This window comes from Ideonella oryzae, assembly GCF_024055665.1.
In the GTDB taxonomy this organism is placed as follows: Bacteria; Pseudomonadota; Gammaproteobacteria; order Burkholderiales; family Burkholderiaceae_C; genus Ideonella; species Ideonella oryzae.
Map to the genome: position 1 here is coordinate 1 of NZ_JAMXMC010000014.1, position 57671 is coordinate 57671.

Genomic DNA, 57671 nt, shown 5'->3' on the forward strand with positions numbered 1-57671 from the left:
GAAGCTGCGCAAGGCGATCGTGGCGCACAACCAGCTTCGGGGGATCAACCCGTCGGGGACGTACCACTCGCTGAAGCTGCACAGTGGCGGTCTGACGACCTACACCGATGCGTACAAGGACGACGCCTGGTATTCGGAGCAGGTGGTGGTGGCCAACAACCTCTTCGGCGACCCGTCTGACACGAACCAGTGGACGGTGGCGATCTGCCCGCAGAACGACACCTCGGCCGAAGGCGTCACCAACGTCCTGATCCAGAACAACACCTTCATCCGCAACAGCCACACAAGCCTCGACCTGGCGCTGGGCGGACGAGATTTCGTGATCGCCGGCAACCGAGTCCTGGGCGGGCATGGCCGGGCGCCGCTGTGGGTGGCTCCGGCGCACACAGGCGCCTTGCCTTTGGCTTGGCGTCCCCCGTTGCCCATGCAGTCCGAGGCTGTCCCCTGAATCGAGGACGGGCGGCCGATGGTCTGCGGCGGTGGATCCTCGGGAGCAGGGATGGATTGGGGGACGGCGGCACTTTTACCCATCGGAGGGTCTGGACATCCCCGAACGGCCGGCGGAGTATGTGAACTGCCGATGGTCCCTCGGGCAGGTTGGGGGTCATCCGAATGGAAGCGCAGTGACGCCAGTGGGGTCCGCGCGGTGCGAGTCCGAACAGCCTGCAGAGAAGAGGCATTGCTGGGCCTGACTGGTGGTGTGACATGCAGGACGAACAAAGCACACGAAACATTTTCATCAATGACCCGCCCCCGGTGTCGAGCCTGATCTGGACGGTGCTCGAGCCGGGTATCGCCGTGCTGCTGCTGTACGTGCTCCACCTGGCCTATGGGTGGCCATTTGGCGGAGTGGCCCGGGCGGTCGTGGTGTTTCTCCTGCTGACCTATCCCTGGCTGACCCGCCTGCGGCATGGCCCAACCCACACCGCCACTGAAATCGTTCTTCATTGGCTGACGGTCTGTCTGCTGCTCCTGCTGTTGCTGGGGTATGTCACCGATGGCTGGGAGGCCTTTCCGCCCGACCTGCTGATCACATGGGGCATCGCCGTGCCCCTGACGCAATGGACGCTGGCCAAGGGGGTCGGTGCCTGGATGAGGCATCGCGCCCAGACCTCGCCGACCCGCCGACCCGCCGTGATCGTCGGGGCCAACAGGATGAGCCTGCGTGTCGCCGAGGTGCTGGCCAAACGGGCCTGGGAAGGGCGGCAGCTGCTTGGCGTGTTTGACGACCGTTCGGGAGATCGTGTGCCCGAGTCCGCCCATGGGTACCTGCTGGGCAAGATGGATGAGCTTCCGCAGTTCATCGATGCGCATGGCGTGAAGGATGTCTTCATCACCTTGCCGCTCACGTCGCAGCCCCGCATTGCGGGGCTCATGGAAGCGCTTCAAAACACCACGGCATCCTTGCATTTCGTCCCCGACATCTTTGGGCTGAGCATCATCCAGGGTCGTCTGACTGACATGGGGGGCGTGCCGGTGGTGGGCTTGCTGAGCTCACCCTTCACCGGAGTCAATGGTTTGATCAAGCGGGCCAGCGATCTGGTGTTGGCGAGCCTGATCCTTCTTCTGATCAGCCCGGTCATGCTGCTGGTGGCCGTGGGCGTCAGGCTGAGCTCGCCCGGTCCGGTGATCTTCAGGCAGCGACGCACCGGTTTGGACGGTGAAATCATCGAGGTCTACAAGTTCCGTTCGATGACGGTCCAGGAAAACGACGACGCAGTGGTCCAGGCCAAACGAGGCGATGCGCGGGTGACGCCCTTCGGCGCGTTCATCCGACGGACGTCCCTGGATGAACTGCCCCAGTTCTTCAACGTGCTCCAGGGGCGCATGAGCATCGTCGGCCCTCGCCCCCACGCGGTGGCACACAACCAGATGTACCGCAGCATGGTCAAGGCCTACATGGCGCGGCACAAGGTCAAGCCGGGCATCACGGGCTGGGCGCAGGTGAACGGCTTGCGCGGAGAGACCGACACCCTGGACAAGATGGCCAGGCGAGTCGAGTACGACCTGGAATATCTGAGGAACTGGTCTCTCGGACTGGATCTCTTGATCATCTTCAAGACCGCCAAGCTCATGTTCTTCGATCGAAGCGCTTACTGAGATCCGGTTGGGTGCGTGGCCCCTGCCATGGGCACGGATGTCGTCCGGATGCAGGACGGTGCCATCCTGAACGCGTACGATGAAACAGGTGCTGGCCGCCCCAGGAATAACACTGTCCCGAGAGATGGTGTTCAAATGAAACGGCGGCCCAGCGCCGGGCTGCAGATATCAATTTCATGCGCCGTGCTTGGGTGTGATGGCGCCTGTGGGGGTCTTTGTCTAAAGCGGCAATGCGGACAGGGAAGTGACTCGAAGAGGAGCCTATGCAGTTGTCGTCGCCTTTGTTGGAGTTTCCTTCCACGTCTTTTGATCCCTGGCGGGTTTCTGAGCTCCGGCACCACCTGGGGGATCATCCCCTCTTCGCCAAGCCAGCCTTGATGGAGTTGGCGGCTCGGTTGGAGCAGCGACGCAGCGTCCGTGCGCACACGGCGCAAGCGACGGCCGGGACAGCGTTCAACCATGCCCCCGCCATCTTTCCGAATCGCCGAACCGCCGTGGCAACGCTCGACGACATCGACAACGCGGGCGTCTGGATGTCACTCCTCAATGTCCAGGCCGACGAGATCTATCGGGAGCTGGTGGACGGCGTGCTGGACAGCGTGAAGCCCATGCTGGACAAGCTGGACCCGGGCATGTGCTACCGGGGCGGGTGGATCTTTCTGACCTCCCCGCGGGCAGTGACGCCGTTCCACATGGACAAGGAGCACAACTTCATCCTCCAGATCAAGGGTCGCAAGACCTTGTACGTCTGGGAGCCGGATGACCTGGAGGCGGTGAGCGAGGAGGCCCGTGACCTGTTCCATGCCAGCCACAGCCGTGATCTGGTGGCTTGGCGTGATGCCCTGCGGGCGCGGGCGCATGTTTTTCAGCTGGAGCCGGGCATGGGCGCCTACATGCCGGCCACCAGTCCTCACATGGTCGAGAACGGGGATGGTGCCTCCATCACCGCCAGCTTTACCTATTACACGCATTCCACCATCCGCAACGCACGGATGCACGCGCTGCACCAGCGGCTGCGTCAGATGGGCATGCAGCCCGCGCGGGTGGGGATGCATCCATGGTGGGACGCCTTCAGCGGGGCGCTCTACAGTGGCCTGCTGGGTTTGCAGCAGGCCTTCGGGCAAGGGCGCGGATCTGCCGGCGTGGGAGAGGAGTATTCCCGCTACGCACTGGATCCCGCGGCAAGGGAGGGCTCTCATGCCTCAATCTGACAACGGTGTGTCTCTCAAGCATTTGTCCCCTGATTCCGGGGCCGCATGGCGAATCCATGCCCTGGTGGAAGCCCAGGCGGCGCTGCGGCCGGACGCGCGGGCCATCACGATGGATGGCGAGTCCCTGACTTATGCCGACTTGAACCGACGGGCGAACCAGCTGGCCTGGCACCTGCGGCGCCTGGGCATCGGAGACGGTTCCCTGGTCGCGATCGCGCTGGAGCGCTCCATCGACATGGTGGTGGGGTTGCTGGGGATCCTGAAGTCCGGGGCGGCCTACCTTCCGCTGGATCTGGCCTACCCGAAGGAGCGCGTCAGCTTCGTGCTGGAGGATGCCGCGCCAGCGGCCATGCTGACGTCTGCGTCCAGCATCGATCGGCTGCCTGCGCTCGGGCGGCTGCCTGTGTTGCGGCTGGACGATCCGGCCCCGGCCTGGCAGCAGGAGGCGGCTGAGAACCCGCCGGCGACGGGGGGTGCCGATCCTCTGGCCTATGTGATCTACACCTCCGGCTCGACCGGTCGCCCCAAGGGGTGCCTGGTCACCCATGGCAATGTGCTGCAGTTGCTCATCGGCACGGAACCCTGGTTTGGCTTCGGGCCCCAGGATGTCTGGAGCTTCTTCCACTCCCACGCCTTTGACTTTTCGGTCTGGGAGATCTGGGGAGCCTTGGCCTATGGTGGACGGGTGGTGGTGGTGCCCTACCTCACCAGCCGCGCACCGAGGGAGTTTCTGAGTCTCCTGTCCCGAGAGGGCGTGACGGTGCTGAACCAGACGCCCTCGGCCTTCCAGGGGCTGGTCCTGGCGCTGGAGGACTGGGACGGTCCCTTGGCCTTGCGCTATGTGATCTTCGGTGGCGAATCCCTGGAACTGCAATCGCTGCGGCCCTGGTTCGACCGCTTCGGCGATCGACAGCCCCAATTGATCAACATGTACGGCATCACCGAGACCACGGTGTTTGTCACCTACCGTCCGGTGTCACTGTCCGACCTGGAGGCTCGGCGGGGCAGCGTGATCGGAGATCCCATCCCTGGCTGGGACCTCTGGCTGTTGGACGAGCAGCAGCGGCCGGTGGCCGAGGGCGAGGTCGGTGAGATCTATGTTGGCGGGGTGGGTGTGTGTCTGGGCTACCTGAACCGCCCGGATCTCAATGCCGCCCGCTTCCTGGAATGGACCCCCCCCGGCGAGGTGCAGCCTGTCCGCCTCTACCGTTCCGGGGATCTCGCCCGGTATCTGCCGGACGGCGACCTGGAGTACCTCGGGCGCATGGACCAGCAGGTCAAGATCCGCGGTTTCCGCATCGAAACCGGCGAGATCGAGGCCCAGATCCTCAAGTGGCCGGGGGTTCGTGCCTGCGCCGTGGTGGCGCGCAGCGAAGGTCCCGAGAGCGAGGCGCAGCTGGTGGCCTATCTGGTCCCACCCGCCCCTGAACTCCATCACGGGCTCAGGGAATTCCTGCTTCAGCACCTGCCCGACTACATGTGCCCGGTGGCGTTCGTGGGGATGGATGCCCTGCCACTGACCGAGAACGGCAAGCTCGACAAGCGGGCGCTGCCGGCACCCATGCGCCAGCGCCCCGACACGGCGGGCCCCTATCAGGCACCGCGTGGCGCCCTGGAAGAGGCGATCTGCCAGGTCTTCGCACGGCTGCTGGGCATGGCGGAGATCGGGCGCGAGGACAACTTCTTCGAGTTTGGCGGCAACTCCCTGCTGGCCATTCGGGCGGTCAGAACACTGCGGGAAGAGCAGGGCGTCACGCTGCCCGTGCCCGTCCTGTTCGAGCAGCCCACGGCGGCAGGGTTGGCACAGGCACTGGCCGCGGGCGGCACGGCGGCCATGGCCGCCACCGCAGGCACGCCTGCAGCGACAGGGGGCGACATCGCCATCATTGCCATGTCCGGCCGTTTCCCGGGCGCGGCTTCCGTGGAGGCGTTCTGGGAAAACCTGCGGCAAGGGGTGGAGTCTGTCGAGCGCTTTGACGAATCCACCGTGGACCCGATGGTGCCCGCCCGCCTGCGCGGCGACCCCGACTACGTCTGGGCCCGCGGGGTGCTCAAGCAGGTCGAGGAGTTTGATCCCGCCTTCTTCGGGATCGGCGAGCGGGAAGCCGAGGTGATGGACCCGCAGCAGCGCTTGCTGCTGGAACTGGCCTGGGAGTGTCTGGAGCGCGCAGGGCATGCCCCCAACCGCTGCGACACGCCAGTGGGCGTGTTTGCCGGGGTGTACACCGGTCTGTTCGGCAACAGCTACGCCCAGCGCATCCTGAACCGATGCCCCGAGGTGGTGGAGCAGTTCGGTGAATTTCAGGTCATGCTGGCCAACGACAAGGACTATGTCGCCACCCGGATCGCGCATCGCCTGAACCTGAGGGGGCCGGCCGTGTCGGTCCAGACCGCCTGCTCGACCTCCCTGGTGGCGATTGCCGAGGCGGTCGGGGCCTTGCGGCTGGGCCGCTGCCGCATGGCGCTGGCGGGTGGGGCGGCCGTGACCGTGCCCTGGCGAGCCGGCTACCTCTACCAGGAAGGCGCCATGCTGTCCAAGGACGGCCACACGCGCAGCTTCGACGCCGATGCCGGCGGCACGATCTTCAGCGACGGGGCGGCGATGGTGCTGCTCAAGCGGCTGGAGGACGCGTTGGCCGATGGGGATCCGGTGTGCGCGGTGATCCGCGGTGCGGCCATCAACAACGATGGCGGGGGCAAGGCCAGCTTCACGGCGCCCAGCCCCGAAGGTCAGGCGGCCGTGATCCGCGCCGCGATGGAGGACGCTCGCGTCCAGCCCCGCGACATTTCCTATGTGGAGGCCCACGGCACGGCCACGCCCCTGGGCGACCCCGTGGAGGTGGAAGGCCTGGCGCGGGCATTTCAGGCCGCCGGCTTGCCCGCAGGGGCCTGCCGGCTGGGCTCTGCCAAGAGCAATGTGGGGCACACGGTGACGGCGGCAGGGGCGACGGGGGTCATCAAGACGGCCCTGTCCCTCATGCACGAGGAACTGCCCGCCACACTGCATTACCGTTCGCCGAACCCGGCCATCGATTTCGCGCGCACGCCGTTCGTGGTGAACCAGGAACGCAGTGCCTGGCCACGCCGCGCTGGCCAGCCGCGTCGTGCGGGTGTCAGCGCTTTCGGCGTGGGGGGCACGAACGCCCATGTCGTGCTGGAGGAGGCACCGCAGCGTGCGCCCTCCAGCCCGGCCGTGGGGCCGCAGCTGCTGCTGCTGTCGGCGCGCAGCAAGGCCGCGCTGGAGACGATGGCCGCCAGCCTGGCCGAAGGTCTGAGCCAGGCCGGCGACACAGTCAATCTGGCGGATGTGGCGCACACGCTCCAGGTGGGCCGCGCCCGTTTCGGCCATCGCCTGTGTGTGGTGGCGAGTTCCGTGGCAGAAGCCGTCACCGGGCTTCGCACCGCGGACGCTCCGGGGCGCGCGACGCGCATGCTGGGCCGGCAGGTTCCGCCGCTGGTCTGGCTGTTCCCGGGGCAAGGGTCCCAGTACGAAGGCATGGGGCAGGCGCTCTATGACGCAGAGCCTGTGTTCCGCGCAGCGCTGGACCGTTGTTTCGAGGCGCTCCGCGGGACACTGGACTTCGACTTGAAGGACCGGATGTTCCATGGCGGGGCCGAGGTGTTGCGCCACACCGGCGTGACGCAGCCGGCCATGTTCTGCCTGGAATACGGGCTGTCGCAGCTGTGGCTGGCCCGGGGCCTGCGCCCGGCCGCCTTGATCGGCCACAGCGTCGGCGAGTTTGTGTGCGCGGTGCTGGCCGGGGTGATGGCCCTGGAGGATGCCGTTCGACTGGTGGCACGCCGTGGCGCGATGATGCAGGCGCTCCCTGGCGGCGCCATGCTGTCCGTGCGCTTGTCTGCGCAGGAGGTCGCGGCCCGCCTGCCAGAGGGCTTGGCTCTGGCGGCGGACAACGGGCCCAATGCCACGGTGGTGGCCGGACCGGCCGACGCCATCGAGGCCTGGCGGCAGCAGCTGGAGTCCGCCGGCATCGTGAGTCGTTCCCTGCAGACCTCCCACGCCTTCCATTCACCGATGATGGATGCGGTGGTCGCGCCCTTCGAGGCCGAGGTCCGGGCTGTCCGGATGGCGCCGCCCCAGCTGCCCATCTACTCCACCTTGACCGGCGCGGCGCTGGAGGCAACGCAGGCAACGGACCCGGCCTACTGGTCCCGGCATCTGCGTGACACCGTTCGCTTCTCGCCCGCGTTGCAGGCTGCGCAGGCGGGACTGGGGGACGTCGCCTTCCTTGAACTGGGCCCCCGCGGCACCCTGGCCACCCTGGCTCGGCAGCACCAGCGACCCGGTCAGGCGCCCCCGGTTGCCGTGGCCTGTCTGGCCGATCAGCCGCAGAGCGAAACAGCCACCGTGGCATTGGCCTGGGGACAGCTTTGGACGCTGGGCATCGAGCCCGCCATGTCGGTGGCGCATCCTGCGACGGATCGGCAAAGACTGGCGCTGCCCACCTATCCGTTCGAGCGGCGCAGGATCTGGTTGACCCCCTCGTCTCCGGAGGCAGGGCCCGCTTCCGCCTCCGTCCCTGCATCTGCCCCCGCATCCCTATCCCCCGTCTTGTCCGCCATTTCTTCTGCCGGGAGTTCGCCCATGGCCGCTGCTGCTTCCCTCTCCGATCGCCGTCCGCAACTGCTCCTTCGTCTGCGGGGCGTGTTCGAGGACGTCGCCGGCATCGATCTGACGGATGCCGACAGCGATCTCGGCTTCGTCGAGCTGGGCCTCGATTCCCTGACCCTCACTCAGGCGGCGCTGCAGATCAAGAAGACCTTCAAGGTCTCGCTGACCTTCCGTCAGCTGATGGAAAACTACCGCAGCCTGGACGCGTTGACCGCGTTCCTGGACCAGACCCTGCCTCCGGAGGCCGCGCCTGCGTCGGAGGGGGCACGCGGGGCGGTGCCCTCTTCCGATGTCATTGCACCTGCGGGGTTGGCGGGGGGGGCGGGGGTGGCGCCGATGCTGCCGATGACCGGCATGGCGACGCCCGCCTTCGCCGCATCGCAGCCGCTGGTGCAGCAGGTCATTCAGCAGCAGATGCAACTCATGGCGCAGCAGCTGGCGCTGCTCCAGGGCGGTGTCGTGCAGGGCCCTGGCGGTGGCCAGCCGGCTGCTGCAGCCGCCGCTCCTATGCCCGCGGTTGCTCCGGCATCGACCGCAGCCCCGCTCCAGGGCGGCAACGGTGCACCGGTGGCCGCCGATGGAAGCGACGAGGCCAACGCAGCCCGCCGTTACGACGTGAAGAAGGCCTTCGGCGCGATTGCCCGCATCCACACCCAGCACAGCGAGCTGACGGAGCGCCAGCAGGCCCGGCTGCAGGCCTTCATCCAGCGCTACACGGAACGCACGGCACGCAGCAAGCAGTACACCGAGACGCACCGGGCTCATCTGGCCGACCCGCGTGTGGTCAACGGCTTCCGCCCGATGACCAAGGAGATCACCTACCAGATCGTCATCGAGCGCAGCAAGGGGGCCCATCTCTGGGACTTGGACGGTCACGAGTATGTGGATGTGCTCAACGGCTTCGGCATGAACCTGTTCGGGTGGCAGCCCGACTTCGTCAACGACGCTGTTCGTCGCCAGCTGGACCTGGGCTATGAGATCGGGCCCCAGCACCCCCTGGCCGGCGAGGTGGCCCAGCTCGTCTGCGAGCTCACCGGTTTTGACCGGGCCGGCCTGTGCAACACCGGGTCCGAGGCCGTGATGGCGGCGGTGCGCATTGCGCGCACCGTGACGGGACGCAACACCGTGGTCCTGTTCACCGGGTCTTACCACGGCACCTTCGATGAGGTGCTGGTCCGGGCGGGCAAGGCTGCCAAGGGCTTGCCGGCGGCGCCCGGCATCATGTCCGGCATGTTCGGGGATGTGCGTGTGCTGGACTACGGCACGCCCGAGGCGCTGGAGTTCATCCGGGCGAACGCCGAGGATCTGGCGGCGGTGCTGGTGGAGCCGGTGCAGAGCCGTCGGCCGGATTTCGCACCCCTGGACTTCCTGCGCGAGGTGCGCGCGATCACCGAGGCCAGCGGCACCTGTCTCATTTTCGACGAGGTCATCACCGGCTTCCGGGCCCACCTGGGTGGCACCCAGGCCCTGTTCGGCATCCGCGCCGACCTTGCCAGCTACGGCAAGGTGATCGGTGGCGGCTTCCCGATCGGCGTGATCGCCGGCAAGCGCGACTACATGGACGCGCTCGATGGCGGAGCCTGGCAGTACGGTGACGACTCGATGCCGACTGTCGGGGTGACCTACTTCGCAGGCACCTTCGTGCGCCACCCGCTGGCCCTGGCCGCGGCCAAGGCTGCGCTGCAGCATCTGAAGGACTGCGGGCCGGCCTTGCAGGAACAGCTCAACCGAGAGACCCAAGCCTTGGCCGATGACCTCAACGCCTATTGCAAGCAGGTGGGGGCCCCGGTGGCGGTGCGGCACTTCGCCTCGCTCTGGCGCGTCAGCTGGCTGGAGGACCATCCGCTGCAGGATCTTCTGTTCGCGATGATGCGCAGCCGGGGCATCCACATTCTGGACAACTTCCCGTGCTTCCTGACCACGGCGCACAGCCCGCAGGACATCGAGAAGATCAAGGCGGCTTTCAGGGCCTCCGTGGATGAACTGCAGGAGGCTGGATTCCTGCCGCGTCTGAATGGGCCTGCACCGATCCTGGATGCCGGGCGGCCGCCGGTCGCCAATGCCAGACTCGGACGGGACAAGGACGGGCGCCCTGCCTGGTTCGTGCCGGAGGCGGGCGTGCCGGGCAAATACATCAAGTTGGAACCCTGACTTTTCTATGAACTCCATGGCGGCAGTGCGAGAAGCGGAATTCGATCCGTTCGCGGAAGGCGACTTCGACCGTGTCTTTCCGACCAGCGAAGCCCAGCGGGAAGTGTGGCTGGCCGACCGCCTGAGTCCCCAGGCCTCACTGGCCTTCAACGAGTCGGTCACCCTGCGCTTGAGGGGGGCGCTCGATGTGGAGGCCCTTCAAGGGGCCCTCAAAGCCCTGGGGCTGCGCCACGAGGCCTTGCGCTGCTGCTTTGGCGCCGACGGCAACGATCAGTTCGTGTCGCGTGATGCCGGGCTGATCTTGCAGCGCGTGGATCTCACGCGGCAGCCGGAGGATGCGCGGGAGGCCGCTCTGCGCCTGGCGGCGGAGCAGGCGGTTGAAACGGTGTTCGATCTGGAGCGCGGACCTTTGCTGCGGGCCGCCCTGTATCAGTTGGCGCCCGACGACCATGCGCTGCTGTTGACGGCCCACCACATCGTCTGCGATGGATGGTCCTGGGGGGTGATCGCGATGGATCTTGGGGCGCTGTATGCCGAGCAGATCGGCGTGGCCCCCGGCCCGCTGGATTGCGCTGGCTACAGCGACTACGTGCGGTGGGAGTTGGAGCAGGGCGCCAGCGAGGCCATGCGCGAGCACGAGCGGTACTGGCTGCATCAGTACCGAGGCAGCCTGCCGGTGCTGGATCTGCCGACGGACCGGGCTCGTCCGGCCATGCGGGGCTTTGCTTCGCGCCGTCTGGACCATGAACTGGATGCCGCCCTGCTGGGCGATCTGCGCGCTCTGGCCGCGCGCTCGGGCGTGAGCCTGTTCGCCTGTCTGCTGGGCAGCTTTGGGCTGCTGCTGAGCCGTCTGGGAGGGCAGGACGATGTGGTGGTCGGCGTGCCGGCCGCGGGGCAGGCCAGCTCCGGCCTGACGGGGCTCGTCGGTCACTGCGTCAACCTGCTGCCCATCCGCCTGGCGGTGGATCCGGGGCAACCGCTGTCGGAGCTGCTCAAGCACAGCAGCGCGCAGCTGATGGATGGGTTCGAACATCAGGCGCTGACCTATGCGGCCTTGCTCCGGCATCTGCAGGTCGCCAGAGACCCCAGGCGTCTGCCACTGGTCAGCGTGATGTTCAACCTCGATCAGCCGCTTCGCGGACTCGAGCAGGCCTATCCGAACCTGCGGGTCGATCTGAGCAGCAATCCGCGCCATTTCGAGAACTTCGAGCTCTTCGTCAATGCCGTGCCGGTCGGGGATCGCTTGCGTCTGGAGTGCCAGTACAACACGGACCTGTTCGATGAGGTGTCCGTGCGCCGCTGGCTCGCCGCCTTCGAGACCCTGCTGCGCGCGGCTGTTGGCCATGCGCAGTTGCCGTTGGGCGAACTCGCCTGGTTGAACGAGCCAGCGCAGGCCGAACTGAAGGCACTTCAGCCTCCGCCCACGGCCGTGCCTGGCGCGCAACTCATGCACGCGGGGTTCGCTCAGCAGTGTCTGAAGACGCCCGACAGCGTGGCCGTGCTCGACGGCGCCGTCTCGCTCAGCTATCAAACGCTGGACCGCCGGGCCAATCAGCTGGCCAGGGCCATGCGTGCACGCGGCGTGCGGCGAGGGAGTCGGGTGGGCTTGTGCCTGACCCGGCAGGCCGAGATGGTGGTAGCCCTGCTGGCCGCCCTGCGCGCAGGTGCCGCCTATGTTCCGCTGGACCCGGGCTTCCCGGCAGAACGGTTGTCCTTCTACGCGGAGGATGCGGCCCTGGATCTGCTGGTGTTGGATGATGGGGCTGCCTCGAATGCGCCAACCACCTGGCGCCCGGATGCCTCCGAGCGCCTGCTGTGGCTGGACCGCCCCGCGACCTGGTCAGACCAGGTCGACGATCCGCTGGTGCCGGGTGAAGACGACCCCGGCCCGGAGGATGCTGCCTACCTGATCTACACCTCAGGCTCGACGGGCAAGCCCAAGGGGGTGGCGGTGCCGCACCGGGCCGTGGCGAACTTCCTGCACAGCATGGTCCGCGAGCCGGGCTTGGCTGCGGGCGACTGCCTGGCAGCGGTCACGACCCTGTCTTTTGACATCGCGGTGCTGGAGTGGCTGCTGCCGCTGCAGGTGGGGGCCCGCGCCCTCATCGTCCCGCGCGAGGTGGTGATGGATGCGTTCCTGCTGAACCGCTGGCTGGAACAGCACGCGGTCACGGCCATGCAGGGCACACCCAGCCTTTGGCGCATGCTGCTGGACACCCCCTGGCGTGGCGGGCGTGGTTTCAAGGCCCTGGTCGGTGGAGAAGCGTTTCCGCTGGATGTGGCGCAGCAGCTGCTGGAGCGGGCGGGCGAGGTGTGGAACCTCTATGGCCCGACGGAGACCACCATCTGGTCCACCGTCTGGCGTGTCGACGGTGCCGCGCTCAAGCATCGTGGCATGTCGATCGGCCGCCCGCTGGACAACACCGAGGTGTGGGTTCTGGACGCTCGGCAGCAGCCCTGTCCCGTCGGGGTGCCTGGGGAAATCTACATCGGTGGGCGCGGTGTGGCGATCGGCTATGTGAACCGCCCTGAGTTGACGCAGGAGCGATTCCTCACCGGCGGCTTGCCAGCGGCTGTCGCCGGCCCGCTGTACCGCACCGGTGACCGTGGGCGCTGGTGCAACGATGGCCTGCTGGAACATCAGGGGCGACTGGACTTCCAGGTCAAGGTGCGTGGTTACCGCATCGAGCTGGGAGAGATCGAGTCGGCCTGCGAGGAGGTGTCCGGTGTTGCGCAGTCCGTCGTCCTGGCGCGGGAGGATTCGCCTGGGGATACGCGGCTGGTGGCCTACCTGACCCTCCGGCCGGGCGCGACGCTGGACGAGGCGGCACTGAAGGCGCATCTGCGCGGCAAGCTGCCGGACTACATGCTGCCCCAGCATGTGGTGCCTCTGCCTCGCATGCCCCTGCTGCCCAATGGCAAGGTCGATCGCAAGTCCCTGCCCGCGCCGGAGCTGGGGGGCGCGCAGGAGACCGGTGCCCCGGTGCCGGCGCGCAACGACACCGAGCGCTTCATCCTGACCGCCATGGAAGAGGTGCTGAAGCTGCCCGGTCTGGGCGTTCAGCACGACTTCTTCGCGCTGGGGGGGCACTCCCTGCTGGCTGCGCGGTTGACGGCGCAGATCAACCGTCATTTCCAGATCAACCTGCCGCTGAGTGCACTGTTCGAGGCACCGAATGCGGAGCGGCTGGCGCTGGCCGTCACGCGTCTGTCAGCGGCAGGGCTGCCCAAGCGACAGCCCATCGTGGCCCTGCCCGGGCGGCGCACGGCGCCGCTGACGCCAATGCAGGAGCGCATCCGCTTCGTTCAGGAGCTGCACCCCGAGCGGGTGCTTTACAACACGCCCTCGGGCCATCGCTTCAAGGGGCCGCTGGATTTGCGGGCCTTCGAGCGGGCGCTGCAGCGCATCGTCGATCGGCAACCGGCGCTGCGGACCCGGATCGCTCCCGCGGCCCAGGGCGCGTTGCAGATCGTCGAGCCGACCCTGGCCTTTCGTCTGCCCCTGGTGGACCTGACGGATGTGCCAGCTGCCGAGCGTGAATCGGTGCTGATGCAGCGCATGCAGGACGTGGTGGATGCGCCGATCGACATCCACCAGGGGCCGCTCTTCCGTGCGGTGCTCTACCGGCTGGCGGCGGACGAGCACGCGTTGCTGTTCATGCCGCACCACATCGTGTGGGATGGCTGGTCCTTTGACCTGTTCTATGGCGAGATGGCGGCGCTCTATGCGGCTTTCATTGAAGGCCGGGCCGACCCGTTGCCGCCGCTGACGGTCAGCTACGGTGACTACGCCGAGTGGTACCTGCAGTGGCTCAACGGCGCCGAGGCCGCACAGCAGCTCGACTACTGGAAACAGCGCTTCGCCAGAACCGAGGCGCCCGCCGTGCCGTGGACCGATTTTCCGCGTCGTGCGGGCATGAGCGGTGCCGGCGTCACCGAGTGGGTGCAGATCGATGCGCCGACCACCGAGCGCCTGCGCGCGCTGGCACGCAAGGAAGAGGTCACGCTCAACATGCTGGCCTTTGCGGTGTACACCGCCATGATGAGCCGGGTCATTGGCGGGGCTTCGATCGTGATGGGCGTGCCGGTGCGTGGCCGGCTGATGGCCGAGGTCGAGCCGGTGATGGGCTTCTTCAACAACCTGCTGCCCCTGCCGATGCGGGTCGATGCGACGCTGTCCTGGGCGACGTACATGCAGCAGGTGCGTGCCACGTTGGTCGAGGCCCTTCAGCATCAGGACATCGCCTTTGAGCGCCTGGCGATGGAGCCCGAGGTGGCGGCACTCTCCCAGAAGGCCGGGCTCTACCAGGCCCTGTTCTCCTACCAGGATGCCCGTGCCCGGGAATGGCAGTGGGGGCCGCTCACCCAGGAGCGCATTGCCATCTTCCAGAAGGGGGCGACCGAGGACCTGGGTTTGTGGCTGATGGAGTTGCAGGACCGACTGGTCGGCGGCTTCACCTACAACGCCGACATCTACAGCCAGGCCACCGCGCAGGCGCTGCATGCGCGCTTCATGGAACTGCTGCAGCGGCTGGCCGAGAATCCCGACACCGACCTTGATCACTTGCTGGGCGAGAGTGACACGGTTTCCGGGCGCTACCTGCAGAGCCGCCGCGAGGGGGGCGAGCCGCCGGCGGCTCAGGCCAACGAGCCACCGGTTGCGAGCGCTGCGCAAGCGGTGATCCCGGACGAGAAGGACGCGAACCTCAGCCTCACCGAGGCCGAGCTGTGCCAGATCTGGAGCCGGCTGCTGGGTTTGCCGCACGTGGGCGTGCATGACAACTTCTTCAACATCGGTGGCAACTCGCTGAAGGCCATGCAACTGATCGCCGAGATCGAACAGCGTCTGGTCAAGCGGGTGCGGCCTGCGGTGCTGCTGGAAGCACCCACGGTGCGCCAACTGGCCACGGTGCTGGACCAGATGGCCGGACGCAACTCGCTGGTGCGCCTGCGGGCGGGTGCTGGCCGGCCCGCGGTGTTCTTCATTCACGACGCCGACGGTGAGATCCTGCTGTACCGGAATCTGGCCTACCGGCTGGACGAGGGCCATGCCTGCTACGCGTTGCAGCCCCATGTCGATGAAAACGGGGTGGTGCTGCACACGGTGATGTCGGACATGGTCGAGCACTACATGGCCAAGATCCGATCAGTCCAGCCGCATGGTCCCTACATCCTGGCGGGGCTGTGTGTGGGCGGGAACATTGCCTTCGAGATTGCACGGCGTCTGCAGCAGGAGGGCGAGGCCATTGCCATGGTGGCCCTGTTCGATGCGGCCGATGTCTTCGCTCCGAAAATCAAGGGGCTGCAGGCGCAGCGGCGCCTGAACCGGGTCACCCGGCTCTTCCAGGACGGGCAAGGTGAAGTGGCCCTGGGGGCGGTCGGCTCGGCCCTGCCCGGGCTGCTGCGCAAGATCAAGGGCTACGTGGGGTATCAGGTTGGCTCGAGGCTTGCCCGCCTCTGGGTGCAGGCGCGGGTGAGGTTGCTGCGGCTGTACCTGGCCCGCCAGTGGCGTGTGCCCGCGGTGCTGAGGGGGCTCACTGTGCGGGAGGTGCTGTCCTGCTCTGAATTGGCGCTGGGCCACACCGGCAAGCTGCAGGGCGATGTCTGGTTGTTCCGGGCCTCGGCGGGGACGCAGGATCCGGGCGACGAGCCTTTCGCGGCCTTCTACCAGGACGCTCAGTTTGGGTGGGACCGTCGCATCACGGGTCGGGTGCTTGGCTGCGATGTTCCAGGTGGCCATGCCAGTCTGTTGCAGGAGCCCCAGGTCGAGCACCTCGCGCAGTTGATGCGTGCCGACATCGACGTCGCCCTGGCCGCCAAGGACTGACCGGCCGTGACTCGGGTCCTCGTCCTCGGTGCCCTGTCGCTGCTGTTGCTCGCTGCGGTGGCACTGGCGATTCTGTTGGCCAACGGACGGCTGGGCCCGGCGGAGCGCGGACTGCCCGGCATTCCGATCGGTGTCCTGGGCGATTCCGACAGCCAGTCCTACCAGGGGCGGATTCCCGTGGGGCCGGTGGGCCCCCCGGTGGGGGGAACCTTCCATGCCACCACCTTCCAATGGCCGGAAGTGCTGGCCCGGATGCGTGGGGACCAGCTCAACCTGGGGCCCTGGGGCATCTGGGGCGTGCCACGCTGGCAGTCGATGGCTCGCCTGCGCGATGGCCTGGGTCTGCACTGGCGGGCTCCACGCAAGGAGGACCACCGCCACAACCTGGCCTGGGCCAGTGGCTGCGAGACCCTGATGGAGGGGCACTGGCGGCAGGCCCCCCGCCTCCTGGACATCATGGATGAAGACCCCGTCTGGTGGCAGCGTGGTGTCGTCGTGATTCGGACCGGCGTCAACAACTTCGGGAAGGAATCCCTCGACCTCCTGGCGGAAGACCCGGATTCACCCGTGGCGATGGGGCAGATGAATGCGTGCGTGAAGGCCATCCGCCAGACCATCGAACTGATTCGCGGGCGACATCCCGACACCCGCTTCGTGCTGGTGGGCATCTACAACAATGTCCATTGGCCTGGCTATTTCAGCAAGTTCCAGTCTTCCCGCGCACAGCAGAACATCGCTGCGGGGCTGGATCATTTCGACAAGGGATTGCAGGCCCTGGTCCGGCAGGATCCGGGCCGACGGGCCTTCTTCGATGACCGCGCCTGGTTTGAGCGGCTCTGGGGCGGTCGGGGGGACGATGGCCGTCCGGCTTACCGCCCGGTGGATCTGGGGTTGGGGTGGCGGGTGACGAATTCCGAGGGGGATGATCCGCGCAATGCCGTCCTGGCCAATGGCCATGCCGGTCTGGTCTGGAATGTGCTGTGGGTTCAGTCGTTGGTGAGCCTGATGCGGACATCCTTCGGGATGGATATCCCGCCGGTCAGCGATGACGAGGCACGGGCATTCGTGGCGAAGAGTCTGGCTTCGCCGCCACCCCCCTGATGCCGGCCGAGCCTGGCGATCATCTCGCGACGGCGTTGACGCCAGCGCGCCGTGCCGCGCCGCGCCAGGACGTGACGCTCTGGTTGCTGGGCCTGGACGACCCGGTTTGCCGGGCCTGCGCCACGGTGCTGTCAGACGCCGAGCGCGAGCGGGTCGGGCGCATGGCGTTCGACCGGGACCGTCGGCGCATGGCAGCGGCACGCGGCGCCCTGAAGGTGCTCTTGGGGGCTTGGGTTGGACAGTCGCCTGAGCGGCTGCGTCTGTCGGTACGGGACAGCGGCAAGCCCTGGATGCCGGATCACCCGGGCGTGTTCTTCAACCTCAGCCACAGCCAGAACAGCGCCTTGATCGCGGTGACCGCCACGGGTGAAGTGGGGGTGGACCTGGAGGTCTTGAGGCAGGGGCCAGATCTGTTGGAACTGGCTGGGCGTGTTCTCACCCCGCGTGAGCAGGCGGAACTCTTGTCCGACAAGGATGTCGCGGGCCGCGACCGGCGCTTCTTTCAGGGCTGGACGCGCAAGGAAGCCTGCCTGAAGGCCGCGGGCTGGGGGCTGGCCCTGGATCCTCAGGAATTCGAGGTGGGCACGGGAGAGGACTTCCGTCGCATCCGATTGGCCCATGCGGGCCAGCACTCGGACCTGGACCTGATGTCCCTCTCGCTGGCGCCCCAGGTGGCGGCGGCCCTGGCCATTCAGCGCTGATGCCCCGGGGGCCCCGTGCGGCTCACTTGTACTCGATCAGTCGGCCGTGCTGGCGGCGCAGGCGCAGGATCCAGTAGCGCAGGGCCCCCTGCGCCTCCGCGAACTTGCCCAGGGTGTTGAAGAGGGACCACAGCCAACGCTGCGGGGAGGTCCTGGTGAGGGCCAGCCGCAGCCATTGCAAGGGGTACAGCAGCAGCAAGGCTGCGGCCCAGGCCCCGCCGCTGACCAGGCCCACCAGGACCACTGCAGGCAGGAGCAGTCCCCAGCCCACGGCGCGTCGCAGTTCGCGCACCCCGTGCCGCTCCGGTGGTGCGCCGTGCATGGCGACGCCTTCGGCATAGGCATAGCCCGCGCGCTTGCTGCGCTGCCACCACTGCCAGAAGCGATGCATGTCGGCATCGTGCCAGGTCATCTCTGCCGGCAGGATCTGGATCTTCCATCCGCTTTGCCGGAGCCGGACAGACCACTCGGGCTCCTCGCCCGCGATCAGGGTGGGGTTGTAGCCCCCGGTTTCGCGCAGCGCCTGGGCACGCACCATGGCATCCCCGCCAAAAGCCCGGGCCTCTCCCGTCGGAACGCCCCATTCCAGGTCGCACAGCTGGTTGTACCTGCTGCGCTCGGGGTGCCGCTCCCGGCGCCGTCCGCACACCACGGCCACATCGGGATGTGCCATGAGGTGCGCGCGCGCGGTGGCAATCCAGTCCTCACGCACCTCGCAGTCGCCGTCCACGAACTGGACAAGGGCCGTGGCCGGCCACCGCTGCAGTGCCAACTGCCAGCCTTCGTTGCGGGCGCGTGCCGCCGTGAAGGCCTGGGCCGGGTCGAGTTCCACCACCTGGGCTCCCAGCGTACGGGCCAGCTCGGCTGAACCGTCAACGGAACCGGAGTCGACATACACCACCGGACAGCCCTGACGGACCACGGACTGCAGGCATCTGCGCAGGCGCTCGCCCTCGTTGCGGCCGATGACCACCGCCACGGTGTCTGGCGCCGTCGTCACAAGGCGTCCTTGCGCGGTTTGATCACGGCTGGAACCCCGACGGCATAGCAGTTGTCCGGCACGTCGCACAACACCACGGCGTTGGCACCGATCAGCACGTTGTCGCCAATGCGGATGCGGCCCAGCAACTTGGCACCGGCGCCAATGTCGACGTTGTTGCCGATCGTGGGTGCGCAGGGATCGTCGACACGACTCAATCCGATGACCACGCCGGTCCGGATTCGGCAGTTGTCACCGAACTTGGCGTACCCGCTCACCACGATGCCATCAAAGTGATCGATGACGAAATTGCGGCCGATCTCGGCCTCACAGGGCAGTTCGGTACCGGTGAGGATCTGCACCAGTTTGAACAGTACCTTGTAAAGCAGGGAAAAGGGTTTGCGGATCCAGGGCTGGCCGATGTCATAACGCCAGCGACCGAATCGGTAAACCACCAGCACCCAAAAGCCCTGGGCACTCCAGCGCCCCCCATGAGCCCGCAGGTCGGACCTTATGTTGTCAAACATCGACGTCGTCTTCTCATCGGGTCGGGCGGCTGCCAGCGCGTGTTTGCCACATCAGCCGGCAGATCATTCGGGCCTGTTGGGTGAAGGCGGACAAGCCCGAGATGCGGCGGCGCTTCAAGACGAACTTGAGTCCCAGGACAATCTCGGTCAGAAAACAGAGGGCTGCGTGTCGCCAGACGCCAAGCAGGCCTCCATGTTTGCGAAAGTAGAGCAGACCGCTCTCTTGCTGGAACGAGGAAATCTGCCGTCCGACCGACAGCGCTCCTTCGGTCGCAGCGCTACCGCCACCCACGTGGGTCACGCGTGCGGTGTTCAGGCATTGAACGCGCCAGCCAGCGGCGTGAACGGCCAGGCAATGGTCGACTTCTTCGTAGTAGAGGAAGTAGCGGGGATCGAACAGGCCCACCTGGTCAATCAAGGAACGGCGCACCAGGTAGTAGCAGCCCACGACCCAATCACAGTCCTGCACCGGAGGCTGCGTGGGACCTTCCGCCGGCTCCGGGGGGCGTTGTCCCAGGCGGGGCAGCAGCCCCGTGCGGAGCAGGAATGTTTCCCAGGAGGAGGGAAATCTGCGGCCCGAGAAGATGCCATGTCCTGCCTCATCGACCAGATGTGCACCCAGCACCCCGCAGCGTGGCTCGTTGGCCATGTGCTTCAGGCTTTGCCGGACGGCATCGGGATACACATAGGCGTCGGCGTTGAGCAGCAAAATGTAGGGAGCGGTGCAGATTTGCACGGCTTGATTGTTGGCGCGCCCGAACCCGACGTTGGTGGGATTGGCAATCAATTTTGCCCAGGGAAAATGATCCCTGATGTAGTTGGCGGACTCATCGCGTGACGCGTTGTCCACAATCACCAATTCAAGGGACAAGCCTTCGCAGGCCTTGCGCAAAGCTTGCACGCACCGCTCCAGCAGATGGGCGGTGTTGTAGTTGACCACGATGACCGACAGGTCTGGACTGCGCAAGGGGTTTGCGCAAAGGACCGGAGTGAGCGCACGGTCCTGGACAGGATGTCCTGATGTCACAGCATTCCTCGGGGGGTGTCGCGGAATCTCCGGATGGTTTGGCTCCGCAACTGGGATGGAGTGGATGGCAGGGCCGTCTTCAGCAGCCTGCCTGCAGGCGCTTCAAGCCCATGGATCTTCACCCCTGAGGGATGTGGCCTCCAGGACTGCACCGCCTGCATCACGGCAGGATGTCGAAAGGCCAAACAGGTCGCCCCCCGACACCCCATCCAACAGTCTGCACCCTGATCTGGCATTCACGGAACGGAGTGGATAACAACGCACAGCACCACCTCGCATCGGGCTGACACCGCATGGTCCGAATGCTTGAGAGTCTTGTCGCCGCACGGTGACTCGTCAAGCCCCCGATGAAGTACGTCAAACAGTAGACAGGCGAGGGGATACCCAAACGCAACAAGATGCGTCAGACTGAGACGCAGCGCACAAAACCGGCGCGCTGAGCCCGGTGCTCCCTGAGCGGCGGCGTGCATTCAACCGGCGTGGAAGATGTTCCAACGTCCTCAGCAGGGTGTTGTGGTGATCTCGGAGATCCTTTCCAGTTCCATTGGCAGTCTCTGGACGGAGGGTGACCTTCTCAGTCGGCATGGGGGGCGAAGCCCGTCGTCTGCCCTGTGTCTGGTGCCAGGCCTTTGCGCATGGTGGGTGTGAACGTGCTGCGCCCGTCCTCTGTTCCGGACTTCACGCGCGATGTCGTCTGCGTGCTGGGCCTTCCGTTCGATGTGATCAGCCTTGAACAGGTGGCGGCGCGGGTGCGCTCCGCACGGCTCTCCCGGACGCCCCTGCTGCTGGCCACGGCCAACCTCAACTTCATCGTGGCGGCCCGGAACAACGCCCCATTTCGGCAGGCCATCATCCACAGTCAGCTCAATCTTGCCGATGGCATGCCCATCGTGTGGGTGGCCAAGTTGCTGCGGGTTCCGCTGCCCGCGCGTGTGGCGGGCTCCTCCTTGTTCGAGCGGCTGCAGGAGTCCTCTTCCGAGGCCCCGGTGAAGGTGTTCTTTTTCGGCGCGCCGGATGGTGTGGCCGAGCAGGCCTGTCACCGTGTCAACGCGCTGCAGGGCGGGGTGTGCTGTGTCGGTTACGAATCCCCCGGATTCGGCACCGTCGAGTCGATGAGCTCCGATGACCAGATTCGGCGCATCAACGAGGCGCAGCCCGACTTTCTCGTGGTGGCCCTGGGGGCCGAGAAGGGGCTGGCCTGGATTGAGCGCAACTTTGCCGGGCTGGAGGCTCCGGTGGTCAGCCATCTGGGGGCCGTGGTGGGCATGGCCGCCGGCCACATCCACCGAGCGCCCCCGCGCTGGCAGCGGTGGGGATTGGAATGGCTTTGGCGAATCAAGGAAGAGCCTTTCCTGTGGCGTCGCTACTGGAGCGATGCCAAGGTGTTTTCTCGGCTGCTGGCGGGCAGTGTTCTGCCCCTCTGGTGGCATCAAGTGGTCGAAGGGGCTGCGGCCAGGGCCTCCGGCGTGCGCGCAACGGGGATGACGCGGGGGGGGGCTTTTCATCTCCGGCTGATTCGGGTGTCTGTGGATGAAGGGGATGGCGAGGCGCAGAGCCTGTCGTCTTTGAGGGCGCAACTGGCCAGTGCCGCGGCATCTGGGCTGCCTGTGGTTGTGGAGGCTCAGGATTTGGTTCACATTGATGGCAGAGTGTTGGGGTTGTTGATGTTGTTGTATGGCCATCTGAGGGACCGAAGCATGTCGTTCACGATCCAGGGCGTCAGTGCGTGTCTTCGCCGACAGTTTCGTTGGCACGAAGCCCTGTTCCTGTTGGACGCCGATTCGGCGGTGGCCCCCACCAGCTGGGGTCAGCCGCGGGAGGTGGCGTGATGGCGGTGTCCTTTCGCCACCATCTGGTGGTGATCTGGCAGCGGCGCTGGTGGGTGTTGATGTCGTGCCTGCTGATGGGTGTCATCGGCACGGGCATGGCGCTGTGGCAGTCCCGGGCCTATACCGCAGAAGCCCAGTTGGTGCTGGACACGCGCCAGGACCCGATGACTGGGGGCTTCATGTCCGCCCTCAACATGTCCACGCAGCTGGAGGTCATCAAATCCGACAAGGTGACCGGTCGCGCGGCCACGCTGCTGCTGGATTCAAATGATCTGCAGGTTCGTGCTGCCCTGCTGGGTCTGATGAAAGGCAAAGCGCCTTCGGTCAAGGGCTTGTCCGCCTTTTTGCAGGCTGGGCTGACCGCAGAGCCGGTGCGGGGAAGCAATGTGATCGCGCTGACCTGCATAGCACCATCGCCCGAGTTGGCCGTCGCCGCAGTGAATGCGGTGGCTCGTGCCGCCATGGACGTGTCCATCGAGATGAAGGTGGACCCCACCAAGGAGTCCGCTGTTTGGTTGCAGGGGCAGAGCAAGTCGGCGCGCGCTGCGCTGGAGGCCGCTCAGGCCAAGCTGTCCCGCTATCAGCAGGAGAAGGGCATTGTGGTCACCGATGACCGCATGAACGAGGAAAGCGCGCGACTCAGTGCCCTGGAATCGGCCCTGGTGGACGCCGAGGCCAAGGCCATCGATGCGCGGGGGCCGGGGGGGGGCACGGGGACGGAGTCGGGGCAGAGTGGGGCCGTGGCCAGTGTGCGGGCGCAGCTGTCGGCTGCGGAACTCAAGCTTCTGGATGTCTCCGAGAAACTGGGCAAGGAACATCCCCAACGGATTGCGCTGGAGGCGCAGGTCGCCAATCTGCGTCAGCGTCTGGATGCCGAGACCGCCAAGGCAGCCCGGTCAGGGTTCGCGTCCGCTCAGGCCAGCCGTGGCAAGGTGGCGCAACTCAAGGCCATGATCGATGCGCAGAAGAAGCAGGTGCTCTCGTTGCGTGCGGCCCATGACGAGATCAGCGTGCTGCAGCGGGATGTGGACACCGCGCGGGCGGCCTATGAGTCCGTCAGCCAGCGCGCGAACCAGACCACGCTGGAAAGTCAAAGCACGCTGACGAGTCTGCGGGTGCTGAATTTGTCGGATGAGGCCACGGACTCTTCCAAGAAGAGGCGGATGGTGCGTATCCTGGGCGGGTTCGCGGGGGGCTTTGCCTTGGCGGCCATTGCCGCGATTCTTCTGGAAATGCGCAATGCCAGGGTGCGCTGTCTGGAGGATTTCCAAGACATTGAGGGAATTGCCATCATTGGTGTCCTTCATCCTCCTGGCTTTCAACCGCCGCAGTTGCTCGGGCTTCCCGGTCCGACCGGCCCCGGCGGACCCCCTCGGTTGTCCATGGGGGCGACCGAATGAAAATGTCCTCGATTGAACTCGGGCCGCAGGCGCCTCCTCATCCGCCACTCGGTGCCCTGCTGGTGCAGTACGGATACATCCGGCAGGAGGACATCGACGCCATCCTTCAGTACCAGGCTGCACAGCGGATTCGCTTTGGCGAGGCCGCCATCCGGTTGGGCCTGGTCTCGGCCGAAAATGTTCGCTTTGCGCTGTCCAGGCAGTTTGAATTTGCCTATCTGCGACCCGGGCGCGAAGGCAGCCAGATCAGCTCGGAGGTGGTGTCGGCGTGCGACCCCTTCAGCGGAGCGGCAGATCAGATCCGGTCCATCCGCAGTCAGCTCATGCTGCACTGGTTCGACAAACTCCAGGGGCGCAACGCGTTGGCCGTTCTCGGCGCCGTGGAAGGCGAGGGTCGCAGCTACCTGGCCGCGAATCTGGCGGTGGCCTTCGCCCAGGCGGGGGAGAACGTCCTGCTGGTGGATGCCAATTTCCGCGCTCCTCGCCAACACACCCTCTTTGGCATCCAGAACGACATCGGCCTTTCGACCATTCTGGCGGGGCACCGGCACAGCGAAGCGATTCTCCGGGTGTCCGAACTGTCGGGGCTGTTCCTGCTGCCGGCAGGTGCACTGCCGCCCAATCCGCTGGAGCTTCTGACCCGAGCGACCTGGCAGGACTTCCTCGCCCGAGCGCGCAGCAACTTTGACATGCTGATCGTTGACACACCGTCCCTGCACTGCGGGGAGGATGCTGTGTTCGCGGCGGTCAAGACCGGTGCGGCCCTGCTGGTGGCCCGAACGGGGGTCACGCCAGTGAAGGCCCTGGCCAACGCGGCGCGGGTGCTGGCGCGGGCGCGGGTGCCTGTTGTGGGCACCATCTGGAACCATGTGGCGGACAACTCTCCAGCGCACCTCGGTGGTGACTGAGCCCATGGCCGGCGGGCATCGGGCGCGCAGCTGAGTCGGCCTGAACATGCCGGAACACCTGCGTGCGCTTGTCATCATCCTGGCGGCCAGCTTGCCCATCTGGCTCTGGGGGCGGCGGCTGTTCGCAGGGCTGGACACCTCGGCGGTCTACACCCAGCGGTTTCGGCTGTGGATTTTTTCGCTGCTGCTGGCGTTCCTGTCGCACAGCTTCTGGCTGTTCGTGATCGGACTGCTGCTGTTCCTCTGGCTCTCGCCTCGGGATCCCTACCCGTTCTCCGTCTACCTGCTTCTGCTGTTTCTGTTGCCATCGTTTCCGGTGCGCATCGATGGCTTTGGTGGGCTCAACTACCTGCTGGACATCAACCTGCCCAGGCTGCTCTCGCTGTTGCTGTTGTTGCCGTGGTGGATCCGGCAGAGGCCGGCAGCGGGGGAGCCCCGGTTCGGCAGCGGCTGGGCCGACCGTTGCCTGCTGATCTATCTGCTCCTGCAGTTCGTCTTGCAGTTGTCCGTCGACACGTTCACGAACAGTGCCCGCTTCGCGATCTACAACTTCCTGGATGTCTTCCTGCCCTATGTGGCGGCCACCCGTGCCATGGCGAAGCTGGAGCGTGCTCAGGATGCGATCCTGTCACTGCTTCTGGCGGTGATGCTGATGTCTCCTTTGGCCGTCTTTGAGTGGGCCAAGAAGTGGCTGCTGTACAACAGCCTGGTGGGCGCCATGGGCGTGGACCCCTGGGGCATGGGCGGCTACCTCATGCGAGGCGAGTCCCTTCGGGCCATGGTCACCACCGGACACGCCCTGGCACTGGGCTTTGTGATGGCCCTGGCCTTGGCCCTGTGCGCGGCTGTTCAGCCTCTGATGAATCGCCGGGATCACTGGATCCTTTGTGCCTGTGTGGGCGCCGGCCTGCTGGCGCCGGTGTCGCGGGGCCCCTGGGTGGGGGCCGCCGTCATCGTCGGTGTGCTGGTCCTGACCAGTCCGGCGTGGGGGCGCCGGCTGGCGCAGCTGGCGGGCGTGGTGCTGGGGTCGGCGTTGCTGTTGTCTGTCACGCCCTGGGGGGCCTCGGTGGTGGACCTGCTTCCCTTCATCGGCAAGGTTGATGAATTCAACGTCACCTACCGTGAACGATTGATCGATGCCTCACTCGCGGTGATCGCGAAGAATCCCTTCTTTGGCAGCTTTGACTTCCTCTCGGCCAGCGAGATGCAGGACATGATCCAGGGTGAAGGCATCGTGGACATCGTGAACAGCTATCTCCAGGTGGCGCTGGCCTATGGTGGTGTGGGTCTGGTCCTGTTCGCGGGGGTCTTCGTCTGCGCGCTTTGGGGAGCCGTGCGTGCCTGGCTGGCGCTCAGAGCGGACCCGATGATGGGGGCCATGGGGCGGAGCTTGATCGCGGCGATGATCGGTGTGATCGTGATGATCACGACCGTCAGCAGCATCAACAACATTCCCATCCTCTACTGGATGCTGTCGGGGCTGTGTGTGGGGTATGCGAGGCTGGGATATTTGCCAACCTGGCGCAGGAGCACCCCTCGGCAACACATGACTGATTCGCTCCCGATGGGGGCCTGAGGAAGTTTCTCGCGGCGGTCCAGCGGTTGGACGCTGAGAGAGCGGGTTCGTGAGCGGAGATTGGCAGACATGCCCGAGTTTGGTGTTCTGACGTTGGCGACCAACAGCGATTACCTCAAGGCCATTGGGTTGGCCTTGTCGTTGCGGGTCACCAACCCCGATGTCCCCCTGGCCATCGCCTGCAGCGCATCGGTCGCCGAGAAGGCCGGGCGCTTTTTCGACCATGTGATTCCGGAGCAAGCCGGTTTGCGCGGCTTTGTGCACAAGGTCTATCTGGATCGGTATTCGCCCTTCGAGCGCACACTGTTTCTCGATTCGGATGTGCTGGTGTTCAAGGACCTGCAACCCTTCGTTGAGCGCTGGAAGGGGCGTGCGTATTGCGCTTGCGGGGACTACCTGTCGGAAGGTGTGAGTCCCTTTGGACTGGACCGTGCCATGGTGCTGTCAAAAATTGGCAAGGATCGTCTGGTCTTCATTGACGGGGCGGGTCATGCCTATTTCGAAAAGCCGGCCTGCGTTGAAGTCTTTGAGACGGCGCGCGAGGTGACCGGGCACTACAGGGAGTTGGCGGGTGCTATTCGCTATGCCGACGAAGACGTCATGGCCATCGCGATGACGATGCTCGGTCTTTCGCCGACCCCTGATCAGGACTTCCTGGCGCGGTACCTCAGCGCAAGGCCGGGCACCATGCGCATGGATGCGACGGCCGGCGTGTGTGAGTTCATCGCCGTCACCACCGGGCGGCCCTTCGCGCCCTGCATGGTCCATTTCGCCGCGAACGAAGCTGCGGTGCCGTACACCCGGCAACTGCTTGCCTTGTTCAAGAAGTTTGGCGTGCCAACCGAGGGCCTCTGGACACAGGGTGTTCAAGACTGGTGGGCCTGGAATGTCCGGCTGCCCGTGCACCGTGTCGCAAGCTGGGCCCGCGGGCAGTTGGGGTGGGCCTGAGGCATGGGCAATGCTGTCGTGAACCCAAGCGGGCTGATGCCGGAAATCTCCGAGTCGGAGACGGCGGTGTTGCCTGCCGAGGCGACGGGGGCGCCGGAGCCCGGGCTGATCCGACGCTCCTTGACGGGGGGGGCCTGGACTCTCTTCGCCTATGGTGGCGCGCAGGTGCTCCGGCTGGTCAGCAACCTGGTGCTGACGCGCCTGCTGGCGCCAGAGTATTTTGGACAGATGGCCCTGGTGAATGTGTTCCTCATCGGCGTGAACATGTTCTCCGACCTGGGGCTGGGTCCCAGCGTGGTTCAGAGCGAGCGCGGCGGGGAGCGCCGCTTCCTGAACACCGCCTGGACCCTCCAGGGCATGCGCGGCGCACTCATCTGGCTTCTCTGCATTGCCGGCGCCTGGCCCTTCGCGCACTTCTACCGCGATCCCATGCTGGTCCCGCTGGTCATCGTCACCGGTTTGACGGCCGTGATCTCCGGGTTGAACTCCACCAAGCTGCTGACCGCCTTCCGGGAGATTTCCATCGGCCGGGTGACCCTGATCGAGCTGGGCAGTCAGATCCTCACGGTGGCGGCCACGGTGGCCTTTGCCAGTGTGTATTCCAGCGTGTGGGCCCTGGTCAATGCCGCCTTGTTCGGGGCCATTCTCAAGATGTTGGCCAGTCACTACCTGATTCCGGGCCCCAACGACCGATGGGCTTGGGATGCCGCGGCCGTGCATGAGCTCATCGGCTTCGGCAAGTGGATCTTCCTCAGCACCGTGCTGAGTTTTGCCACGAACAGTGCAGCCAGCCTGATCCTGGGTCGCTTTGTCAGCATGACCGAGGTGGGGGTCTTTTCCATCGCGGTCACCCTGGCCAGCGTGGTGGGACAGGCGTATGAGCAGATCGGCTCCAAGGTGCTGTTCCCGCTCTATGCCAAGCTCAAGACTGAGGCCTTGCCCCAGTTGCGGACGAGGGTGGCCAAGATCCGCTTGAGCATGATGGCCTTGTTCGTTCCGCCGCTGTGGGTGCTGTCGGTGTTCGGTCAGCAGGTGGTCAATCTGCTGCTCGATCACCGCTACCACGATGGCGGGTGGATCCTGCGCCTGTTTGCCAGCTGTGCCATACCCTCGATCGTGACGGGCATCGGTCCCTTCTATCTGGCGCTGGGCAACTCCAGGTTGATGATGCTGAACTCCGCCATCCGCCTGGTGCTGTACGTCGCCAGTGCGTTCACCGGGCTGTGGTGGGGCGGGACGCATGGCCTGATCGTAGGCATCGCCGCCCACAGCTTGGGCATGTACGTGGTGGATGCCACGATCCAGTGGCGTTACCGGATCTGGATTCCAGCGCTGGATGCGCTGGGGCTGGGGGTGTCGGCGGCCGTGGTGCTCATGGGGACCCGGTGGCAAGGGGCCTTCTGGTGAGCGCGATGCCGCAGGTCACCTCCCGCCACGTGTTGCTGTTGACGGCCACGGTGAGCCCGGCCGAGGGGCAACCCACCTTGGCCCTGCGCGACCCCGCCGAGCGTTTGGCCGAGTATGAGAGCGCGCTGGCCTTCTACCAGGGATTGCTGGTTCAAGGGGTGCTGCGGGCCATCGTCTTCGGTGAGAACTCCGGCTACGAGCTGACTCGGCTGGCCGCCAAGTTCCCCCATCCGGGCATTGAGTGGGTGGCCCTGGCGCCGCAGCAGCAGGCGCTGCGTTTCCACCGGGGCTATGCGGAGTTCCAGCTGATCGATGCGCTGTTTGCACGATCCCGTGTCTTGTCCTCGCTGGGGGACGATGCCCTGGTCTGGAAGGTGTCCGGGCGCTATGTGGTGGCCAATCTCGCCGCGCTGACACGTTCGGCACCGCGGCATGTGGACTTCTACGTGATGGCCGATCACCAATGGGTCGAGATGAGCGTGATGGCCTGGAGTGCCAAAGGATACCGGGCCATCGTCCGGGGCCTGTACACGCAGTTTGCGTCTCAAGAGCCGCCCGAGTTGATCCTGCGTCGACATCTCGGTGAGCCCGTGAGGACCGATGTCAAATGCGTGCTGTCCTTCCGCTGGCCCGTTCGCCTGTTTGGGCGCCGTGGGACCGATGGCAGCCCGTATGAGGGCCGTCGCACACGCTATCGGTTTGCGCTGCTGGCCGGGTGGAAGTCGCTGTGCCTGCCATGGCGGCGGTGGCGGGATGTCTGAAATGCCATGGAGGTGGCCATGAATTCGAGGGTCTCCGAGCCGGTGAGCGCACTGGACTCCGGCCGGGAGTTGCTTCAGACCGGCGCGCGCTACGTGCTGATCTCGCCCTGCCGCAATGAGGCGGACTACATGCGACGGACGCTGGACAGCGTGATCGCGCAATCCTGTCCGCCTGCCTGCTGGGTGATCGTCGATGACGGCTCCACAGATGCCACGCCGGCGATCCTGGCGGAGTACGCACAGCGGCATGACTGGATCCGGATCGTGACCCGTCCGGACCGCGGACGTCGTTCGGTGGGCCCCGGTGTGATCGATGCCTTCTACGCGGGCTTCGACACCATCGACCCGAATGCGTTCGACTTCCTGTGCAAGCTGGACCTCGATCTCTCGCTGCCGCTGCGCTACTTCGAGCGACTGATGGAGAAGATGCAGGCGGACCCGAGCATCGCCACCTGCAGCGGCAAGGCCTATCTGGAGGAGGACGGGCGGCTGGTCAACGAGCGCCATGGTGACGACACCTCGCTGGGCATGACCAAGTTCTACAGGACCCGCTGCTTCCTGGCCATCGGCGGCTTTGTCCGCGAGGTGATGTGGGACGGCATCGACTGCCATCGCTGTCGCATGCTCGGCTGGAAGGCCTGCAGCTGGGATGAGCCCGACCTGCGTTTCATCCACCTCCGGCCGATGGGATCCAGCCAGAGCGGCATCCTGACCGGACGGATGCGCCATGGCTTTGGTCAGTACTTCATGGGGACAGGGCTTCTTTTCATGGCGGCCAGTGCCGCTGGACGCATCAACCAGAAGCCCTACCTGGTCGGCAGCCTGGCCATGCTGTGGGGTTGGCTGCGCAGCGCCTTGCTGCGCCTGCCGCGCTACGAGGATCCGCAGTTCCGGGCGTATCTGCGGCGCTATCAGTGGCTCGCGCTGTGGCATGGCAAGCAACGCGCGGCGGAGTTGATGGCGTCGGGAGTGCGCAGTTGAATCCATCCGAATGGCGGCGCAGTGTGTCGCGTGAAATGAAGCAGCAAGGACGGCATCGATGAGACTTCCCAATCTCAGTTTCCTGGCGCGGGTGGGGCAGGTGCGGGCGATCCAATCCCGCTACGAGACCCCGGAGAACCGCAACCCGGATCACATGGCGGTTCGCCTGCTGCCGGGCGGGAAACGCCTGGAATGCGCGGTGCGGGGCCGCTGGTTCCTGAATCGCTTGAGGGCCGAGCCCTTCTACGCCTACCTGCTGGCGCGCACCCGCTACTACGACCAGGTTTTTCTGGACGCTGTGGACCGCGGCGTCGATCACATCCTGAATCTGGGTTGTGGTGGTGACACCCGGGCCTACCGCTTCGAGGCCCTGTTGACGGCGCGTGGTGTCGGGGTGGTGGAGCTCGACCAGCCTGCGGCGATTGCCAGCAAGCAGGCGCTGGCCAGGGCGCGCCTGGGGGGCGGCGCTCACGTGACCTATCTGCCGCTGGATCTCAACGCACCCGTCAGCCCCGAGCTGAGCGCCTGGATGGACGCCCATGCCGGGGGGCGCTGGCTGGTGATGCTCGAAGGGGTCAGTCCCTACGTCGAGAAGACCCGATTCGAGGCCTTTCTGCAAGACCTGGCGCGACGCCTGGGCCCAGAGGGTGTGTTGGCCTACGACTTCAAGCGGCCCGAGGTGGTCCAGGATTTCGGTCGCAGTGAGCGGACTGTCGAGCCGTTTCGCCTGCCAGCAGACCGGGCGCAGGTGGCGGACTTCCATGCCCGGCTCGGCTATCGCACGCTGCATTTCGAGACCAGTGCGGCGCTGTGCTTTCGCCTGGCGGGGCCACTGCTGGCCGATGGCTGCCCCATCTTCGATGAAGACAGCCTGATCCAACTCTCGCCCAGCTCCTGAAGGGGGCAAAGTCTGCCAGCCCGCCCAGAGCCACCCATGCGCATCGCCTATTTCGTCAACCAGTATCCCAAGGTGAGCCACACCTTCATCCGAAGGGAGATCCAGGCGCTGGAAGCCCTGGGCCTCTCGGTGGAGCGCATTGCCTTGCGGTCACCGGTGGAGGAACTGGTCGACCCGCAGGACCTGGTGGAACTGGGCCGCACGCGGCTGCTGCTGGATGCCCCCATGCGAGAGTTCCTGTGGGCCATGCTGACGGCGCTGCCCCGTTGGCCCGCGGCGTGGCGGCTGATGGCACGGCTGGCCTGGCGCAACCGCATCCCGGTGGCCAAGCTGGGCATTGCCTTTGCTGAGGCCTGCCTGCTCAAGGCCTGGCTCCAGCACGGCGCGGTCAGCCATGTGCATGTGCACTTCGGGACCAACTCGGCCCTGGTCATGCTGCTGTGCCGGTCCCTGGGGGGCCCGGGCTACAGCATGACGGTGCACGGGCCGGAGGAATTCGATGCTCCCCATGCCCTGGCGCTGACGGAAAAAGCCAAGAGCGCGCGGTTCGTCGTGGCCATTTCCTCGTTTGGCCGGAGCCAGTTGATGCGCTGGCTCGATCCCGCCGACTGGCCCAAGGTGCAGGTCGTGCATTGCGGGCTGGACAGCACCTACTGGGCCCGCGCCAAGGTACCCGTCCCCGCGGGGGAGCCGGCTCAATTGGTCTGCGTCGGGCGGCTCAGCCCGGAGAAGGGGCAGATCCTGCTGCTGCAGGCGCTGCGAAAGGCGCTGGACCAGGGCGCCGATCTTCGGGTGGTGCTCGCGGGTGATGGCCCAATGCGACCGCAATTGGAGTCGGACATCCGTGCACTGAACCTGGCCGATCATGTCTGCATCACGGGCTGGATCGGCAACACCGAAGTTCAGGACCTGTTGCTGGCATCACGTGCACTGGTGTCCGCGAGCTTCGCCGAAGGCCTGCCGGTGGTGATGATGGAAGCCCTGGCCCTGCGGCGGCCTGTTCTGGGAACCTGTGTGGCAGGCATCCCCGAACTGGTGGAGCCGGGGCGCAGTGGCTGGCTGGTGCCGGCCGGGGATGTCGAGGCCCTGGCGCAGGCCATGCTGGCTGTGGCGCGGATGCCTGTGCCTGAGCTGGACGCCTGGGGCGAACATGGGTTCGCCCGGGCGCGGCAGCAGCACGCGGCCGAGACCGAAGCCGCCAAGCTGGCCCAGCTGTTGAAGGCCTGTGTTCCCCCCCTCGAGCGCTCGACGGAGACCCTGCCATGAACCTCTCTGCCGGACAGCCGCAGGCCGGGCCTCCGACCCTGGCGCCGCCGGTGTTGCCGGGGCCTTGGCGGCAACGCTGGCGCAAGCTGGTCAGGGCCTGGCGCAGCCATCCGGGGACCTGGCCCTTGCGTCTGGTCTGGGCCCATGCGATGCGCTGGCTTGCGGGAACGCCCAGACCGGTCCGGGTGCTGCTGTGCAGTGACGAGCGCTTCTACACCAGTGAGCAGCAATGGGCCCCTGTCTGGCGGTGGGCGGGGGGGCTGGCGCGGCGCTGCGGCGTGGTGCTTTGCCACCGGCGGATCGAGCCCGGCCGGCCGGACGCGGTCAAGCACTGGGGGCAGTTTGATCTGATCGGCTTGAAGCTGGGGTTCACCACGCCACAGGCGGAGGCCGTGGCCTGGGCGCGGCAACTCCGGGGTCAGTTGGCGGGGCCGGCGGCCCGTCTGGTGTATTTCGATGGCGACGACGATCTCAACGTGCAGTGGCCCGAACTGCTCGGGGAGGTCGACCGCTATGTGAAGAAGCACGCCTTTGCCGACCGTTCCGCCTATCTGCGTTCGTACCAAGGCAAGAGCAACCTCACTGACCACCTGAGCCGGACGCAGGGACTGGTGCTCACCGAACATGCGGTGCAGGCGTCCGAACCCTTGAATGCGGACCAGCTTGGCAAGATCTCGGTGGGATGGAACATCGGGCTCGATGACAAGATCGTCGACCTGTTCCGCAGCCTTCCCGAGCCTCGCCTGGACGGGCGGTCGGTGGACATCGCCTCGCGTGCCTACGTGCCGCCCACGCTGTGGACACATGGCTTGCGTGCGCCGGTGGTCGAACAGCTTGAGCGGATGAGCGCCCGATTCCGGGTGATGGCCCCCCGCGACCGGGTGGGTCAGGCCCAGTACTACCGTGAGCTGCTCGATGCCAAGCTGTGCGTCAGCCCCTTCGGCTTCGGCGAGATCTGCTGGCGGGACTTCGAGGCCATCCTGTGTGGCTGCGTGCTGGTCAAGCCGGACATGGGGCATGTCCGGACGCAGCCGGATCTCTTCATCCCGGGGGAAACCTACTTGCCCGTGCGCTGGGACTATGCCGACCTGGCCGAGCAATGCGAGCAACTGCTGGCGGACGATGCGCGTCGCCAGGCCATGGCACGTCGCGCCCGGAGCGTGCTGGCTCAGGCGCTGGGCGAGGACTGGTTCCTGTCCCGGTTCACCGAACTGCTGCCGTCCCTCCCGCAAGGCAAGCTGGATCGGCGGGACGCCGAGATCTCCCGGAAAGGCGATCCGACACCGTAACATCGGCCCATGGCGAGTCGGGTCGATGGGGCAACCGCGTGTTGTCTGACAGGCAATCGAGGCCCGCATCCGGCGGGTGCGGACGACCGACGTTCGTGGGTGCCAGTGGCGCATCTGGGGCTGGCGGTGACGCTTCTGGTCCTGGCCGGTTGCACCTCCACGCCGCGTCGGGATGGTCCACCCGCGGGCGGAGGGAGCTCGGTGTCCGGGGCGTCCGACGCGGTGCCGCGGGTCGAGCCGATCCGGGTGGGCGGCCCCAACAAGCCCTACACCGTCCTCGGACGCAACTACACCCCGATGACGGCCGACCTTCCGCTCTATGAGGAGGGGCTGGCCTCCTGGTATGGCACCAAGTTCCACGGCGCCCGCACGGCCAGTGGCGAGGCTTACGACATGAATGCGATGACGGCGGCCCACCGCACCATGCCGCTGCCCAGCTACGCCCGGGTGCGCAACCCGGCCAATGGGCGGGAGGTGATCGTGCGGGTCAACGACCGGGGGCCTTTCGTCGATGGGCGGGTGATCGACCTGTCCTATGCTGCGGCGGTGAAGCTGGGGGTGCAGAACGGGGTGGCCCCGGTGGAGGTGCGGCGCCTCACCTTCGATGAGATCCGCGCCGGGACCTGGTTCACAGGCGGCACGGCCCTGGCGGCCGTGGCACCTGCGCCCGCGGTGGCGGCGCCCATCCCGGTCGTCGCACCGGCCCCCACGTTGCCCTCGTTGCCGGTGCCAGCACCGAACCCCGCCAGCGCGCCGTTGGCGGACGCCACGCCCGCGGCGTCGAATGCCTCCGCCTCCGAGCCCGCCGTGCGGGCCGCCGGCTTCTGGGTCCAGCTCGGGGCCTTCGGCCGCAGCGACGGGGCTGACAGCTTCCGCCAGAAGGTGGCGGCTGAGCTGGCCTGGCTCTCTCCCCAACTGGCGGTCTTTGCCGAGAACGGTGTGCATCGCCTGCAGGCCGGGCCTTATGCCTCTCGCCAGCAGGCCAGCGAAGCTGCGCAGCGGGTGCGCGAGGCGCTGCAGCTTGTGCCGGTGATCATCGAGCGGCGTTGAGCGCCTGCTGTCGGGTCAGGCGGTTCTGACGCCGGTCGCGGCTGGCTGCAGCCTGTCCCGCTCCACTGCGGTGCATCGCATGGCGCCACGGGGCGTCCGGGGCTTGGCTACAGTGCACCACATGGCTCTCTCGGGCCGTTCACGAGCAACCCCTCCATGACGCAGTCCATCCCACCCACCGCCTCGGCCTGGTCGCAGCGCTGGCAGCGTTTCTCCGCTGCGGCCGTGCAGGCCTTCCATGTGTATGGCACCTGGCTGGCCAGCATCAGCTGGAAGCGCTTCGTGTTGCTCTCGGTGCTGCTGCTGATCGTCGTGAACCTGCTGCAGAAGCTGCCGCCGTTCACCTGGACCATCACCGAGTCTGTGACGCCCATGGTCGGGCGGGTGAAGTTGCCGACCGTGCCCCCCGTGCCGCCGGTGACGGTGCCGGATATCCACATCGAGCTTCCGGGCTCGGTGGCCTCGGCCGCGAGCCGCGGCCCCAAGGGCATCGAGCTCTCGATCGACGAGCATGGGGTCAAGATCCTGAAGAAGGATGGTACGGAGCCCGCGGCCAGCGCGGCCTCGGCCAGCTCGGCCCCCGACGGGGCGCAGGTCGTGATCCGGGCGGGGGACAAGCGGGTGGAAGTCAAGCTCCCCCCCGGTGCCCAGCCTGACGAAGTGCGCGACGCGATCGAAGAGGCCAAGCAGCAGGTCGTCGACGCGATGCAGGAGGCCCGGGACGCCGCCCAGGAAGCTCGCGATGCCGCCCAGGAGGCGGTGGACGAACAGCAGGCCGCCACCGTGCGCACCCGCAAGGTCCACTTCGGGGACTTCTTGAGCGATCTGGCGGCGCTTTGGGTCGTGGCTTCGGCGATCATCAAGATCACCTACAAGGGCCGCATGCAGGCCGAGGTCAAGGCGGCCCAGGCGACCGAGACGGCCGAGGCCGAGTCGCTCAAGCGCCAGGTGGTGGAGGCGCGCATGGCCGCCATGCAGGCGCAGGTCGAGCCGCACTTCCTGTTCAACACCCTGGCCTCCATCGACCACCTGATCGAGACCGATCCGCCGCGGGCCAGCCAGATGCAGAAGAACCTGATCGCGCTGCTGCGGGCCAGCATGCCCTCCATGCGCGACACCGCTGACGCCGGCAGCCGCGACCTGGGTCGCGAGCTGGCGGTGGTGCGGCCCTACATCGAGATCCTGAAGGTGCGCATGGAGGAGCGGCTGGACGCGCAGGTGGACGTGCCAGACGGGCTGCTGTCGGCCGAGTTTCCGGCCATGATGATTCAGACCCTGGTCGAGAACGCCATCCGCCACGGCCTGGAGCCCAAGCCCGAGGGGGGGCAGCTGCGGGTCAAGGCCGAGATCGTGCACGGCAAGCTGCAGGTGACGGTGGCCGACACGGGCGTGGGCTTCGGCGCCGCGGCCACCTCCGGCACCGGTGTGGGCCTGGCCAACATCCGCGAGCGCCTGCAGCTGCTGCATGGCAGCAAGGCCAGCCTGACCGTGACGGCCAACCAGCCTTGCGGTACCGTCGTGACCATCACCGTGCCCTACCGCACGGTGGAGGGCGCCGGCAGCACCTCGGCCTGAACGCCCGCCGTCCAGATCCCCGCCACCCACACCCCTTGATGACCGTGAGTTCTGACGCCGATTCCTTCAGCGAGTCTTCCCGTGTACGCGCCGTGCTGGCCGATGACGAACGCCTGATGCGCGAGCAGTTGCGCGCCCGTCTGGCCGAGGTCTGGCCCGAGCTGGACATCGTGGCCGAGGCCAAGCATGGCGCCGAAGCCGTCGAACTGGTCCGGCAGCACCGGCCGGACGTGGTCTTCCTGGACATCCGCATGCCGGGCATGACGGGCGTCGATGCGGCACGCGAGATCGCCCAGATGGACGTGGGCGACGAGGGCTGGTTGCCGGAGATCGTCTTCATCACCGCCTACGACCAGTACGCGGTGGAGGCCTTTGAGCAGGGCGCGGCCGACTATGTGCTCAAGCCAGCCGAGCGCGAGCGCCTGCAGCGCACCGTCGAGCGCCTGCGCAAGCGCCTGGCCGCTCGCGCCAAGCTGGAGGCGGGTGCGCCGGTGGCCCCGGACGAGCTGCCCACGGGTGGGTCCCTGCAGCAGCTGCTGCACCGCCTGGCTGGTCCGGGGGGGGCGCCGCGACCGGCACCACTGCAGTGGATCCAGGCCACGGTGGGCCAGAGCATCCAGATGATCCCGGTGGACGAGGTGCTGTTCTTCATCAGCGACGAGAAGTACACCCGTGTCCAGACGCCGACGGTGGAGGCGCTGATCCGCAAGCCGATCAAGGAGCTGGTCGATGAGGTTGATCCGCAGAAGTTCTGGCAGATCCACCGCTCCACGCTGGTGGCGGTGCATGCGATCGCCGCGGTGACGCGGGACTTCCGGGGCCGCCAGATCATCACCGTGAAGGGCAGCCCTGAAAAGCTCGAGGTCAGCCGCAGCTACACCCACCTGTTCAAGGGCATGTGAGGGCTTGGGGTGCGTGGCCCGACAATCGGTCCGGTCCTCGCCTGCATTTGCCGCACTCGCCATGAGCACCGCCCTGTTCGATCCGCAACCGCTGCCCTTCGCGCCCTGTGAACTGGGGGAGTCGCCGTTCTGGCACCCTGAGGAGGCCTGCCTCTACTGGTGCGACATTCCGGGGCGCGAACTGCACCGCGCCGATCCGGTGCGTCTGAGCCATGACCGCTGGCACTTCGACAGCGAGCCGGCCTGCTGCATGCCGGTGCTGGGAGGGGGATTGGTGCTGGCCATGCGCGACGGGCTCTGGTGTTTCGACCCGACCCGTGGGGAGCGTACCCGCCTGGCACCGCCGCCCTACGACCCGGCCATCCAGCGCTTCAACGACGGCAAGGCCGATGCGCAGGGGCGCGTCTGGGTGGGGACCTTGCACGAGCCCAAGGACCGCCCGGCGGCGGCCCTCTACCGCTGGTCGCATGGCGAGATCGACCGGATGGCCGATGGCATCACCACCAGCAATGGCCTGGCCTGGAGCCCGGATGGGCGCACCCTGTACTGGAGCGACACCCAGGCTCACTGCATCTATGCACTGGACATGGATGCGCAGGATGGCTCGCCCACACGTCGGCGCGTGTTCCAGCAGTTTCCGCTGAAGGCACCGGATCAGGATCTGGATCTGTATGCCGGCCGCCCGGACGGCGCGGCGGTGGACTCCGAAGGCGGCTACTGGGTGGCCATGTTCGAAGGGCAGTGCCTGCTGCGGCTCACCCCGGAAGGCGCCATTGACCGCCGGGTGCCGCTGCCTGTGCGTTGTCCCACCATGCCCTGCTTTGGGGGGGCGGATCTGCGCACGCTTTACATCACCACGGCGCGTCACAAGCGGCCGGCGGCCGAGCTGGCGCGCATGCCTTGGTCGGGCTGTGTGCTGCAGATGCGGGTGGAGGTGCCTGGGTTGCCGACGAACTTTGCTGTTCTGTAAACCGCGGGCGCTGTAACTGCGCCGTAACCGCAGGAGGCCGCCAGGTCAAGCAGAAGCCTGCGGACGACCCGCGGGCATGCTGGGGCATCTAGACGATTGGGAATTGCCCCTATAATCGCCCGGCTTTGCCACCCCGGAACCTGGAAGCGACACGATGTCCGAGCGGCGTAACCTCCGCCCCGACGCGTGGGCAGATCTGGAAGATGAGGCGGACAAGCAGCCTTTCAAGGCCTTGACGCACGAAGAGGCGCAGGCCTTGATGGCCCGCGAACGGTCGGTCTCGCCGTGGCGGGTGATCGCGGTTCAGGCCGTGGTCGGCATGGTGATGGCTGGTTTGCTCTGGCTCATCACGCGACGTCAGGATTGGGCCGTGTCGGTGCTGTATGGCGCCGCCGCGGTGGTTGTGCCGGGTGCCTTGATGGCGCGCGGTGTGACCAGTCGGCTCTCCAGCCTGGCGCCGGCAGTTTCGGCTGTCAGCGTCATGTTGTGGGAGTTCGGCAAGATTGCGGTTTCGGTGGCCATGCTCGCGCTGGCCCCGAAGCTGGTGCCCGGTCTGAGTTGGCCAGCCTTGCTGGTGGCTCTGATCGTGTGCATCAAGGTGTATTGGGTCGCGCTCTTGTGGCGAGGCCGACGGAAGAGTTGAACTGAACTGAAACCCACGCCATGTCCGTAGAAGCACACGAAGCCGCCGAGCACGCGCCAACCGCTGGCGAGTACATCGTTCACCACCTGACCTTCCTTAGCAATAAAGGTTCCAACGCCCCGTTCGACATGAGCGTGGTGCACTGGGACTCGATCGTCTTCTCCATCCTGTTGGGTGTGGTCGGCTGCCTGCTGCTGTGGAAGGCTGCCCGGGTCGCCACGTCCGGCGTGCCGGGCCGCTTCCAGGCAGCGGTGGAAATCCTGGTCGAGATGGTCGAATCTCAGGCCAAGGGCATCGTCCACAACGCCCAGAGCCGCAAGCTGGTGGCTCCTCTGGCGCTGACAGTCTTCATCTGGATTTTCCTGATGAACGCGATGGACCTGTTGCCGGTTGACCTGCTGCCCTTCATCTGGCAGGCCATCCAGGGCGACCACGAAGCCAAGCTGCGCGTGGTGCCAACCGCCGACCTGTCTGTCACGATGGGCCTGTCGCTGGGCGTGCTGATCACCTGCCTGATCTACAACATCAAGATCAAGGGCCTGGGCGGCTGGGCGCACGAACTGATCGCTGCACCCTTCGGCGACCACTGGGCCCTGTATCCCTTCAATTTCGCGATGCAGATGATCGAGTTTCTGGCCAAGACCGTGTCGCACGGCATGCGGCTGTTCGGCAACATGTATGCCGGCGAACTGATCTTCCTGCTGATTGCCCTGATGGGTGGCGCCTTCGCCTCCGTGGGTCTGGGTACCGGCATCGGCTTGGCCATCGGCCAGATCATCGCCGGCTCGGCCTGGGCCATCTTCCACATCCTGATCATCACGCTGCAGGCCTTCGTGTTCATGATGCTGACGCTGGTGTACATCGGCCAGGCCCATGACTCGCACTGATCCTGTGCGTTGATCCGGATCCCCGCTCTTTCCTTTCCCGTTTCTACCTTTCCAACCCAACCTCTCAACTAGGAGTCATCATGGAAGTCATCAGCTTTGTTGCCCTCGCCGCCGGCCTGATCATCGGTCTGGGTGCTGTCGGTGCTTGTATCGGCATCGGCATCATGGGCAGCAAGTACCTGGAATCGGCCGCTCGCCAGCCCGAGCTGATGGGCGAACTGCAGACCAAGATGTTCCTGCTGGCCGGTCTGATCGACGCGGCCTTCATCATCGGCACCGGTATCGCCCTGTGGTTCGCCACGGCCAACCCGTTCCTGGGCCAGATCGCCCAGGTCGTCGCCAAGTAATTCGGCAACGGTCGTGTTGAGAGGCCGGGGTGCGCTGCGGCGCGCCCCTGCTGAATGTCCCGTCACCGTTTGAGGCAAAAAAGTGAGCATCACCGGTACCCTCATCGTCCAGATGATCGTGTTCCTGATCCTGGTCTGGTTCACGATGAAATTCGTCTGGCCGCCGATCACCGCTGCGCTCGACGATCGCGCCAAGAAGATCGCCGAAGGCCTGTCGGCTGCCGACAAGGCCAAGAGCGAGCTGGCCGTGGCCAACCAGCGCGTCGAGCAGCAGCTGTCCGCTGCGCGCGACGACGCTGCCAAGCGCCTGGCTGATGCCGAGCGTCTGGCCCAGCAGATGATCGAAGAAGCCAAGTCGCGTGCCAGCGACGAAGGTGCCAAGATCGTCGCCGCGGCCAAGGCCGAAGCCGAGCAGGAGTCCGTGAAGGCCCGCGAAGCCCTGCGTGAGCAGGTCGCCGTGCTGGCTGTCAAGGGCGCCGAAGCGATCCTGAAGCGTGAAGTCAACGCCGGCGTGCACGCCGATCTTCTGAACCGTCTGAAGACCGAGCTGTAATCATGGCTGAGCTTGCAACCATCGCACGTCCCTACGCCGAGGCACTGTACAAGTCCATCGGCACGGACAGCGCCCAGGCCCTGGTCGACCAGCTCCACACCGTGGGGCAGGTGGCCGGCGACGCCCAGCTGCGCCAGTTCGCGGACAACCCGAAGGTGACTTCGGAGCAGGTGTTCGATCTGGTCACCAGCGTGGCCAAGGTCGCCCTGTCGCCCAAGGTCGCCAATCTGCTGAAGGTCGTCGTCGAGAACGGCCGTCTGTCTGCCCTGCCGGAGGTCGACGCCCAGTTCCGGGCGCTGGTCAACGCCAGCAGTGGTGTGTCGGACGCGATCATCGTCAGCGCCTTCCCCCTGGACGCCGCCCAACTGGCCGACACGGTCGCCACGCTGGAGAAGCGCTTCGGTCGCAAGCTCAACGCGTCGGTGCAAGTCGATGAGTCGCTCATCGGTGGCATCCGCGTGGTGGTGGGCGACGAGGTGCTTGACACCTCCATCCAGGCCCGTCTGGAGCAGATGAAGGTCGCGCTGACCCACTGAGGCTCCGTCCCGCATCGGCACCCAACCCCAAGGCATAGCCCACCCGGCAGCCAGTCTCCCGCCTGACTGCCGCGCTTTCGGAGAAAGCAATGCAATTGAATCCTGCTGAAATTTCGGAACTGATCAAGAGCCGCATCGAAGGCCTCGGCGCTTCGTCGGACATCCGCAACCAGGGCACCGTCGTCTCGGTGACCGACGGCATCGTCCGCGTCCACGGCCTGTCCGATGCGATGCAGGGCGAAATGCTGGAATTCCCGGCTGGCAAGGACGGTCAACCTTCCTTCGGCCTGGCCCTGAACCTCGAGCGCGACTCCGTCGGCGCCGTGATTCTGGGTGAATACGAACACATCTCCGAAGGCGACACCGTCAAGTGCACGGGCCGCATCCTGGAAGTGCCCGTGGGCCCCGAGCTGGTGGGCCGCGTGGTCAACGCGCTGGGTCAGCCGATCGACGGCAAGGGCCCGATCAACGCCAAGATGACGGACGTGATCGAGAAGGTCGCCCCGGGCGTGATCGCGCGGAAGTCGGTGGACCAACCCGTCCAGACCGGCCTGAAGTGCATTGACTCGATGGTGCCCGTCGGCCGTGGCCAGCGCGAGCTGATCATCGGCGACCGCCAGACCGGCAAGACCGCCGTGGCGATCGACGCGATCATCAACCAGAAGGGTCAGAACATGACCTGCGTGTACGTCGCGATCGGCCAGAAGGCTTCGTCGATCAAGAACGTCGTGCGCGCCCTGGAACAGGCCGGCGCGATGGACTACACCATCGTTGTGGCCGCCTCGGCTTCCGAATCCGCCGCCATGCAGTACGTCGCTGCCTACTCGGGCTGCACGATGGGCGAGTACTTCCGCGACCGCGGCCAAGACGCCCTGATCGTCTATGACGACCTGTCCAAGCAAGCCGTGGCCTACCGCCAGGTCTCGCTGCTGCTGCGCCGCCCGCCGGGCCGCGAAGCTTTCCCCGGCGACGTGTTCTATCTCCACAGCCGCCTGCTGGAACGTGCCGCCCGCGTGAACGCCGACTACGTCGAAGCCTTCACCAAGGGCGAGGTCAAGGGCAAGACCGGTTCGCTCACCGCGCTGCCGATCATCGAAACCCAGGCTGGTGACGTGTCGGCCTTCGTGCCGACCAACGTGATCTCGATCACCGACGGCCAGATCTTCCTGGAAACCAACCTGTTCAACGCGGGTGTGCGTCCTGCCATCAACGCCGGTATCTCGGTGTCGCGCGTCGGTGGTGCCGCCCAGACCAAGCTGATCAAGTCGCTGTCCGGCGGTATCCGTACCGACCTGGCCCAGTACCGTGAGCTGGCTGCCTTCGCGCAGTTCGCCTCCGATCTGGATGCTTCCACCAAGAAGCAGCTGGACCGCGGTGCCCGCGTGACCGAACTGCTGAAGCAGGCGCAGTACTCGCCGCTGCCCATCAGCCTGATGGGGGCCTCGCTGTTCGCCGTGAACAAGGGCTACATGGACGATGTGGACGTCAAGAAGGTGCTGTCCTTCGAAGGCGGCCTGCACCAGTTCCTGAAGTCCAGCCACGCTGCCCTGCTGGCCAAGCTGGAGGCCGACAAGGCCATGGACAAGGCGGCCGAGGAAGAGCTGAACGGCGCGATTGCGGCCTTCAAGAAGTCCTTCGCCTGAAGCCACTGACTGACGGGACGGCACGCGCGCGCTCCAACGACACGAACGAGTCGTCCCTCACCCACTAGGAGAAACAGTCATGGCAGTCGGAAAGGAAATCCGCGGCAAGATCAAATCGGTGGAAAACACCAAGAAGATCACCAAGGCCATGGAAATGGTCGCCGCGTCCAAGATGCGCAAGGCGCAGGACCGCATGCGTGCGGCCCGTCCGTACAGCAACAAGATCCGCAACATCACGGCCAACCTGTCCCGGGCGAACCCCGAGTACAAGTCGCCGTACATGCGCGCGGATGGCAAGTCGGGCATCACGGGCTTTGTGGTGGTCACCACCGACAAGGGCCTGTGCGGTGGCCTCAACACCAACGTGTTGCGTGCCGTCACCAACAAGATGCGCGAGCTGCAGGACCAGGGCCGCAAGGTCGAGGCCGTGGCCATCGGCAACAAGGGCCTGGGCTTCCTCAACCGCGTGGGCGCCAAGGTCGTGAGCCAGGCCACGCAGCTGGGTGACACGCCGCAGCTTGAAAAGCTGATCGGCCCGCTGAAGGTGATGCTGGACGCCTTCGTTGAAGGCAAGGTCGATGCCGTCTACCTCTGCTACACCCGTTTCATCAACACGATGAAGCAGGAGCCGGTGGTCGAGCAACTGCTGCCTCTGCAGGCCGCGGCGCTCGAACAGAGCGAAGCCGAGAAGGCCGCGCACAGCTGGGACTACATCTACGAGCCGGATGCGGCATCGGTGATCGACGAGCTGCTCAAGCGCTACGTCGAGGCGCTGATCTACCAGGCGGTGGCCGAGAACATGGCCTCGGAGCAATCCGCCCGCATGGTGGCCATGAAGGCCGCGACCGACAACGCCGGCACGTTGATCAATGAGCTCAAGCTCATCTACAACAAGACCCGCCAGGCTGCGATCACGAAGGAACTGTCCGAGATCGTGAGTGGTGCCGCCGCGATCAGCGGTTGATCCCGGCAACGACGATCAACGCGATTCAGTTCCGAATACAGCGAATCAAGATTGAAGGACCGAAAAATGTCGAACTCTCAAGCCCAAGGCAAGATCGTTCAGTGCATCGGCGCCGTGGTGGACGTGGAATTCCCGCGTGACCGGATGCCCAAGGTGTACGACGCCCTGAAGATGGACGGCTCGGCGCTGACGCTGGAAGTGCAGCAGCAGCTGGGTGATGGCGTGGTGCGTACCATTGCGCTGGGCTCCTCCGACGGCCTGCGCCGCGGCTCGGTGGTCTACAACACCGGCAACCCCATCACCGTGCCCGTGGGCACCGCGACCCTGGGTCGCATCATGGACGTGCTGGGCAACCCCATCGACGAGCGCGGCGAAGTCTCGCAAGAGCTGACTGCCTCGATCCACCGCAAGGCCCCGACCTACGACGAGCTGTCGCCGTCGACCGAGCTGCTGGAAACCGGCATCAAGGTGATCGACCTGATCTGCCCGTTCGCCAAGGGCGGCAAGGTGGGTCTGTTCGGTGGTGCCGGCGTGGGCAAGACCGTGAACATGATGGAGCTCATCAACAACATCGCCAAGGCCCACAGCGGTCTGTCGGTGTTTGCGGGCGTGGGCGAGCGCACCCGTGAGGGCAACGACTTCTATCACGAGATGGCCGACTCCGGCGTCGTGAACCTGGAGAACCTGGGCGAGTCCAAGGTGTCCATGGTCTACGGCCAGATGAACGAGCCCCCGGGCAACCGTCTGCGCGTGGCCCTGACCGGCCTGACCATCGCCGAGTCCTTCCGCGACGAAGGCCGTGACGTGCTGTTCTTCGTGGACAACATCTACCGTTACACCCTGGCTGGTACCGAGGTGTCCGCGCTGCTGGGCCGCATGCCTTCCGCCGTGGGCTACCAGCCGACGCTGGCCGAGGAAATGGGCCGCCTGCAAGAGCGGATCACGTCGACCAAGGTCGGCTCGATCACCTCGATCCAGGCCGTGTACGTCCCTGCGGATGACTTGACCGACCCGTCGCCCGCCACGACCTTCGCCCACTTGGATGCCACCGTGGTGCTGTCGCGTGACATCGCCTCGCTGGGCATCTACCCCGCCGTGGACCCGCTGGATTCGACCTCGCGCCAGATCGACCCGAACATCATCGGCGAGGAGCACTACAGCACCACCCGTGCCGTGCAGGCCACCCTGCAGCGCTACAAGGAACTGCGCGACATCATCGCCATCCTGGGCATGGACGAACTGTCGCCGGAAGACAAGCTGGCCGTGGCCCGTGCCCGGAAGATCCAGCGCTTCCTGTCGCAGCCCTTCCACGTGGCCGAAGTGTTCACCGGCTCGCCGGGCAAGTACGTGCCGCTGAAGGAAACCATCCGCGGCTTCAAGATGATCGTCGCCGGTGAATGCGATCACCTGCCCGAGCAGGCCTTCTACATGGTCGGCACCATCGACGAGGCCTTCGAGAAGGCCAAGAAGATGCAGTAAGCCGAGGCGCGGCTGCGCGGGTGGGCCCCACTCGCCAGCCGCCTTCTGTCTGCTGATCCATCTTCAAGTCAAAGGACCCGACCATGGCAACCATTCACGTCGACGTCGTCTCCGCCGAAGAGAACATCTTCTCGGGCGAGGCGAAGTTCGTCGCGCTGCCGGGCGAGGCGGGCGAGCTGGGCATCCTGCCGCAGCACACCCCGCTGATCACCCGCATCAAGCCGGGCGCGGTGCGCATCGAGCGGGCTGACAACGGCCAGGAAGAGTTCGTCTTCGTGGCCGGTGGCATCCTGGAAGTGCAGCCACACTGCGTGACCGTGCTGGCGGACACCGCGATCCGCGGCCATGACCTCGACGAGGCCAAGGCCGCCGAAGCGAAGAAGCTGGCCGAGGAAGCGATGAAGAGCGCCAAGAGCGACATCGACTTCGCCCGCGCCCAGAGCGAGTTTGCCGTCATGGCAGCTCAGCTGGCCGCCATCCAGAAGCTGCGCAAGACCCGCTGATCCATCCACTGCCCGCCGGTTCTCTGGTGGGCCCGGAAGAACCCGTCGCCTCCTCTCGGAGCCGGCGGGTTTTGTTTTTCAGCGCAGCACCGGGGCGTCGGGCAGTTCGTTGGGCCGCGGCGACTCATCGGTGCGCGCAAAGCCCGCGCACAGCAGCCGGTCGACCTCGGTCAGCGCTGTCGTCAGCCCGGCCTCGACCTGGCCCCGGGCAAAGGCCTGGCTGAGGCCCTGGGCCAGCGTCTGCCAGCGAGCCTCGGGAACATGCTGCCTCAGGCCACGGTCCGCCACGATCTCCACCGCCCGGTCGGCCAGCAGCACGTAGATCAGCACGCCGACGTTGTCTTCGGTGTCCCACACGCCCAGCTGCCCAAAGCACTCCAGAGCGCGTTGGCGCGGCGCGACGCCCCCCCAGGCGGCGGCCACCGGCAGGCCGGCTTCCACGCACAGGCGGATCTGGCCGCGGTGGCGTGCTTCGCTGGCCTGCACCAGGCCCGTCAGGCGGGCTGCAGCGGCCGGTGGCAGGGCGCGTGAGCTGTCCCGCTCATCCAGCCAGAAATGTCGCCAAGCCCGGGCCAGGCGGGGCAGAAGTGCGGTCAGGGTCATCTCACCACCGTCCCGAGGCGCCACCGCCGCCGAAGTCGCCCCCGCCGCCGGAGGAGAAGCCACCGCCGTCTCCGCCACCGCCCCAGGAGCCACCACCGCCGCCGCCCCAGATGATGGGCGGGCCGCCGGAGCTGCCACCGCGTCCGCCGCTGCCCATCACGCCCACCAGGATCCAGGCCACGACGCCCGCGCCCAGACCCAGCAGCCAGCTCGTGGCCAGCCAGCCGGCCAGCGTGCCGGCGCCCAGGCCGGTCAGCAAGGCGCCGGTGCGGCGGCCCAAAAAGCCCGACAGGATGGAGCCGAGGATGGGCACGCCAACGAAGAAGAACAGGCCGAGGCCTTGCCAGTCGCCGCCGGTGTCCCGGGCGGGCCGCGCCGCTGGAGTGGGCAGGGCCTCGCCGCGGATTCGCGCGGTGAGCTGATCGACCGCGGCATTGAGGCCACCGGCGTAGTCGCCCTGACGGAAAGCCGGCACCAGGCTGCCCTGGATGATCTGGCTGGCAGCCAGGTCGGGGATCGCCCCTTCCAGCGTCTTGGCCACCTCGATGCGCACAGTGCGGTCCTGCTTGGCCACCAGCAGCAACACACCATCGCCGACGTCCTTGCGGCCGATCTTCCACTGGTCGGCCACGCGCCAGCCGTAGGCGGCGATGTCCTCGGGGGCCGTGGTGGGGACGATCAGGATCACGATCTGCGTGCCGGCGGACTGCTCAAAGGCGGCCAGCTTCTGCTCCAGTGCCTGGGCCTGTGCTGAGGTCAGCGTGCCGGTCTGGTCCATCACCCGGGCGGTGAGCGCCGGGATGGGCAGGCCGGTGGACTGGGCCCGGGCCATGCCCCAGCCCACGGCCGTCAGCAGCACCAGGGCGGCCAGCCACAGGCCGCGCAGCCAGGGCCTGGCGGGCCGGCGCAGAGCGGGTGCCGCGTGCATGCCAAGCTTCAGCGCGAAGCCGCCGGGGCCGCGCCGAAGTCCACCTTCGGCGGCTCGGCCAGTGCCTTCTCGTTGTCCACCGTGAAGTTGGGCTTCACTTCATAGTGGAACGCCATGGCCGTCAGGTTGGTCGGGAAGCTGCGGGCCAGCGTGTTGTAGTCGGCCACCGTCTTGATGTAGCGGTTGCGGGCCACGGTGATGCGGTTCTCGGTGCCTTCCAGCTGCACCCGCAAATCCTGGAAGCCCTGGTTGGCCTTCAGGTTGGGGTAGTTCTCGCTCACCACCAGCAGGCGGCTCAGCGCGCTGCTGAGCTCGCCCTGGGCGGCCTGGAATTTCTGGAAAGCCTGCGGGTCGTTGATCAGCGCGGGCGTGGCCTGGATCGAAGTGGCCTTGGCCCGGGCTTCGATCACCCTGGTCAGGGTCTCCTGCTCGAAGTTGGCCTCGCCCTTGACGGTGGCCACCAGGTTGGGCACCAGATCGGCCCGGCGCTGGTACTGGTTCAGCACCTCGGACCAGTTGGCCTTGACGGCCTCGTCCTGGCGCTGAAATTCGTTGTAGCCGCAGCCCGACAGGCTCAGGCTGGCGGCCAGCACCAGGGTGGCGGCTCCAAGACGGCGGGTGTTCATCGCAGCGTTTCTCCTCGTGTGCGGGATGCCCGGGATGGCGGGCAAACGTTTCAGAAAATGGGGGCGACGCGCGGCGCTTCAAGCAGAGGCGGCGGGGATAATCGCATCATGTTCGCACCGCTGCTCAACGACACCTTCCTGCGCGCCTGCCTGCGCCAGCCGACGTCCCACACCCCCGTCTGGCTGATGCGCCAGGCCGGACGCTATCTGCCGGAATATTGCGCCACCCGCGCCAAGGCCGGCAGCTTCATGGGCCTGGCCACGAACGTGGACTATGCCACCGAGGTGACGCTGCAGCCGCTGGAGCGTTACCCGCTGGATGCAGCCATCCTGTTCTCGGACATCCTGACCGTGCCCGACGCGATGGGCCTGGGCCTGTCCTTCCAGCAGGGCGAAGGCCCCCGCTTCGCCCAGGTGGTGCGGGACGAGGCCGCGGTGAACGCCCTTGCCGTGCCGGACATGGACAAGCTGCGCTACGTCTTTGACGCCGTCACCTCGATCCGCAAGGCACTGAACGGCCGCGTGCCGCTGATCGGCTTCTCTGGCAGCCCCTGGACGCTGGCCTGCTACATGGTCGAAGGCGGCGGGTCGGACGACTACCGGCAGGTCAAGACGCTGCTCTACAGCCGCCCGGACCTGATGCACCGCATCCTCCAGGTCAATGCCGACGCGGTGGCGCTCTACCTCAACACCCAGATCGACGCCGGCGCTCAGGCCGTGATGATCTTCGACAGCTGGGGCGGTGTGCTGGCCGATGGCGACTTCCAGGACTTCTCGCTGGCCTACACCCGGCGCGTGGTGCAGCAGCTGCGCCGCGAGAAGGATGGTCAGCGCATCCCGGTCATCGTCTTCACCAAGGGCGGCGGCCTGTGGCTGGAGGAGATTGCCGGCGTGGGCGCCGACGTGGTGGGGGTGGACTGGACGGTGAACCTGGCCCGCGCCCGCGCGGCCGTGGGCGACCATGTGGCCCTGCAGGGCAACCTGGATCCGACCATCCTGTTTGCCCCGCCCGCGGCCGTGCAGGCCCAGGCCGTGCGGCTGCTGGACAGCTTCGGCCGTCCGCAACGCACCGACGGCCGCTGGGACGGCCACATCTTCAACCTGGGGCACGGCATCAGCCAGTTCACCCCGCCCGAGCATGTGGCCGCGCTGGTCGAGACGGTCCACGCCCACTCGCGCACCTTGCGGGCGCCTGCCGCCTGAAAACGGTGCCTGGCGGCGCTTGCGTCAGGACAAACCCGCGCGAAATGGCGCCCCAAGTTGGTGGGGTGAGTGCTTGCTCAGTGCTTGACTTATCCCCATCTCCAGCGCAGCGAAACTCTTGCTGCGCTGCGGAGGGGCGGTGGCGTGAATTCCTCAGGTCGTGCGTCGCAAGTGATTGTTTTCAAAGGAATTTTTTCATCGAGCTCCATCGATCGGTGGATGGGGATATCCCGAGTGCCCTTCGCGAGAGCAGCGTGGCACATGCGGGTTTCTCACAAAGTTATCCACAGAAATGCGGGCAAGTGGAAAAGCGTTTCTCAATCATGAACTTGGCGCCGATTCCTCATCAAAAGTCCTGGTGCCTGATGCACTGCGGCAAGAAAGGCTTGGGCTGATGCGCCTGGGCGTGGCCGTCGATGCCCCGCAGTACGCCGCCCTGGGTGACGTGCTGCACTACCTTTCGGAGCAGGCGCTGCCGCCGGGCAGCCTGCTGCGCGTGCCCTTGGGCCGGCGCGACACGCTGGGCCTGGTCTGGGAACAGGTGTCCGAGGAGGTGCCGGCTGATCCGGGCGTGACGCTGCGCCCGGTGGGCGAGGTGCTGGCCTGTCTGCCGCCGCTGGGTGAGCCCTGGCTGCGGCTGGTCGAGTTCACGGCCCGCTACTACCAGCGTGCCATCGGCGAGGTGGCGCTGTCGGTGCTGCCGCCGGAACTGCGCAAGCTCGACGACACCGCGCTGGCCAAGCGTCTGGCCCGCCTGCGCCGCCAGTGGGGCTTGCCGTCCCCTGAGGGCGAGGCACAACCCAAGAAGCGTCGGCGGGCTGTTGCGGCGGCGCAGGAGGCCCTGCCCCCGGTACCGCCCCCCGAGCCCGAGCGTCCCCCGCTGATGCCGGACCAGGCCACGGTGCTGGAGGCCATTGCGGCCCAGTTCGCGGCTGAGACGCCCACCTGCCAGCTGCTGCACGGCGTCACCGGCAGCGGCAAGACCGAGGTCTATCTGCGGGCCGCCGAGGCCGCACTGGCGGCCGGCAAGCAGGCCCTGGTGCTGGTGCCGGAGATCAACCTCACGCCGCAGCTGGAGGCCCGCTTTGCCGAGCGCTTCCCCGGCCGGCGCCTGGTGTCGCTGCACAGCGGCCTCACGCCGGCGCAGCGCCTCTTGAACTGGCTGGGCGCCCACCTGGGCCATGCCGACCTGGTGCTGGGCACCCGGCTGGCCGTCTTCTGCCCGCTGCCGCGCCTGGGCCTCATCGTGGTCGACGAGGAGCACGACCCCAGCTACAAGCAGCAGGACGGCGCCCGCTACTCGGCGCGCGACCTGGCCGTCTACCGCGGCCGGCTCGAGAAGGTGCCGGTGTTGCTGGGCTCGGCCACCCCCTCGCTGGAGAGCTGGCAGCAGGCCCGCACCGGCCGCTACCAGCTGCTGGCCATGCCGCACCGGGTGGGGCAGGGCGAGTTGCCCAAGGTGCGGGTGGTGGACATGGCGCAGCAGCCCAAGCCACCGCAGGGACGGGAGCCGCCGCCGCTGTGCCCGCCGGTGCTGGCGGCCGTGCAGGAACGGGTGAGCCGCGGTGAGCAGAGCCTGCTGTTCCTGAACCGGCGCGGCTTCGCGCCGGTGCTGCATTGCGCGGCCTGCGGCTGGAAGAGCGGCTGTCCGCACTGCAGCGCCTGGCGCGTCTTCCACAAGGGCGACCGCACGCTGCGCTGCCACCACTGCGGCTTCACCGAACGGGTGCCCACCGCCTGCCCGGACTGCGGCAACCTGGACATCGAGCCCATGGGCCGCGGCACCGAGCGCCTGGAGGAGCAGATGGTGGCCCTGCTCGAAGGCGTGCAGCGCCCGGACGGGAGCCCGGCCCGCGTGGCCCGCATCGACGCCGACACCACCCGCCTCAAGGGCAGCCTGGAGCAGCAGCTGGCCGCCGTGCATGCCGGCGAGGTGGATGTGCTGGTGGGCACGCAGATGATCACCAAGGGCCACGACTTCCGCAACGTGACCCTGGTGGTGGCCGTCAACCCGGACAGCGCGCTCTACGCGGCAGACTTCCGCGCGCCCGAGCGGCTGTTCTCCTCGCTGCTGCAGGCCGCCGGCCGGGCTGGCCGTGACGCCGAGGCGGCCGCGCGCAGCGAAATGTGGATCCAGACCTGGACGCCGGGCCACGCCCTGTTCGCCGCGCTGCGCCAGCACGACTATGCGGCCTTCGCCGCCAGCCAACTGGAAGAGCGCGAGATGGCGGGCCTGCCGCCCTTCAGCCATCTGGCCCTGCTGCGGGCCGAGGCGCGCGACCCGGCCGTGGCCGAGGCTTTTCTGCGCGCCGCCCGCGAGATGGCCCGGGCCTGGCTGGCCGAACACGGCGAGCCGCCGGTGATGCTCTACGCCCCCGTGCCACCGCAGATCGCCAAGGTGGCCGGGCTGGAGCGCCGCCAGATGCTGCTGGAGGCTGGCCACCGCGGCGCGCTGCAGCGCCTGCTGGCCGACTGGGTCCCGGGCTTGCATGCCCTGCGTGCGGCCCACCGCGGCCTGGCGCGCTGGGCCATCGACGTGGACCCGCTGTCCATCTGAAATCCGGGCGGCAACATCCGCCCGAGCCGCTGTCTCTCATCGCCGCCCCACACCGTCTTCGCCCATGTCCTCTTCCGGTCCCAACACCCTGAACCCCGCCCAGATGGAGGCGGTGAACTACCTGCGGGGGCCCTGCCTGGTGCTGGCCGGCGCGGGCTCGGGCAAGACGCGGGTGATCACCCACAAGATCGCGCGGCTGCTGCAGGAGGGCCTGAGGCCCAAGCAGATCGCGGCCATCACCTTCACCAACAAGGCCGCACGCGAGATGCGCGAGCGAGCGCAGTCGCTGGTGGGGCCGCGCGCGGCCAAGGACCTGGCCATCAGCACCTTCCACTCGCTGGGCGTGCGCATGCTGCGCGAGGACGGCACCAAGCTAGGCCTGAAGGAGCAGTTCTCCATCCTGGACGCCGACGACGTGCTGGGCGTGCTGCGCGATGCCGGCAGCTGCACCGACAACAAGATCGCCCGTCAGTGGCAGTGGACGATCAGCCTGTGGAAGAACCAGGGCATCAACAGCAGCACCGCGCCCTCGGTGGCCAAGGACGACAACGAGCTGGTGGCCGCCAAGGTGATGCGGCTCTACGAGGAGCGGCTGGCGGCCTACCAGGCGGTGGACTTCGACGACCTGATCAGTCTGCCGCTCAAGCTGCTGCAGACGAACGACGAGGCCCGCGCCAAGTGGCAGAACCAGTTCGGCCATGTGCTGGTGGACGAGTACCAGGACACCAACGCGGTGCAGTACGAACTGCTCAAGGCCCTGGTGGAGCACCCGGACGAGCGCCGCCACGGCCTGTTCACCGCGGTGGGCGACGACGACCAGAGCATCTACGGCTGGCGTGGCGCGACGATCGAGAACCTCAAGCGCCTGCCCGAGGAGTTCCCCAACCTCAAAGTCATCCCGCTGGAGCAGAACTACCGCTCCACCAGCGCCATCCTGCGCGCGGCCAACGAGGTGATCGGCCTGAACCCCAAGCTCTTTCCCAAGAAGCTGTGGAGCGACCTGGGCGAAGGCGAGCCGGTGCGGGTGGTCGAGTGCGACGGCGAGGAACACGAGGCCGAGCGGGCGGTCGCCCGGATCCAGGCCCTGCGGGCGCAGGACCCGCGCATCCAGTTCGCCGACTTCGCGATCCTCTACCGCGCCAACCACCAGGCCCGCATCTTCGAGCAGAAGCTGCGCATGGCCCAGATTCCCTACAAGGTCTCGGGTGGCCAGAGCTTCTTCGACAAGGCCGAGATCAAGGACCTGTGCGCCTGGCTGCGCCTCTTGGTGAACCAGGACGACGACCCGGCCTTCCTGCGCGCGGTGACCACGCCCAAGCGGGGCATCGGCCACCAGACGCTGGGCGCGCTGGGCGAGTTCTCCGGTCAGTGGAAGATGTCCATGTACGAGGCCCTGTTCGCGCAGAGCCTGTCGGCCAAGCTGTCGGCCAAGGCCATCGGCTCGCTGCACGAGTTCGGCCGCTACGTGAACGACCTGGAGTACAAGGCCCGCCACACCGTGGGCGGCGAGGACGCCAAGAAGTTGCTGATCGAGTGGCTCAAGGACATCGACTACGAGAAGCACCTCTTCGAGCACGAGGACAGCGAGAAGGTGGCCCAGGCGCGCTGGAGCAATGTGCTGGACTTCGTGGACTGGGTGGCCAAGCGCTGTGGCGGCCAGATCCTGCAGGAGGGTGGCACCTTTGAGACCGAGAAGAAGAGCGTGCTGGAAGTGGCCCAGAGCATCAGCGTGATCCTGAGCCTGGCCGAGCGCGACGAGGGCCAGGACCAGGTGGTGCTGACCACGCTGCACGCCAGCAAGGGCCTGGAGTGGCCGCACGTCATCCTGGCCGGCGTCAACGAGGGGCTGCTGCCCTTCAAGGCCGACGAGGAGCAGATGACGCCCGAGCGGCTGCAGGAGGAGCGCCGCCTGATGTATGTGGGCATCACCCGCGCCCAGCGCTCGCTGGTGGTCAGCACGCTGCGCCGGCGCAAGAAGGGCCGCGAGACCATCGCGGGCATCCCCAGCCGCTTTATCGCCGAGATGAAGCTCCACGAGGCCGCGGGCCGCGAGGACCCCAAGGACCGCCTGAAGCGCCTGCGCGCCGAACTGGCCGCCAAGGCCGCCGCCGCGCCGCCTCCGGCGGCCTGAGCTCGTTCAGCCCAGCTCGGCCTTCAGGTAATGGGCGCCGGGCAGGGGGTTGAAGTAGTAGGGCGGAATCTCTTCGAAGCCCAGAGAGGCATAGAGCCCGCGCGCGGCCTCCATGTCGTCCAGCGTGTCCAGCAGCATGGCCGAGTAGCCGGCCTGGGTGGCCTGGTCCATCAGCGCCTGGGCCAGCAGCCGGCCCAGGCCGAAGCGGCGGAAGGCCCTGCGCACGAACAGCCGCTTCATTTCGCAGGCGTTGGCGTAGTCCACGTCGGGCAGCGGGCGGAAGGCGCCGCAGCCGGCCAGCTCGCCATCGACATAGGCCAGCAGCAGGTGGCCATGCGGTGGGGCATAGTCGCCCGGCAGGGCGGCCAGCTCGGCCTCGAAATCCTGGAAGCCCAGGTCCACGCCCAGGGTCTGGGCGTATTCGGTGAAGACGACCCGGACCTGTGCCAGGGCGGCGTCTCCGTCGGGGGGCGTCAGCTGTATCTCAGGGGTGTCCATCGCCAGCGGGCGAAGTGGCGGGACCGACAGTCTAGCGGCAGGACGCCCAGCCTGCTCAGCCGCCCAGCCGGGCCACCCACACGGCCCCGCCCGCGCACAGGCCCAGCAGGGCCAGCGCTGCCAGGCGGCTGAGGGCGTTGTCGCGGCTGGCCGGTGTGCCGGCGGGCAGGGTCTGGTCGCCGGTCAGCATCGGCCGCACCAGGTCGTGCCTCTTCACCAGCCGGTGGAGCACGATGGCCACCACATGCAGGCCCACCAGTGCCAGCAGCAGGGTCTGACCGGTGCCCTTGTGCCAGCGGGTGCCCCAACTGGCCCAGTCCTCGGGCACCAGGGCGTTGAGCGGGCCCACGGTGGCGATCTCGTCATCGGCCACCAGGCCGGTGGCCACCTGCAGGGCCAGCACGGTCAACAGGGCCAGCACGGACCAGGCGCCCAGCGGGTTGTGGCCGGCCTGTGCCGGCCATTGCCCGCGCAGGTAGCGCCACACGGTGAGGGGCCCCCGCACGAAGCTGGCAAAGCGCGACCAGCGTCCGCCCACCAGGCCCCACACCAGGCGGAAGGCCACCAACGCCCCCGTGGCCAAGCCCAGCCGCAGATGCCAGTCCATGGCGTTGCCACCCACCTTGCCCGTCACGAACAACGCCACCACCGCGGCCAGCAGGCCCCAGTGGAACAGGCGCGTCGGCAGATCCCAGACGCGGACCGGCGCGGTGACCGCCTGGGGCGTGGTGGCGGGCGAGGCAGTCATTCAGAACTCCTGGGCGGTGGTTGGGTCAGGATGCGAACCATACCGCGTGTTGGCGGCCACCGGTGTGCGGTGGGACACGGCGTGCGGTCAGGGCTTGCCTACACTTGGGCTGCGCCCGGGGGTCTGCTCGGGCGGTTCCCTGGATGTCACACGGGCCGACCTCGGCCCATCCACTTGGAGGAAATGCATGAGAAAAGCCGTCGCCATCACCGCAGCCACCCTGGCCCTGTTCGCCGCCCTTCCTGCGGCCGCGCAGTTCGCCAAGCCGACCGACGCGGTCAAGTACCGCGAGGCGGCCTTCAAGCTGATGGCCAACCACTTCGGGCGGATCAATGCCATGGCCCAGGGCAAGGTGCCGTTCGACGCCAAGGCCGCCCAGGCCAATGCCGAGGTGCTGAACATGCTGGCCAAGCTGCCTTGGGACGCCTTTCCTGCAGGCTCCAACGTCGGCAACACCGAGGCCAAGCCCGAGGTCTGGAGCCAGCCCGACAAGTTCAAGTCCGGCGCCCAGCTGCTGATCGACAACGTGGCCAAGCTGGATGCCGCCGCCAAGGCCGGCAACCTCGATCAGATCAAGGCCGCCGCCGGTGAGGTGGGCAAGTCCTGCAAGGCCTGCCACGAGACCTTCAAGAAGGACTGATCAGGCGCGCTGGCCCAGCGTTTCCCAGCGTTCGAGCAGGGCCATGAGTTCCTCCTCGATCTTGCTGTGGCGCTGGGTCACCTCTGCCACACGCTGCGGCGGTTGGGTGTAGAAGCCGCTGTCGGCCAGCAGGCCGGCCAGTTCGGCCTGCTCGGCTTCCAGGGCCTCGATCTTGCCGGGCAGCTCGTCGAACTCGCGCTGTTCCTTGTAGCTGAGCTTGCGCTTGGGCTCGGCCGGCGTGGTCGCCGGGACGGCGACCGGTGCGGGGGGCGGTGCTGGCGCGGCCAAAGCGGCCGCCTTGGCCGCGGCCTTTTGAGCGGCGTCCTGCGCGGCCGCGCTGCGGGCCGACTGGGCCTGCCAGTCGCTGATGCCGCCTTCGTACTCGCGCCACAGGCCGCCGCCTTCAGCCACCAGGGTGCTGGTCACCACGTTGTCGACGAAGCGCCGGTCGTGGCTGACCAGGAAGACGGTGCCGTCGTAGTCCTGCAGCAGTTCCTCCAGCATCTCCAGCGTCTCGATGTCGAGGTCGTTGGTCGGCTCGTCCAGCACCAGCACATTGGCCGGGCGGGCGAACAGCCGGGCCAGCAGCAGGCGGTTGCGCTCGCCGCCCGACAGGCTCTTGACCGGCGAGTGGGCCCGGGCCGGCGAGAACAGGAAGTCGCCCAGGTAGCTCATCACGTGCTTGCGCTGGTTGCCGATCTCGATCCACTCGCTGCCGGGGCTGATGGTGTCGGCCAGCGTGGCCTCGGGGTTGAGCACCTCGCGCATCTGGTCGAAGTAGGCGACCTCGACGCGGCTGCCCTGGCGCACCGTGCCGCTGTCGGGGGCCAACTGACCCAGGATCAGCTTGAGCAGCGTGGTCTTGCCCGCGCCGTTGGGGCCGATCAGGCCGATCTTGTCCCCGCGCAGCACGGTGGTGGAGAAGTGGCTCACCACCGTCTTGTCGCCGAAGGCCTTGCTCACGTCTTCCAGCTCGGCCACGATCTTGCCGCTGGCGCTGCCGGTGTCCACATCCAGCCGCACCTTGCCGACCACGTCGCGCCGCGCGGCACGGGTTTCGCGCAGCTTCTCCAGCCGGGCGATGCGGGCCACGCTGCGGGTGCGCCGGGCCTCCACGCCCTTGCGGATCCAGACCTCCTCCTGGGCCAGCAGTTTGTCGGCGCGGGCATTCTGCAGCGCCTCGGCCTCCAGCTCACGCTGCTTGGCCGCCTCGAAGGCGGCGAAGTTGCCGGGGTAGCTGCGCAGCTGGCCGCGGTCCAGTTCGATGATGCGGGTGGTCACCGCGTCCAGGAAGGCCCGGTCGTGGGTGATCAGCAGCAGCGCGCCGCGAAAGTTGTTGAGCAGGCTGGCCAGCCAGTCGATGGCGTCCAGGTCCAGGTGGTTGGTGGGCTCGTCCAGCAGCAGCACGTCGGGTGTGGCCACCAGGGCGCGTGCCAGGGCCACACGCTTGCGCCAGCCGCCCGACAGGGCGTCGATCCGGGCCTGCGGGTCCAGCTCCAGGCGCTGCAGGGCTTCGTCCACCCGCTGCTCCCAGTTCCAGCCATCGAGGGCTTCCAGCCGGGTCTGCAGCGCGTCCAGATCCTCGCCGGGGGCGTGGTTCTCGTAGCGATCGCGCACGGCTTTGGCTTCGGCCACGCCCTCGCTGACCACCTCGAACACGGTGGCGCCCGGCTGCAGGAAGGGCTCCTGCGGCACATATTCGCGGCGCACGCCACTCTGCACCTGCAGCAGGCCGTCGTCGGGCTTCTCCAGCCCGGCCAGGATCTTCAGCAGCGAGCTCTTGCCAGCGCCGTTGCGGCCGATCAGGCCGATGCGTTCGCCGTTGTCCAGCGAGAGGTCCGCCCCATCGAGCAAGGGCACGTGGCCGAAGGCGAGGTGGGCTTGGGTGAGGGTGAGCAATGCCATGGCGCGATTGTCCCCTCTGCGCTCCTTCTGCGCCGGCTGCCTGCGGGCCGCGCCGATTTCATGTCAGCGCGCGGCCACGGCGGCCTCCAGCGCGTCGACGAAGCAGGCCGCCACGTCGAAGCCGGTCTGGTCGGTGATCTCCTGGAAGCAGGTCGGGCTGGTGACGTTGATCTCGGTGAGGCGGTCGCCGATCACGTCCAGGCCCACCAGCAGCAGACCACGCGCGGCCAGCACCGGGCCCAGGGCCTCGGCGATGGCCCGGT

General features: G+C 66.9%; 45 protein-coding genes (1 of these 45 running past the window's edge). 35 read left to right on the forward strand and 10 right to left on the reverse strand.

All coding sequences use genetic code 11. The annotated features are described in order from the left end of the window. From M0L44_RS19505 to M0L44_RS19535, 7 genes are all read left to right on the forward strand, one after another. A partial coding sequence (locus tag M0L44_RS19505) for a hypothetical protein (protein WP_252771857.1) occupies positions 1-448 on the forward strand: 448 nt, incomplete at its 5' end. Between the two features lie 257 nt (positions 449-705). Continuing rightward, on the forward strand, positions 706-2100 hold the full coding sequence (locus M0L44_RS19510) for an undecaprenyl-phosphate glucose phosphotransferase (RefSeq protein WP_252771858.1): 1395 nt from the start codon (positions 706-708) through the stop codon (positions 2098-2100). Positions 2101-2363: 263 nt separating this feature from the next. Then, positions 2364-3311, forward strand: a complete 948-nt coding sequence (locus M0L44_RS19515; protein ID WP_252771859.1) for a cupin-like domain-containing protein — start codon at positions 2364-2366, stop codon at positions 3309-3311. Further along, complete coding sequence (locus M0L44_RS19520; RefSeq protein WP_252771860.1) at positions 3298-10092, forward strand: polyketide synthase; 6795 nt, start codon at positions 3298-3300, stop codon at positions 10090-10092. Before M0L44_RS19515 ends, M0L44_RS19520 begins: the two co-directional genes overlap by 14 nt. 7 nt (positions 10093-10099) lie before the next feature. After that, positions 10100-15919, forward strand: a complete 5820-nt coding sequence (locus M0L44_RS19525; RefSeq protein WP_252771861.1) for a non-ribosomal peptide synthetase — start codon at positions 10100-10102, stop codon at positions 15917-15919. Between the two features lie 315 nt (positions 15920-16234). Next, entirely contained in the window at positions 16235-17020 is a 786-nt protein-coding gene (locus M0L44_RS19530) for a hypothetical protein (protein ID WP_252771862.1), read from the forward strand. Then, positions 17020-17721 (forward strand): 4'-phosphopantetheinyl transferase family protein, encoded by a 702-nt coding sequence (locus M0L44_RS19535; RefSeq protein ID WP_252771863.1) that lies wholly within the window; start codon positions 17020-17022, stop codon positions 17719-17721. Before M0L44_RS19530 ends, M0L44_RS19535 begins: the two co-directional genes overlap by 1 nt. 22 nt (positions 17722-17743) lie before the next feature. On the opposite strand, the gene M0L44_RS19540 is transcribed toward M0L44_RS19535, so the two are convergent. From M0L44_RS19540 to M0L44_RS19550, 3 genes are read right to left on the reverse strand one after another with little or no spacing between them, the layout of a single operon-like run. Continuing rightward, positions 17744-18721, reverse strand: coding sequence for a glycosyltransferase family 2 protein (locus tag M0L44_RS19540; protein ID WP_252771864.1), 978 nt, complete (start codon positions 18719-18721; stop codon positions 17744-17746). Next, a complete protein-coding gene (locus M0L44_RS22150) occupies positions 18718-19227 on the reverse strand; it encodes a serine O-acetyltransferase (RefSeq protein ID WP_290429069.1) in 510 nt (169 codons plus the stop codon). The genes M0L44_RS19540 and M0L44_RS22150 overlap by 4 nt, the downstream gene beginning before the upstream one ends. A gap of 13 nt (positions 19228-19240) precedes the next feature. After that, positions 19241-20194 carry a glycosyltransferase family 2 protein gene (locus M0L44_RS19550; RefSeq protein ID WP_252771865.1) on the reverse strand — a complete coding sequence of 318 codons (954 nt, stop codon included), beginning with the start codon at positions 20192-20194 and terminating at the stop codon, positions 19241-19243. A 704-nt stretch (positions 20195-20898) separates the two neighbouring features. Between M0L44_RS19550 and M0L44_RS19555 the strand changes: the two genes are divergently transcribed. From M0L44_RS19555 to M0L44_RS19670, 24 genes are all read left to right on the forward strand, one after another. Next, positions 20899-22083 carry a WecB/TagA/CpsF family glycosyltransferase gene (locus M0L44_RS19555; RefSeq protein ID WP_252771866.1) on the forward strand — a complete coding sequence of 395 codons (1185 nt, stop codon included), beginning with the start codon at positions 20899-20901 and terminating at the stop codon, positions 22081-22083. Beyond that, positions 22083-23483 carry a GumC family protein gene (locus M0L44_RS19560; RefSeq protein ID WP_252771867.1) on the forward strand — a complete coding sequence of 467 codons (1401 nt, stop codon included), beginning with the start codon at positions 22083-22085 and terminating at the stop codon, positions 23481-23483. The genes M0L44_RS19555 and M0L44_RS19560 overlap by 1 nt, the downstream gene beginning before the upstream one ends. Before the next feature lie 2 nt (positions 23484-23485). Continuing rightward, positions 23486-24391, forward strand: a complete 906-nt coding sequence (locus M0L44_RS19565) for a polysaccharide biosynthesis tyrosine autokinase (RefSeq protein ID WP_252771868.1) — start codon at positions 23486-23488, stop codon at positions 24389-24391. Positions 24392-24437: 46 nt separating this feature from the next. Continuing rightward, positions 24438-25967, forward strand: coding sequence for an O-antigen ligase family protein (locus M0L44_RS19570; protein ID WP_252771869.1), 1530 nt, complete (start codon positions 24438-24440; stop codon positions 25965-25967). 69 nt (positions 25968-26036) lie between these two features. Beyond that, the gene (locus M0L44_RS19575) at positions 26037-26915 is read left to right on the forward strand and encodes a hypothetical protein (RefSeq protein ID WP_252771870.1); all 879 of its coding nucleotides are present in this window, start codon (positions 26037-26039) and stop codon (positions 26913-26915) included. 36 nt (positions 26916-26951) lie between these two features. Further along, a complete protein-coding gene (locus M0L44_RS19580; RefSeq protein WP_252771871.1) occupies positions 26952-28322 on the forward strand; it encodes an oligosaccharide flippase family protein in 1371 nt (456 codons plus the stop codon). Between the two features lie 5 nt (positions 28323-28327). Continuing rightward, positions 28328-29083, forward strand: a complete 756-nt coding sequence (locus M0L44_RS19585; protein ID WP_252771872.1) for a hypothetical protein — start codon at positions 28328-28330, stop codon at positions 29081-29083. Positions 29084-29125: 42 nt separating this feature from the next. After that, entirely contained in the window at positions 29126-30064 is a 939-nt protein-coding gene (locus tag M0L44_RS19590; RefSeq protein WP_252771873.1) for a glycosyltransferase family 2 protein, read from the forward strand. A gap of 58 nt (positions 30065-30122) precedes the next feature. Next, entirely contained in the window at positions 30123-30962 is an 840-nt protein-coding gene (locus M0L44_RS19595) for a class I SAM-dependent methyltransferase (protein ID WP_252771874.1), read from the forward strand. A gap of 36 nt (positions 30963-30998) precedes the next feature. Next, entirely contained in the window at positions 30999-32228 is a 1230-nt protein-coding gene (locus M0L44_RS19600) for a glycosyltransferase family 4 protein (protein WP_252771875.1), read from the forward strand. Positions 32229-32353: 125 nt separating this feature from the next. After that, positions 32354-33517 carry a glycosyltransferase family protein gene (locus M0L44_RS19605; protein WP_252771876.1) on the forward strand — a complete coding sequence of 388 codons (1164 nt, stop codon included), beginning with the start codon at positions 32354-32356 and terminating at the stop codon, positions 33515-33517. A 201-nt stretch (positions 33518-33718) separates the two neighbouring features. Continuing rightward, positions 33719-34567 (forward strand): septal ring lytic transglycosylase RlpA family protein, encoded by an 849-nt coding sequence (locus M0L44_RS19610; protein WP_252771877.1) that lies wholly within the window; start codon positions 33719-33721, stop codon positions 34565-34567. Positions 34568-34723: 156 nt separating this feature from the next. Next, the gene (locus tag M0L44_RS19615) at positions 34724-36142 is read left to right on the forward strand and encodes a histidine kinase (RefSeq protein WP_252771878.1); all 1419 of its coding nucleotides are present in this window, start codon (positions 34724-34726) and stop codon (positions 36140-36142) included. Between the two features lie 44 nt (positions 36143-36186). Then, on the forward strand, positions 36187-37044 hold the full coding sequence (locus M0L44_RS19620; protein WP_354004155.1) for a LytR/AlgR family response regulator transcription factor: 858 nt from the start codon (positions 36187-36189) through the stop codon (positions 37042-37044). 61 nt (positions 37045-37105) lie between these two features. Beyond that, positions 37106-38014, forward strand: a complete 909-nt coding sequence (locus tag M0L44_RS19625) for an SMP-30/gluconolactonase/LRE family protein (RefSeq protein WP_252771879.1) — start codon at positions 37106-37108, stop codon at positions 38012-38014. A 154-nt stretch (positions 38015-38168) separates the two neighbouring features. Then, positions 38169-38657, forward strand: coding sequence for an ATP synthase subunit I (locus M0L44_RS19630; protein WP_252771880.1), 489 nt, complete (start codon positions 38169-38171; stop codon positions 38655-38657). Between the two features lie 20 nt (positions 38658-38677). After that, positions 38678-39544, forward strand: a complete 867-nt coding sequence (gene atpB, locus M0L44_RS19635) for a F0F1 ATP synthase subunit A (RefSeq protein WP_252771881.1) — start codon at positions 38678-38680, stop codon at positions 39542-39544. A gap of 80 nt (positions 39545-39624) precedes the next feature. Beyond that, the gene (gene atpE, locus M0L44_RS19640; protein ID WP_256490378.1) at positions 39625-39891 is read left to right on the forward strand and encodes a F0F1 ATP synthase subunit C; all 267 of its coding nucleotides are present in this window, start codon (positions 39625-39627) and stop codon (positions 39889-39891) included. Positions 39892-39973: 82 nt separating this feature from the next. Continuing rightward, positions 39974-40444 (forward strand): F0F1 ATP synthase subunit B, encoded by a 471-nt coding sequence (locus M0L44_RS19645; RefSeq protein ID WP_151124075.1) that lies wholly within the window; start codon positions 39974-39976, stop codon positions 40442-40444. Between the two features lie 2 nt (positions 40445-40446). Continuing rightward, positions 40447-40980: a F0F1 ATP synthase subunit delta gene (locus M0L44_RS19650; protein WP_252771882.1), complete on the forward strand. Its 534-nt coding sequence runs from the start codon at positions 40447-40449 to the stop codon at positions 40978-40980. An 89-nt stretch (positions 40981-41069) separates the two neighbouring features. Further along, positions 41070-42623 carry a F0F1 ATP synthase subunit alpha gene (atpA, locus tag M0L44_RS19655; protein ID WP_252771883.1) on the forward strand — a complete coding sequence of 518 codons (1554 nt, stop codon included), beginning with the start codon at positions 41070-41072 and terminating at the stop codon, positions 42621-42623. Between the two features lie 79 nt (positions 42624-42702). Then, positions 42703-43587, forward strand: a complete 885-nt coding sequence (atpG, locus tag M0L44_RS19660) for a F0F1 ATP synthase subunit gamma (protein ID WP_252771884.1) — start codon at positions 42703-42705, stop codon at positions 43585-43587. Between the two features lie 66 nt (positions 43588-43653). Then, on the forward strand, positions 43654-45066 hold the full coding sequence (gene atpD, locus M0L44_RS19665) for a F0F1 ATP synthase subunit beta (protein ID WP_252771885.1): 1413 nt from the start codon (positions 43654-43656) through the stop codon (positions 45064-45066). An 83-nt stretch (positions 45067-45149) separates the two neighbouring features. Then, positions 45150-45569: a F0F1 ATP synthase subunit epsilon gene (locus M0L44_RS19670; protein ID WP_252771886.1), complete on the forward strand. Its 420-nt coding sequence runs from the start codon at positions 45150-45152 to the stop codon at positions 45567-45569. A gap of 78 nt (positions 45570-45647) precedes the next feature. Here the strand turns inward: M0L44_RS19670 and M0L44_RS19675 are convergent, their stop codons facing one another. From M0L44_RS19675 to M0L44_RS19685, 3 genes are read right to left on the reverse strand one after another with little or no spacing between them, the layout of a single operon-like run. Next, positions 45648-46172 (reverse strand): TPM domain-containing protein, encoded by a 525-nt coding sequence (locus M0L44_RS19675; RefSeq protein ID WP_252771887.1) that lies wholly within the window; start codon positions 46170-46172, stop codon positions 45648-45650. A 1-nt stretch (position 46173) separates the two neighbouring features. Beyond that, positions 46174-47100 carry a TPM domain-containing protein gene (locus M0L44_RS19680; RefSeq protein ID WP_252771888.1) on the reverse strand — a complete coding sequence of 309 codons (927 nt, stop codon included), beginning with the start codon at positions 47098-47100 and terminating at the stop codon, positions 46174-46176. Between the two features lie 8 nt (positions 47101-47108). Beyond that, the gene (locus M0L44_RS19685) at positions 47109-47726 is read right to left on the reverse strand and encodes a LemA family protein (RefSeq protein WP_252771889.1); all 618 of its coding nucleotides are present in this window, start codon (positions 47724-47726) and stop codon (positions 47109-47111) included. A gap of 108 nt (positions 47727-47834) precedes the next feature. On the opposite strand from M0L44_RS19685, the gene hemE reads away from it, so the two are divergent. From hemE to M0L44_RS19700, 3 genes are all read left to right on the forward strand, one after another. Then, entirely contained in the window at positions 47835-48929 is a 1095-nt protein-coding gene (gene hemE, locus M0L44_RS19690; RefSeq protein WP_252771890.1) for a uroporphyrinogen decarboxylase, read from the forward strand. Positions 48930-49323: 394 nt separating this feature from the next. Then, entirely contained in the window at positions 49324-51486 is a 2163-nt protein-coding gene (priA, locus tag M0L44_RS19695) for a replication restart helicase PriA (RefSeq protein WP_252771891.1), read from the forward strand. Positions 51487-51550: 64 nt separating this feature from the next. After that, positions 51551-53617, forward strand: coding sequence for an ATP-dependent helicase (locus M0L44_RS19700; protein WP_252771892.1), 2067 nt, complete (start codon positions 51551-51553; stop codon positions 53615-53617). 6 nt (positions 53618-53623) lie between these two features. Here the strand turns inward: M0L44_RS19700 and M0L44_RS19705 are convergent, their stop codons facing one another. Next, on the reverse strand, positions 53624-54115 hold the full coding sequence (locus M0L44_RS19705) for a GNAT family N-acetyltransferase (RefSeq protein WP_252771893.1): 492 nt from the start codon (positions 54113-54115) through the stop codon (positions 53624-53626). A 55-nt stretch (positions 54116-54170) separates the two neighbouring features. Further along, the gene (locus tag M0L44_RS19710; RefSeq protein ID WP_252771894.1) at positions 54171-54863 is read right to left on the reverse strand and encodes a cytochrome b/b6 domain-containing protein; all 693 of its coding nucleotides are present in this window, start codon (positions 54861-54863) and stop codon (positions 54171-54173) included. A 187-nt stretch (positions 54864-55050) separates the two neighbouring features. Between M0L44_RS19710 and M0L44_RS19715 the strand changes: the two genes are divergently transcribed. Next, positions 55051-55503, forward strand: coding sequence for a c-type cytochrome (locus M0L44_RS19715; protein ID WP_252771895.1), 453 nt, complete (start codon positions 55051-55053; stop codon positions 55501-55503). On the opposite strand, the gene M0L44_RS19720 is transcribed toward M0L44_RS19715, so the two are convergent. Further along, a complete protein-coding gene (locus tag M0L44_RS19720) occupies positions 55504-57408 on the reverse strand; it encodes an ATP-binding cassette domain-containing protein (protein ID WP_252771896.1) in 1905 nt (634 codons plus the stop codon). It abuts the gene before it with no gap. Positions 57409-57471: 63 nt separating this feature from the next. After that, positions 57472-57671, reverse strand: the 3' portion of a protein-coding gene (gene gshB / locus M0L44_RS19725) for a glutathione synthase (protein WP_252771897.1). The gene runs 763 nt beyond the window's last position; only the last 200 of its 963 coding nucleotides appear in the window; its start codon lies beyond the right edge, outside the window; its stop codon occupies positions 57472-57474.

Bases quoted from the DNA above. Each gene is read 5' to 3' on its own strand.
- M0L44_RS19510 (WP_252771858.1), top strand. From the start codon at position 706: ATGCAGGACGAACAAAGCACACGAAACATTTTCATCAATGACCCGCCC.
- M0L44_RS19515 (WP_252771859.1), top strand. From the start codon at position 2,364: ATGCAGTTGTCGTCGCCTTTGTTGGAGTTTCCTTCCACGTCTTTTGAT.
- M0L44_RS19520 (WP_252771860.1), top strand. From the start codon at position 3,298: ATGCCTCAATCTGACAACGGTGTGTCTCTCAAGCATTTGTCCCCTGAT.
- M0L44_RS19525 (WP_252771861.1), top strand. From the start codon at position 10,100: ATGAACTCCATGGCGGCAGTGCGAGAAGCGGAATTCGATCCGTTCGCG.
- M0L44_RS19530 (WP_252771862.1), top strand. From the start codon at position 16,235: ATGGCTCGCCTGCGCGATGGCCTGGGTCTGCACTGGCGGGCTCCACGC.
- M0L44_RS19535 (WP_252771863.1), top strand. From the start codon at position 17,020: ATGCCGGCCGAGCCTGGCGATCATCTCGCGACGGCGTTGACGCCAGCG.
- M0L44_RS22150 (WP_290429069.1), bottom strand. From the start codon at position 19,227: ATGTTTGACAACATAAGGTCCGACCTGCGGGCTCATGGGGGGCGCTGG.
- M0L44_RS19560 (WP_252771867.1), top strand. From the start codon at position 22,083: ATGGCGGTGTCCTTTCGCCACCATCTGGTGGTGATCTGGCAGCGGCGC.
- M0L44_RS19565 (WP_252771868.1), top strand. From the start codon at position 23,486: ATGTCCTCGATTGAACTCGGGCCGCAGGCGCCTCCTCATCCGCCACTC.
- M0L44_RS19570 (WP_252771869.1), top strand. From the start codon at position 24,438: ATGCCGGAACACCTGCGTGCGCTTGTCATCATCCTGGCGGCCAGCTTG.
- M0L44_RS19575 (WP_252771870.1), top strand. From the start codon at position 26,037: ATGCCCGAGTTTGGTGTTCTGACGTTGGCGACCAACAGCGATTACCTC.
- M0L44_RS19580 (WP_252771871.1), top strand. From the start codon at position 26,952: ATGCCGGAAATCTCCGAGTCGGAGACGGCGGTGTTGCCTGCCGAGGCG.
- M0L44_RS19585 (WP_252771872.1), top strand. From the start codon at position 28,328: ATGCCGCAGGTCACCTCCCGCCACGTGTTGCTGTTGACGGCCACGGTG.
- M0L44_RS19595 (WP_252771874.1), top strand. From the start codon at position 30,123: ATGAGACTTCCCAATCTCAGTTTCCTGGCGCGGGTGGGGCAGGTGCGG.
- M0L44_RS19600 (WP_252771875.1), top strand. From the start codon at position 30,999: ATGCGCATCGCCTATTTCGTCAACCAGTATCCCAAGGTGAGCCACACC.
- M0L44_RS19615 (WP_252771878.1), top strand. From the start codon at position 34,724: ATGACGCAGTCCATCCCACCCACCGCCTCGGCCTGGTCGCAGCGCTGG.
- M0L44_RS19625 (WP_252771879.1), top strand. From the start codon at position 37,106: ATGAGCACCGCCCTGTTCGATCCGCAACCGCTGCCCTTCGCGCCCTGT.
- M0L44_RS19630 (WP_252771880.1), top strand. From the start codon at position 38,169: ATGTCCGAGCGGCGTAACCTCCGCCCCGACGCGTGGGCAGATCTGGAA.
- atpB (WP_252771881.1), top strand. From the start codon at position 38,678: ATGTCCGTAGAAGCACACGAAGCCGCCGAGCACGCGCCAACCGCTGGC.
- atpE (WP_256490378.1), top strand. From the start codon at position 39,625: ATGGAAGTCATCAGCTTTGTTGCCCTCGCCGCCGGCCTGATCATCGGT.
- M0L44_RS19650 (WP_252771882.1), top strand. From the start codon at position 40,447: ATGGCTGAGCTTGCAACCATCGCACGTCCCTACGCCGAGGCACTGTAC.
- atpA (WP_252771883.1), top strand. From the start codon at position 41,070: ATGCAATTGAATCCTGCTGAAATTTCGGAACTGATCAAGAGCCGCATC.
- atpG (WP_252771884.1), top strand. From the start codon at position 42,703: ATGGCAGTCGGAAAGGAAATCCGCGGCAAGATCAAATCGGTGGAAAAC.
- atpD (WP_252771885.1), top strand. From the start codon at position 43,654: ATGTCGAACTCTCAAGCCCAAGGCAAGATCGTTCAGTGCATCGGCGCC.
- M0L44_RS19670 (WP_252771886.1), top strand. From the start codon at position 45,150: ATGGCAACCATTCACGTCGACGTCGTCTCCGCCGAAGAGAACATCTTC.
- M0L44_RS19675 (WP_252771887.1), bottom strand. From the start codon at position 46,172: ATGACCCTGACCGCACTTCTGCCCCGCCTGGCCCGGGCTTGGCGACAT.
- M0L44_RS19680 (WP_252771888.1), bottom strand. From the start codon at position 47,100: ATGCACGCGGCACCCGCTCTGCGCCGGCCCGCCAGGCCCTGGCTGCGC.
- M0L44_RS19685 (WP_252771889.1), bottom strand. From the start codon at position 47,726: ATGAACACCCGCCGTCTTGGAGCCGCCACCCTGGTGCTGGCCGCCAGC.
- hemE (WP_252771890.1), top strand. From the start codon at position 47,835: ATGTTCGCACCGCTGCTCAACGACACCTTCCTGCGCGCCTGCCTGCGC.
- priA (WP_252771891.1), top strand. From the start codon at position 49,324: ATGCGCCTGGGCGTGGCCGTCGATGCCCCGCAGTACGCCGCCCTGGGT.
- M0L44_RS19700 (WP_252771892.1), top strand. From the start codon at position 51,551: ATGTCCTCTTCCGGTCCCAACACCCTGAACCCCGCCCAGATGGAGGCG.
- M0L44_RS19705 (WP_252771893.1), bottom strand. From the start codon at position 54,115: ATGGACACCCCTGAGATACAGCTGACGCCCCCCGACGGAGACGCCGCC.
- M0L44_RS19710 (WP_252771894.1), bottom strand. From the start codon at position 54,863: ATGACTGCCTCGCCCGCCACCACGCCCCAGGCGGTCACCGCGCCGGTC.
- M0L44_RS19715 (WP_252771895.1), top strand. From the start codon at position 55,051: ATGAGAAAAGCCGTCGCCATCACCGCAGCCACCCTGGCCCTGTTCGCC.
- M0L44_RS19720 (WP_252771896.1), bottom strand. From the start codon at position 57,408: ATGGCATTGCTCACCCTCACCCAAGCCCACCTCGCCTTCGGCCACGTG.